A 48,595-nucleotide genomic window follows, 5' to 3' on the forward strand; every position below is an offset into this window, starting at 1 on the left:
GTACGGCCGCCCTGCCCGACCACCGGCCCCCGACCCAGACCGGGCCGCAGGCCCCCAACCGCCACCACCAACGGCCCCCGCCCCGGCCGACCCCGCCACGGGGCACTCAGTCCTTGTGTACGGCCGCCCTGCCCGACCACCGGCCCCCGACCCAGACCGGGCCGCAGGCCCCCAACCGCCACCACCAACGGCCCCCGCCCCGGCCGACCCCGGCACGGGGCACTCAGTCCTTGTGTACGGTCCCGTCCGGGTCGAGCCCGCGGAAGGACAGGATCACGATCAGGATGCCGCCGCAGACGATGCCGGAGTCGGCGAGGTTGAAGACCGCGAAGTGCGCCGGGGCGATGAAGTCGACCACCGCGCCCTCGAAGACCCCCGGCGAGCGGAACAGCCGGTCGGTGAGGTTGCCGAAGGCGCCGCCGAGCAGCAGCCCGAGCGCGATCGCCCAGGGCAGGCTGTAGAGCTTGCGGGCGATCCGGGCGATCACCACGATCACCGCCACCGCGATCAGCGTGAGGAAGATCGTCAGCGCCTCGCCCATGCTGAACGCGGCGCCGCGGTTGCGGATCACGGTGAACTGCAGCAGCGTCCCGATGACCTGGATGGGCTCGTGGTGCTCCAGCTTCGCGACCACCAGCAGCTTGCTGCCCAGGTCGAGCAGGTAGACCAGGAGCGCGACCAGCAGCAGTGCGGTGATCCGCCGCTTGCCGCGGTCGGTGCCCTGTGCCGACGCCACCGCCCCTCCCCCCTCGGATCCCGCGGTGGAATCCGCGCCGGTCCCCCGCTCGGGTTCCGGCGTGCCGGTGATGCGTTCCGCCTCTGCCACGTGTGAGTCCCTCAGCCCGTTGTGTCCCCGGCCGGGCCGTGCCCGGCTGAACCACGAGAGTACGGCACACACCTGCGGTGCCGGGCAGTTCGGGTGCCGCCCACGACAACTACCGGCCGCCTCAGCGGCGCTCCTGTTTCTGTTTGCACTCCACGCACAGCGTCGCCCGCGGGAAGGCCTGCATCCGCGCCTTGCCGATGGGGTTGCCGCAGTTCTCGCAGAGCCCGTAGGTGCCCGCGTCCAGCCGGCCGAGGGCCCGCTCGGTCTGGTGGAGCATCTCGCGGGCGTTGGAGGCGAGCGCCAGCTCGTGCTCACGGGTGATGTTCTTGGTGCCGGTGTCGGCCTCGTCGTCGCCCGCTCCGTCGCCGGAGTCGCGCATCAGCCCGGCGATGGCGTCCTCGGCCGAGACGATCTCCAGGCGCAGCCGCGTCGTCTCCTCCATCAGCTCGGTCCGCGCCGCGGCGACCTCGTCGGGCGTCCAGGGGTCCTCGCCCGGCCGTACGGCGAGCTCCCCCGGCGCCGCGGCCACCCGGGCCATGGGCACCGCGGAGTCGTCGCCGTGGGCCTTGGCCGTCGCGGCCGCAGTCTTCTTCGCCACCACCGTCTTGGCTCCCGTCTTCTTAGCGGGCACCGCGGCCGTCTTGGCCGGAGCCTTCTTCGCGGTCTTCTTCGCGGTCTTCTTGGCGGCCGTCTTCTTCGCGGCCGTCTTCCCGGCCGCTGTTCCGGCCGTGGTCCTCTCCGGTGCGGTCGTGCCGGCCGCCGCCTTCTTCGCCGCCGTCTTCCTGGCCGCGGCCTTCTTCGGAGCTGTCTTCTTCGGTGCAGGCTGCTTCGCCGCGGCCTCGTCGGCAGGCGTCGTGCTCTGCTCCGCGGCGGTCTTCTTCGCCACCATGGCCGCGACCCCTTCACCTATGTGACTTTGTTCGCGAATCGTGACGGGAACGATAAATCGCCGCACGCCACGCGGCAACGGGACGCACCGCCCTCCCGGGGCCGCCACCCGGCCCCGACGTCCGTTCTGCCTCGTTTGTGCCCCGCTCCCCGGCCGGTAATCCGCCCGCCCGCGCGATGCCCGCCGGCTCGCCATTCGGGTCACGGCGCACCCTCGGACCGGGCGGGCGGACAGCGGCCGGAGCGCGGCACGGCGCGGTCCCCGGGACACCCTCGTACGGTGCCCCGGGGCCGGCCCCTCCCCCGGTCGCCGAAATCCGGTCGGCCGTTGTCGGCCCGGCCCCGTACACTGGGCCGAGCGAGAGGCATTGACGGGACGAGTAGCGCCGTACGCAGCCAGCAGCGACCCGGGGACGGTGGGAGCCCGGGGGTGTGCACGACGCGAAGATCACCCCGGAGCCGCCGGAAGAAAGCTTTGGACAGTGGGCTACGCCCACGGGCCGCCCAGGGCGAGTAGAACCGGCAGCGCGACCCCAATGAGGGGGCGGTGCAACGGCACCGCCAAGGAGGGTGGTACCGCGGGAGCCCAGGCTCTCGTCCCTCCGGACGGAGAACGCAGCAGGTGTCCGCCGGAGGAAGCCCCCGATGAGTCCGCAGCCCCAGTACCGCCAGGTACCCGCCCAGGTAGACCTCCCCGCCCTCGAGCACGCCGTGCTCGAGTTCTGGCAGGAGCAGAAGGTCTTCGCCCGCACCCTCCAGCAGTCCGAGGGCCGGCCCGAGTGGGTCTTCTACGAGGGCCCCCCGACCGCCAACGGCATGCCCGGCGCGCACCACATCGAGGCGCGCGTCTTCAAGGACGTCTTCCCCCGGTTCCGCACGATGCAGGGCTACCACGTCGACCGCAAGGCCGGCTGGGACTGCCACGGCCTCCCGGTCGAGCTGGCCGTGGAGAAGGAGCTGGGCTTCAGCGGCAAGAAGGACATCGAGGCGTACGGCATCGCCGAGTTCAACGCCAAGTGCCGCGAGTCGGTGACCCGCCACACCGACGCCTTCGCCGAGCTCACGACCCGTATGGGCTACTGGACCGACCTGGACGCCCCGTACCGCACGATGGACCCCGACTACATCGAGTCGGTGTGGTGGTCGCTGAAGGAGATCTTCACCAAGGGCCTGCTGGTCCAGGACCACCGCGTCGCCCCCTGGTGCCCGCGCTGCGGCACCGGCCTGTCGGACCACGAGCTGGCGCAGGGCTACGAGACCGTCGTCGACCCCTCGGTCTTCGTCCGCCTCCCGCTGACCTCCGGCCCGCTGGCCGGCCGGGCCGCACTGCTCATCTGGACGACCACCCCCTGGACCCTGGTCTCCAACACCGCCGTCGCCGCCCACCCCGACGTCACCTACGTCGTCGCCACCGACGGCAGCGAGCGGCTGGTCGTCGCCGAGCCGCTGCTGGAGAAGGCCCTCGGCGAGGGCTGGACCGCCACCGGCGAGTCCTTCACCGGCCGCGAGATGGAGCGCTGGGCCTATGAGCGCCCCTTCGACCTCGTCGAGCTGGAGGGCGCCAACATCGTCGTCAACGCCGAGTACGTCACCACCGACGACGGCACCGGCCTCGTCCACCAGGCCCCGGCCTTCGGCGAGGACGACCTCAGGACCTGCAAGGCGTACGGCCTGCCGGTGATCAACCCGGTCCGCCCGGACGGCACGTTCGAGGAGGAACTCCGCCTGGTGGGCGGCCAGTTCTTCAAGAAGGCCGACGAGACGCTGGTCGCCGACCTCGACGCCCGCGGCCTGCTCTTCCGCCACCTCGCCTACGAGCACAGCTACCCGCACTGCTGGCGCTGCCACACCGCGCTGCTCTACTACGCCCAGCCGTCGTGGTACATCCGCACCACCGCGGTCAAGGACGCCCTGCTGCGGGAGAACGAGAACACCAACTGGTTCCCCGAGTCGGTCAAGCACGGCCGCTTCGGCGACTGGCTCACCAACAACATCGACTGGGCGCTGTCGCGCAACCGCTACTGGGGCACCCCGCTTCCCCTCTGGCGCTGCGAGGAGGGCCACCTCACCTGCGTCGGCTCGCTCGCCGAGCTGACCGAGCTGACCGGCACCGACCAGTCCGGCCTGGACCCGCACCGCCCCTACATCGACGCGGTCACCTTCCCCTGCACCCACGAGGGCTGCGCGCTCACCGCCACCCGCGTCCCCGAGGTGATCGACGCCTGGTACGACTCGGGCTCGATGCCGTTCGCGCAGTGGGGCTACCCGTACCGCAACAAGGAGCTGTTCGAGAAGCGCTACCCGGCGCAGTTCATCTCGGAGGCCATCGACCAGACCCGCGGCTGGTTCTACACCCTGATGGCCGTCGGCACGCTCGTCTTCGACAAGTCCTCGTACGAAAACGTGGTCTGCCTCGGTCACATCCTCGCCGAGGACGGCCGGAAGATGTCCAAGCACCTGGGCAACACCCTCCAGCCGATCCCGCTCATGGACCAGCACGGCGCCGACGCGGTCCGCTGGTTCATGGCTGCCGGCGGCTCCCCCTGGGCGGCCCGCCGGGTCGGCCACGGCACCATCCAGGAAGTCGTCCGCAAGACCCTGCTGACGTACTGGAACACCGTCGCCTTCCAGGCGCTGTACGCCCGTACCTCCCAGTGGGCGCCGTCCGCCGCCGACCCGGCCCCGGCCGACCGCCCGCTGCTGGACCGCTGGCTGCTCGGCGAGCTGAACACCCTGGTCGAGCAGGTCACCGAGTCCCTGGAGACGTTCGACACCCAGCGGGCCGGCAAGCTGCTGTCGACCTTCGTCGACGACCTCTCCAACTGGTACGTCCGCCGCTCCCGCCGCCGCTTCTGGCAGGGCGACGCCGCGGCGCTGCGCACCCTCCACGAGGTCATCGAGACCGTCACCCGCCTCATGGCCCCGATCACCCCGTTCATCACCGAGCGGGTCTGGCAGGACCTGGTCGTCCCGGTCGCCCCGGAGGCCCCGGCGTCCGTCCACCTCTCCAGCTGGCCGGTCCCCGACCGCGCGCTCATCGACCCGGCGCTGTCCGGCCAGATGCAGCTGGTGCGGCGGCTGGTAGAGCTGGGCCGCGCCACCCGCGCCGAGTCGGGGGTGAAGACCCGCCAGCCGCTGTCCCGTGCGCTGGTGGCGGCCCACGGCTTCGCCGGCCTGCCCGAGGACCTGCGCGCGCAGATCGCCGAGGAGCTCAACGTCAGTTCCCTGGCCTCGCTGTCCGAGGTGGGCGGCTCGCTCGTCGACACCACCGCGAAGGCGAACTTCCGTGCCCTCGGCAAGCGGTTCGGCAAGGGCGTCCAGGCGGTCGCCAAGGCCGTCGCCGCCGCGGACGCCGCCGCCCTCTCGCTCGCGCTGCGCGAGGGGACGGCGAGCGTCGAGGTCGACGGGGAGCCCGTCGCGCTCGCCCCCGACGAGGTCATCATCACCGAGACCCCGCGCGAGGGCTGGTCGGTGGCCTCCGACGCGGGTGCCACGGTCGCCCTCGACCTGGAGATCACCCCGGAGCTGCGGCGGGCGGGCCTGGCCCGTGACGCGATCCGGCTGATCCAGGAGGCCCGCAAGAACAGCGGCCTGGACGTCGCCGACCGGATCGCGCTGCGCTGGCGGTCCACCGACGACGAGGTCCGCACGGCGCTGGCCGATCACGCCGGCCTGATCTCCGACGAGGTCCTCGCCGACGACTTCGCCCCCGGCGAGGGCGACGGGACCTACGGCTCCGCGTTCACCGACGAGAGCCTGTCCCTGACGTTCCAGCTGCGCAAGGCGTAGCCTCCGGCGTCCCGCGAAGCCCCCCGGTGCACCCCGCACCGGGGGGCTTCGCCGTTCCCGTCGACGCCTGACGACCCTGCGGACAAGTACACACAAAAGGGCCGGGCCCCGAAGGAGTGTTCCCTCGGGGCCCGGCCCTGATTGCCGACGGTGCGCGCTACGCGGACGTCAGTTGTCGTCCTCGTCGATGAGGAAGCCGCGCATCGGCGACGGCGTCTGCTGCATCGGCTGCGGGCTCTGCGGCCGCACCGGAGCCATCGGCTGGGTCATCGCCGGCGACATCTGCTGCTGACCGCCGCCGTAGGACGGACCACCGTTGGACTGACCGGCCATGGAGTGGTTGCCGCCCATCTGCTGGCCGCCACCCATGGTGTGGTTGCCGCCCATGGTGCCGGCACCGGCCGACGCCATCGACGGGGACGGCGGCAGCGAAGCGGTCGCCGGGGTCCGCGGCGGGGCCAGCGAGTCGTCGGCCTGGTTCTCCAGCTGACGCAGCTGGCTCTCCAGGTACGACTTCAGCCGCGTGCGGTACTCGCGCTCGAAGCCGCGCAGGTCCTCGACCTTGCGCTCCAGCGTCGCGCGGGCCGACTCCAGCGAACCCATCGCCACGCGGTGCTTCTCCTGCGCGTCCCGCTCCAGCGCGTCGGCCTTGGCGCGGGCGTCCCGCTCCAGGCCCTCGGCACGGCTGCGCGCCTCGCCGACGATCTTGTTGGCCTCCGAACGGGCCTCCGCGATCGCCTGGTCGGCGGTCTGCTGTGCCAGCGACAGCACGCGAGCGGCGCTGTCACCGCCGGGGCCGCCCTGCTGGGCAGCCTGCGGCAGCTGCGGTCCGCCGGGGCCGCCCATCGGGCCGCCCATCGGACCGCCGGGACCCATCGGACCGGGGCCGTGCGGGCCCTGCGGACCGGGGCCGTGGCCACCGGGACCTGGAGGCAGCTGAGGTGCTCCACCGGGCAGTTGGGGAGGTCCACCCATCCCCTGCTGCTGCTGCGGCGGCACCGGCTGCGGACCGGATATGGCGGCGGGCACCGGAGCCCCGGGCCGCTGCTGCTGGTCCTGCTGCTGGTCGGGTCCCTTGCGCAGCCCCTGCTGCTGCTGGTTCTGCGCCGCGGCGCGGGTGGCAGCGGCCAGCTTGGCGCGAAGGTCCTCGTTCTCCCGCAGGAGCCGGGTCAGTTCGGCTTCGACCTCATCGAGGAAGGCATCGACCTCGTCCTCGTCATAGCCTTCTCGGAGGCGGACGGTCGTGAACTGCTTGTTCCGCACGTCCTCGGGGGTCAACGGCATCTCTACTTCACCTCAACGTAGTCGTCGGCAATCGGCAAGACCGTATCGTTCACACCAACAACACCGTCCTCACGACGGTGATCAGGATGTACACGATGATCATCAATACGAAGAAGGACAGGTCGAGCGCCACGCCCCCGAGACGCAGCGGCGGAATTACCCGCCGCAGAAGCTTGAGTGGCGGATCAGTGACAGTGTAGGCGGCCTCAAGAATGACCACCATCGCCTTGCCGGGTTGCCATGAACGGGCGAACTGGAAGACATAGTCCATCACCAGCCGGAAGATCAACACGATCAGGAAGCAGTACAGCGCGATGTAGATCACCTGACCAAAGACACTCATCTCGCGCTGTCCCTCTCCCCTTGCCTTGCTCTGTGTTGGCCTCACGGCCGCGGTGTGCCCGGTGTTGCGTCTCAGCTCTGGTTGAAGAACCCGCCCTCTGCGATGCGGGCCTTGTCCTCCGCCGTGACATCGACGTTAGCAGGCGACAACAGGAACACCTTCTGCGTCACCCGCTCGATGCTGCCGTGAAGACCAAACACCAAACCGGCCGCAAAGTCGACAAGTCGCTTCGCGTCGGTGTCGTCCATCTCCGTGAGATTCATGATCACCGGAGTGCCCTCGCGGAAGTGTTCCCCGATGGTACGGGCTTCGTTGTAGGTCCGGGGATGCAGTGTGGTGATGCGGTAGGGCTCCCGCTCGGACACAACCTTGGGCATGATCACCGGTGCGTTCTTCTCCAGATTTGGACGTTCGGGTGTGATGGATGCCACGGGGGCGATTCGCGCGGGTCGTCCGTTTTCCACGGTGAGCGGGGCCGGTTCACGTTGCGCCGGAGGTGTCACGGCGCGGACGGGTTCCTCCCTTTCGGGGGGAATTTCGGCCTGCACTGGGTGCTGTTGACGCCGCCCCCGGTCGGGCTCCGGGTCAAGCTCGGGCTCGAACTCGTCATCGGGGTCGAACCCCCGGCCGTCGTACCCATCGTCCTCCACGAGGCCGAGGTAGACCGCCATCTTGCGCATCGCGCCGGCCATTCTCTGCGTCCTCCGCTCTGTGGTGGATCGGCTCCGTCACCAGGGGCCTTGGATCCACGCGGCCTGCCCGCTTTTTGCGGGAATGACCATATTTTGTGCTGTGGTCCGACTTGCTTGGCGACGTTACCGGAGCCGTGGTCGGACTCCGAGTACCGCAGTGCCGACGCGCACATGTGTCGCCCCGGCCGCCACGGCTTCTTCGAGGTCCGCGCTCATGCCTGCGGACACCATGGTGGCAGCAGGATGAGCCGCGCGCAGGTCGGATGAGATTTCCATGAGCCGCTCGAAAGCGGCGAGTTCACGCCCCGCGTAGGGCCCGGCCAGCGGGGCGACCGTCATCACACCGTCCAGCCGCAGACCTTGGGCCCCGGCGACGGCCTCGGCGAGCGCCTCGACCCCGTCGGGGGCCACCCCGCCGCGCTCGCCCCGCTCGCCCGACTCCGCGTCGAGCGCCACCTGGATCAGACACCCCAGTTCGCGCCCGGCGCGCACCGCCTCCTTGGAGAGTGCGGTGACGAGCCGGGTCCGGTCGATCGACTGAACAATTCCGGCATAACCGGCCACAGAACGCACCTTGTTCGTCTGCAGTTGACCGACGAAGTGCCAAGTAAGCGGCACATCAGCACATTCCGCGGCCTTGGGTGCCGCCTCCTGGTCGCGGTTCTCCGCGACCTGGCGCACCCCGAGTTCCGCGAGCAACCGGACATCGCTCGCGGGATAGGTCTTGGTGACCACGATCAGGGTCACCTCGTCGCGCGGCCGGCCGGCCCGGGCGCAAGCGGCGGAGATACGTTCCTCCACCCGCGCCAGGTTCTCGGCCAGTTGCGTCTTGCGGTCGTCCGTCACAGCTCGGCCTCCCCCAGCCGCGGGCCGGGGGTCTCCCCGAGCCATACATAGCTCGCGAGCCGTCCCGTCGTACGGTCGCGCCGGTAAGAGAAGTGGTCGGCGGATTCGCGGGTGCAGATGTGGGAATCGTCACGCACCAGCACGCCCGCCGCGGCGAGTTGGGCCCGTACACCCGCGGTGACGTCCACCGCGGGAGTGCCCCAACTGGTCGTCGCGCGGGCCTCGGGCACCACCGCGGCGACGTCGGACCGCATCGCCTCGGGCACCTCGTAGCACCGCCCGCAGATCGCCGGTCCGGTGTGCGCGACGATCCGTGCCGGCACCGCCCCCTGCTTCACCATGGTCTCGACGACCGCCGGGACGACCCCGGCGACCAGACCGGGCCGGCCGGCGTGCGCGGCCCCCGCGATCCCGGCGACCGGATCGGCCAGCAGGACCGGGGTGCAGTCGGCGGTCAGCACGGCGAGCGCGAGCCCCCTGCGGTCCGTCACCACCGCGTCGACACCGGGGACCTCGTCGCCGTGCCACGGTCCGTCGACCACCGCGACGTCCCGGCCGTGCACCTGGTTCATCCAGACCACCGCGGCCGGGTCGAGGCCGAGTTCCGCGGCGGCCCGCGCCCGGTTGGCGTGGACGGCCTGCGGGTCGTCGCCGACCGCGCCGCCCAGGTTGAGCTGCTCATACGGAGCGGCGCTCACCCCGCCCCACCTGTCGGTGAAGGCGAAGTGCGCGCCGCTCTCGTGGTGCTGTTGCCCTATCACTTCGGTGCTTTACGTCACTTCAGGAAGTCGGGGACGTCGAGTTCCTCGGCGGCGGAGTCCGAGTACGGACGGGCCGGGGGAACCTGCGGGGCGCTCGCCGGGGGCGAGGGGACCTCGCCCAGCGCCGGGGACTCGGCCGGGGCCGGCTCCTCGTCGCGCACGGGCACCGAACCCAGTCCGCCGAAGGACGACGAACGCGGCTCCGGCGGGGTGGCCGGACGGCTCGGGGCCGGGGCGGCGGGCTCCTCGCGCTTCTGCGACGACAGTGCCGACTGGGCGTCGCGGCGGGCCGGCGGCTGGCCGCCGTCGAAGCCCGCGGCGATGACCGTCACCCGGACCTCGTCGCCCAGCGCGTCGTCGATGACCGCACCGAAGATGATGTTGGCTTCCGGGTGCGCGGCCTCGCTGACCAGCTGAGCGGCCTCGTTGATCTCGAAGAGACCGAGGTCGGAACCGCCGGAGATGGAGAGCAGCACCCCGCGGGCGCCGTCGATGGAGGCCTCCAGGAGCGGCGAGGAGATCGCCATCTCCGCCGCGGCCACCGCGCGGTCGTCGCCGCGTGCCGAGCCGATTCCCATGAGCGCGGAACCGGCCTCCGACATCACGGACTTGACGTCGGCGAAGTCGAGGTTGATCAGACCCGGTGTGGTGATCAGGTCGGTGATGCCCTGGACACCCGACAGCAGCACCTGGTCCGCGGACTTGAACGCGTCGAGCACGCTCACCTGGCGGTCCGAGATGGACAGCAGCCGGTCGTTGGGAATCACGATGAGGGTGTCGACCTCTTCGCGCAGCTGGGCGATGCCGTCCTCGGCCTGGTTGGCGCGACGGCGGCCCTCGAAGGTGAACGGCCGGGTGACCACGCCGATCGTCAGGGCGCCCAGCGAGCGGGCGATGTTGGCGACGACGGGTGCACCGCCGGTGCCGGTGCCGCCGCCCTCACCCGCGGTCACGAAGACCATGTCGGCCCCCTTGAGGACCTCCTCGATCTCCTCGCGGTGGTCCTCGGCCGCCTTCCGACCCACATCCGGGTTGGCGCCGGCGCCGAGTCCGCGCGTCATTTCGCGGCCGACGTCGAGCTTGACGTCGGCGTCGCTCATCAGCAGCGCCTGCGCATCGGTGTTGATCGCGATGAACTCGACGCCCTTGAGCCCGACCTCGATCATCCGGTTGATGGCGTTCACGCCACCGCCGCCGATGCCGACGACCTTGATGACTGCGAGGTAGTTCTGCGGTGCTGCCACGTCGAAGGCCTCTCGCCTCGAGTTACGTGTCGTCGCCGCACGTGCGTGTGGACGCCGACTGATGCCGATGGGACGGTTCGTATCGCCGACCCGAACCCTAACGTTGAAGTTTAGGGTTACCTGTGCCTGTGTTCCTTGGTTCCATAGTCCCTTTGGAACGAGACACTAAGTCGACAAGGCGCGCGCGTTCAACGAACACGCCGAACCTCCCGTTTTTCTTTTCACCCTATGTGATCACCCATAGTCGTAGCCATCCAGGGTGCTGGCCTGCGCCTGCGGGCGTCAACTCCCGGACACCGCAGGGGCACTGGGGACCGAGACGTCGAAGTGGCGCCCGTCGTGCGCCGCTTTCAGCAGCGCGGTCAGCACCTTTGCCTTTTCGGCGCCCTCTTCGCGGCTGCCCCACGCGACCGTGCGGCCGCCGGTCAGTTCGAGGGTGACGGCGTCGTAGGACCGTACACGGACCTTGCGCAGGTCCGTGCGCACGGCCCGGGGAAGGTCCCGGGCGACCGCGACCGCCGCCCGTCGCAACCGGTCGATTCCGAACCGGTGCAGACTCGGGGAGTCGGATGCGGTCATTTCCAGAAGCGGAACGCCCCGGGGGGCCGCGCTGACGGTGGCGAACCGGACGCCCTCGGCGTCCACTTCGACAAACTTTCCGCCCGCCCGCATCACCAGTTCCGGCTTCCTTTCGGTCACTTTCAGACCGATCGTGTGCGGCCAGGACCGCTCGACGTCAACGGTCTTGATGCGCGGCAGCCGTACGCGCAGCCGGTGGGCGAGCGCGTCCGTGTCCACGGAGGCCAGCGGCTCGTTCATCGGGGCGCGCGCCGCCGCGACGACCTCATGTGGCGTCAGAACGCTGGTGCCGGTGACCCTGACGCGTTCCACCCGAAGCCAGTTCGAGGCGTAGAGGGCCCAGACGCCGAACGCGCCGAGCAGCGCCGTGGCGGCCAGGATGATGATCAGACCACGGCGGCCCGGCGCGCGAAGGGGAATGCGCGCCCGCCACGACCCCGGTGCGCGGGGTGGCGCGGCGGAGGGCGGGCCGGACGGTGACTTCTTCTCGCCGCGTCGGGCGGTTGCCGGTCCGGCCACGCTCCCCTGCCTTCTCTCGTGCGCTACTTGTTGTGCTGCGCGATCGCCTCGTACACCATGCCGACCAGCAGCTCGTCGGCGTCCCTGCGGCCGAACTCGGAGGCCGCGCGGGACATCTCGTACAGCCGGTGCGGATCGGCCAGGACCGGGAGCACGCTGTTCTGCACCCAGTCCGGGGTCAGCTGGGCGTCGTCGACCAGCAGGCCCCCGCCGGCGTTGACCAGCGGCTGGGCGTTGAGCCGCTGCTCGCCGTTGCCGATGGGCAGCGGGACGAACGCGGCCGGCAGCCCGACGGCGGACAACTCGGCGACGGTCATCGCGCCCGCGCGGCAGAGCATCATGTCGGCCGCGGCGTACGCGAGATCCATCCGGTCCACGTACGGTACCGGGACATAGGGGGGCATCCCGGGCATGTTGTCCGCGTGCGGCAGTTCGTTCTTCGGACCGACCGCGTGCAGCACCTGGATGCCGGCGCGCTGGAGGACCGGCACGGCGGCCTGGATGACCTCGTTCAGGCGGCGGGCGCCCTGGGAACCGCCGGACACCAGCAGGGTCGGGAGGTTGGGGTCGAGACCGAAGGCCGCGCGCGCCTCGGGGCGGACCGCGGCGCGGTCCAGGGTGGCGATGGTGCGGCGCAGCGGGATGCCGACGTAGCGGGCGCCGCGCAGCTTGCTGTCGGGGGTGCTGACGGCGACGAACTTGGCGTACCGCGAGCCGATCTTGTTGGCCAGGCCGGGGCGGGCGTTGGCCTCGTGGACGATGATCGGCACGCCGAGGCGCTTGGCGGCGAGGTAGCCGGGCAGCGCCACATAGCCGCCGAAGCCGACGACGCAGTCCGCCTTCGTGCGCTCCAGGATCTGCTCGGCGGCCTTGATCGTGCCGCGCAGCCGCCCGGGGACGGTGATCAGTTCGGGCGTGGGCTTGCGCGGCAGCGGTACGGCCGGGATGAGACCCAGCTCATAGCCGCGTTCCGGGACGAGCCGGGTCTCCAGGCCCTTCTCCGTACCGAGTGCCGTGATCCCCACGGTGGGGTCCTGCCTCCGCAGTGCGTCCGCGAGGGCGAGCGCGGGCTCGATGTGGCCGGCGGTCCCCCCACCGGCGAGTACGACATGCACCGAAATTCACCGCTCTCCGGACGGCCGCTTCTTGACGCGCCGTCTCATCGTCTTCCATCTCACCCCAGCCGGTCTCCTTCCGGAAACCGGCCTCCGCGCCGACCGTGCCGACAACGCCACCCGTGCAGCGGGCTCGTCACGCGCGAAGGCGATCAGCAGCCCGATGGCGAACATCGTCGGCAGCAGGGCCGAGCCTCCGTAGGAGAACAGCGGGAGCGGGACACCGGCGATCGGCAACAGGCCGAGCACCGCACCGATGTTGATCACGGCCTGCGCCGTGATCCAGGTGGTCACGCCTCCCGCGGCGTACCGTACGAAGGGGTCCTCCGTGCGTCCGGCCACGCGGATACCCGCATAGCCTAGAGCCGCGAAGAGGGCGAGCACCGACAGCGTCCCCGCCAGACCCAGTTCCTCCCCGGTGATGGCGAAGATGAAGTCGGTGTGCGGTTCGGGGAGTTCTCCCCATTTTTCCATACTCGCGCCGAGGCCCGAACCGAAGAATCCGCCGGAGGCCAGGGCGTAGATGCCGTGCACGGCCTGCCAGCACTGGTCGCCGGGGCCCGGGTCGGTCGCGCCGATGCAGGCCAGGCGGGACATCCGGTTGGCGCTGGTCTTGATCAGCAGCGCCCCGATCAGCGTGGCGCCGCCCAGCACCCCCACGAACAGCCGGGTCGGGGCACCGGCCAGCCACAGCAGCCCGAAGAGGATCGCCGTGAGAATGATCGCGGTGCCCATGTCACCGCCGAGCATGATCAGCCCGAGCAGCAGGAAGGCCACCGGGATCAGCGGCACCAGCAGGTGCTTCCACTGCACCAGCAGCCTCTTGTCCTGTTTGCGGGCCAGCAGGTCGGCGCCCCACAGCACCAGCGCGAGCTTGCCGAACTCGCTCGGTTGCATCTGGAAAGGGCCGCCGAGGTTGATCCAGTTCTGGTTCCCGTTGACCGCGACCCCTATGCCCGGGATCTGCACCAGGCACATCAGGAACACCGAGACGGCGAGCAGCGGATAGGCCAGCGTGCGGTGCAGCCGCACCGTCATCCGGGAGGCGGCCAGCAGCAGCCCGCCGCCCAGGACGGCGGCGAGCAGCTGCTTGCGGAAGAAGTACGTCGGGGCCAGGCCGGACTGCAGCGCCTTGATCTGGGACGCCGAGTAGACCATCACCAGCCCCAGGACGGTGATCAGCAGGCTGCCGCCGAGGATCAGGTAGTACGCGGTCAGCGGGCGGTCCCAGGCCCGTTTGAGGCGGGTGTGGAGCCCCCGGGGGCCGCCGGGTCCGCGGGCCGTGCGCGGCGCGCGCAGCGGGGACGGGCGGCCCGGACGCGACGGGGCCGGCTTCGCCGATCGGGCCGTCATCCTCGTCCCCTCCACAGGTGCGCGCGCCGCCGGCTGACGACGACAGCGGGGAGAAACGGTCTAGTGATCCCGTGCGGTCAGCTCACCGACCGCGTCGGCGAAGGCCTCGCCCCGCTTGTTGTAATTGACGAACATGTCCATCGAGGCACAGGCCGGAGCCAGCAGGACGGTGTCGCCGGGCTCGGCCAGGCGGGCCGCTTCCCGGACCGCCTCGGACATCGCCCCAGTGTCGGTCCGGTCGAGGTCGACCACCGGCACATCGGGGGCGTGTCGCGCCAGGGCTTCGCGAATCAGCGCCCGATCGGCACCGATCAGCACCGCACCGCGCAGCCGGGCCGCCGACTTCTGCACCAGCTCGTCGAAGGTCGCGCCCTTGGCGAGGCCGCCGGCGATCCACACGATGTGCTCGTACGCCGCCAACGACGCCTCGGCGGCGTGGGTGTTGGTGGCCTTGGAGTCGTCGATGTAGGCGACGCCGCCGAGCTCGGCGACGTGCTGGATGCGGTGGGCGTCCGGGTGGAAGGCGCGCAGTCCGTCACGGACGGCGGCGGGCCGGACGCCGAAGGCACGGGCCAGCGCCGCCGCCGCGAGGGCGTTGGCGATGTTGTGCGGGGCGGGGGTCCCGGAGCCGGGCGCGATGTCGGAGACCTCGGCGAGCTCCTGGGCCTGCTGCTGCCGGTTCTCCACGAAGGCGCGGTCGACGAGGATGCCCTCGACGACGCCCAGTTGGGAGGGGCCGGGGGTGCCGAGGGTGAAGCCGATGGCGCGGCAGCCCTCCTCGACGTCGGCCTCGCGCACCAGGTCCTCGGTCGCCTTGTCGGCCGCGTTGTAGACGCAGGCGACGGTGTTGCCCTCGTAGATCCGGCCCTTGTCCGCGGCGTACGCCTGCATGGATCCGTGCCAGTCGAGGTGGTCGGGCGCGAGGTTGAGGACCACGGCGGAGTGGGCGCGCAGCGACGGCGCCCAGTGCAGCTGGTAGCTGGAGAGCTCGACGGCGAGCACGTCGTAGGGCTGCGCGCCGTCCCGGCCCTGGCCGAGGACCACATCGATGATCGGGGTGCCGATGTTGCCGACGGCCGCGGTGTGCAGCCCTTCGGCGGCCAGGATCGAGGCCAGCATCCGGACCGTGGTGGTCTTGCCGTTGGTGCCGGTGACCGCGAGCCAGGCCGCGGCCGGCTGTCCCGAGGGGGATTCGCGCAGCCGCCAGGCGATCTCCACGTCACCGACCACGTCCACCCCGGCCGCGGCGGCCGCCGCGAACAGCGGGCTGTCCGGCTTCCAGCCGGGCGAGGTGACGACGAGGTCCGTCCCCTCGGGGAGGGTCGCGCCGTCGCCGAGGCGGACGGTGATCCCCTCCGCCGCCAGCTCCTGCGCGGCGGCCCGCTGCTTCTCGCCGTCGCCGCCGTCCACGACGGTGATCCGGGCGCCGAGGCCGGCCAGCGCGCGGGCGGCACTGATGCCGCTCACGCCCAGGCCGGCGACGGTGATGTGCTGGCCGGCGAAGTCCGCCGGGCTCGGGGTGCTCACTTGGCCGCCTGCCAGCCGCCGTAGAAGATGCCGAGTCCGACGATCACGCACATGCCCTGGATGATCCAGAATCTGACCACCACCAGGACTTCCGACCACCCCTTGAGTTCGAAGTGGTGTTGGAGCGGCGCCATCCGGAAGACCCGCTTGCCGGTGAGCCGGAACGAGCCGACCTGGATGACCACCGACATGGTGATCAGGACGAAGAGACCGCCGAGGATGGCCAGCAGCAGCTCCGTACGGGAGCAGATGGCCAGACCGGCCAGCGCGCCGCCCAGGGCCAGCGAACCGGTGTCCCCCATGAAGATCTTGGCGGGGGAGGTGTTCCACCACAGGAAGCCGAAGCAGGCGCCCATCAGTGCCGAGGCGACGACCGCGAGGTCGAGCGGATCGCGGACCTCGTAACAGGCCGGCCCGGCGGTGATCTGGTTGGCGCACGACTCCTGGTGCTGCCAGATGCCGATGAAGGTGTACGCGCCGAAGACCATCACCGAGGCGCCGGTGGCGAGGCCGTCGAGGCCGTCGGTGAGGTTCACGCCGTTGGACATCGCCAGGATCATGAACAGCGCCCAGATCACGAAGATCACCGGGCCGATCTGCCAGCCGAAGTCCTGGGTGAAGGAGAGCCGGTCGGACGCCGGGGTCTGCCCGCGCAGATCGGCGAACTGCAGCGAGAGCACGGCGAAGGCGATGCCGACGATCAGCTGGCCGGCCATCTTCGCCTTGGCCCGCAGGCCCAGCGAACGCTGCTTGACGATCTTGATGTAGTCGTCGAGGAAGCCGACCAGGCCCATGCCCGCGAAGAGGAAGAGCACCAGCACACCGGAGAAGGTGGGATCGCTGGAGGTGATCACCTTCGTCACGACGTAGGCGATGATCGTGGCCAGGATGAAGGAGATGCCGCCCATGGTGGGCGTGCCCTTCTTGCTGCCGTGGGTGCGCGGGCCGTCATCGCGGATGAACTGCCCGTACCCCTTCTTGGCCAGCAGCTTGATCAGCAGCGGGGTGCCGATCAGGGTCAGGAAGAGCCCGATCGTTCCGGAGAAGAGGATCTGCTTCATCGAGTTCATCGGGACGCGGCTCCACCCTCGGCGCCCGCGGCGCCCAGCGCCCTGGCGTCGTCCAGCAATGCTGCGGCAACCCGCTCCAGCCCCACCGACCTGGACGCCTTCACCAGCACGACGTCTCCCGGTCGCAGCTCGCTGCGCAACAGGTCGACCGCCGCCCGCGCGTCGGACACGTGCACCGACTCCTCACCCCACGAACCCTCGTTCTTGGCGCCCATGTCGAGCCAGGCCGCTTCCCTGCCGCCGACTGCCACGAGCTTGCTGACGTTGAGCCGGACGACCAGGCGTCCGACCGCGTCGTGTTCGGCGAGCGCATCCTCGCCGAGCTCGGCCATCTCACCGAGCACCGCCCACGTACGACCGCCCTTCGCCTTGGCGGCGGTGCCCATGGCGACCAGCGCACGCAGCGCCGCTCGCATGGACTCGGGATTCGCGTTGTAGGCGTCGTTGACGACCGTCACGCCGTCCGCGCGCTCGGTGACCTCCATGCGCCAGCGGGAGAGCGTGCCGGCTTCGGAGAGCGCGGTGGCGATCTCGTCTACGGGCATGCCCAACTCATGGGCGACGGCGGCCGCGGCGAGCGCGTTCGACACGTGGTGCTCACCGTACAGCCGCATGGTCACATCGCTGCACCCGGAGGGTGTGTGAAGCGTGAAGGCGGGCTGTCCGGCCTCCGTGATCCGGACATTCTCGGCACGCACGGCGGCGTCCTCGGCCTCGCCGAACAGAATCGTCCGGGCGCGGGTGCGGGGGACCATGGCACGCACGTACGGATCGTCGGCGTTGAGCACCGCGACCCCGCCGTCCTCGGCCGCCGGCAGCCCCTCGACGAGTTCGCCCTTCGCCAGGGCGATCTGCTCACGGCCGCCGAACTCGCCGATGTGCGCGCTGCCGACGTTCAGCACCACGCCGATCCTCGGCGGGGTCAGCCCGGCGAGGTAGCGGATGTGGCCGACGCCTCGGGCGCCCATCTCCAGGACGAGGTGACGGGTCGTCTCATCGGCGCGCAGCGCGGTCAGCGGCACCCCGATCTCGTTGTTGAGGTTGCCCTCCGGCCAGACCGTCGGGCCGGTGCGCTGCAGCAGCTGGGCGATCAGGTCCTTGGTGCTGGTCTTGCCGGCCGAGCCGGTCAGGCCGACGACGGTGGTGCCCAGCCGCTCGACGACGGCGCGGGCGAGCGCCCCGAGGGCCGCGACCACGTCGTCGACGACGATCGCGGGGACGCCGACGGGGCGGGCGGCCAGGACGGCCACCGCGCCCGCTTCGACGGCGCCCGGCGCGAAGTCGTGGCCGTCGGCACGTTCACCGGCGAACGCCACGAACAGGGCGCCGGGGCACACCGCACGGGAGTCCGCCACGACCGGGCCGGTCACCCGGAGGCCGTCGTCCGGTATGTCGTGCTGCCGGCCGCCGACGATGCTCGCGATCTCGGCGAGCGACAGGGAGATCACAGGTCACCCCCGGCGCGGGGCGGGCGGTGACGGTAAAGGGGTTGTGCGCGCATGGCGGTGTGTCATCCCTGGTGGTTCGGCTGCGGTGACTGCTGCGACTGCTGCGACTGCGATGGCTTCAACGAGTCCTCGATGGCGCCGCGCAGCACCTGGCGGTCGTCGAAGGGGCGTACCACTCCGGCGATGTCCTGGCCCTGCTCGTGGCCCTTGCCCGCGACGATCACGGTGTCGCCGGGCTCGGCGCGGGCGACGGCGGCGGCGATGGCGGTGGCCCGCTCCTCCTCGACCAGCACCGTGCCGCGCTCGTGCACGGGGACCTCGGCGGCACCCGCGAGCATGGTGGCGAGGATCGCCAGCGGGTCCTCGCCGCGCGGGTTGTCGGAGGTCAGGATGGCGGTGTCGGCGAGCCGGGCGACCGCGGCACCCATCGGGCCGCGCTTGTGCGGGTCGCGGTCGCCGCCGCAGCCGAGGACGGCGTGCAGCTTGCCGTCGGTGACCTTGCGCAGCGCCCGCAGAACCGATTCGACGGCGTCGGTCTTGTGGGCGTAGTCGACGACCGCCAGGTACGGCTGACCGGCGTCGATGCGCTCCAGGCGGCCGGGGACCCCGGGCACCGCGGCGACGCCGTCGGCCGCGGTCTGCGCGTCGATGCCGGCGACGACCAGCGAGACGATCGCGGCGAGCGCGTTGGCGACGTTGAACGGGCCGGCGATCGGTGAGGCGGCGCGCAGGGTCCGGCCGTCCGGGCCGTGCACGGTGAAGGTCGAGCCGAGGGCGCCGACCTCGACGTCCGAGGCCCGCCAGTCCGCGTCCGGGTGGCCCTCGGCCGAGAAGGTGGTGACCGGGACCTCGGATTCGCCCTCGGCCAGCCGCTTGCCGTACTCGTCGTCGAGGTTGACGACGCCGGCCCGGCTGCGGGCCTTGGTGAACAGCTGGGCCTTGGCCTGGAAGTAGTCCTCCATCCCGGAGTGGAACTCCATGTGCTCCGGGCTGAGGTTGTTGAAGATCGCGACGTCGAAGACGCAGCCGTCGACCCGGCCGAGGACCAGGGCGTGGCTGGAGACCTCCATGGCGACCGCGCGCACGCCGCGCTCGCGCATCACCGCGAACAGCGCCTGCAGGTCGGTGGCCTCGGGGGTGGTGCGCTCGGACTTGATGCGCTCGTCGCCGATGCGGGTCTCGACGGTGCCGATCAGGCCGGTGAGTCCCCCGTCGGTGCGCTTCGCGGCGGCCGCCAGCAGCCCGCCCTCGATGAGGTAGGCGGTGGTGGTCTTGCCGGAGGTGCCGGTGATGCCGATCTGGAGGAGGTCCTCGCCCGGTGCCCCGTAGATCGAGACGGCCAGGGCACCCATCCGGGCGCGCGGGTTCTCGACGACGAGGGCCGGCAGGCCGGTGGCCGCGGCGCGCTCGGCGCCCGACGGGTCGGTCAGGATCGCCGCGGCGCCGAGGTCGGCGGCCTGGGCGACGAAGTCGGCGCCGTGCAGACGGGCGCCGGGCAGCGCGGCGTAGACGTCGCCGGGCCGGACCGCCCGGGAGTCATGGGTGATGCCGGTGACCATCACGGGCTGCGCGGCCTCGGCCGCTCCGGCGGAGCCGGTGCCTGCACCGGGGTGGCCGGGTTCCGGGGCGGGGCATCCCAGCTGCTCGGCGAGGTCCGCCAGGGGGGTGGGGCGGACCGTTTCAGGGCGCGGCGCTCCCGGATAGGTACCGGGCCCGCCCTTCTCGGCGTGCTGGGCTTTCGGGGACTGATCAGCGTGTGACACGGCGGTGAGCGTACCGGGCACCACCGGCCCGGGGCGAAGTGAGGGCCGTGGGGAGGAGCAGTTTCCCGGGACGGGGGTGCCGTCGGGGGTGCCGTCGGGGGTGATGGTCGTCACGGCGGAATTGCCTCGATTTCATTGGCCTGGCGTGAAGGTGACCGGCAGCCGCGGGGGCCCCGCGCCGGTCGGCGGGACCTGGAGGGTTTTCAGCGCGAAGGCCATGACCTGCTGGTAGATCGGGCCACAGACCTGGCCGCCGAAATAGCTGCCCGAGGTGGGGTTCTGCACGGCGCAGTAGACCGTGATGCGGGGCTTGTCGGCGGGTGCGAAGCCGGCGAAGGACGCGGTGTAGCCGTGGTAGCGGCCGGTTTTGGGGTCCACCCGGTTGGACGTTCCGGTCTTGCCGCCGACGCGGTAGCCGTCGATCTTCGCCTTCGCCCCGGTGCCCTCCTCGTCGTCGACCACCGACTCCAGCATGGTGGCCAGGGTGCGCGCGGTCTTCGGGCCGACCACGCGGTTCCGCTCGGGCTCGGGCGCCGGTGTGTAGTGGCCGCCGGGCCCGGTGCTGCCGCGGACCAGCGAGGGGGCGATGCGCTCGCCGCCGTTGGCGATCGTGGAGTAGACGGAGGCGGCCTGTACGGCGTTGAGGGACAGCCCCTGGCCGAACGGGATGGTGAACTGCTGCGAGGTGTTCCAGTCCTGCGGCTTGGCCAGGATGCCGTCGGTCTCCCCGGGGAAGCCGAGGCCGGTCGGCTTCCCGATGCCGAACTTCCGCAGGTACGAGTAGAGGACCTGGTTGGCCCGGGGCTGGGTCCTGCCGAGCTGGCCGGCGGCGAGGATCGTGCCGATGTTGCTGGACTTGGCGAGCACGCCGTTGAGCGTGAGGTGCCAGGTGGCGTGGTCGACGTCGTCGGCGAACAGCCGGTCGCCGCGGTGCAGCCGGTTGGGCACGGTGACGCGGGTGGCCGCCGTGGCGACGCCCTCCTCCAGGACGGCGGCCATCGACATCAGCTTGCTGGTGGACCCCGGCTCGAAGGCGTCGGACAGCGCGGCGTTGCCCAGCGCCTCCGGGTCGGCCTCCGACACCTCGTTGGGGTCAAAGCCGGGCGCGTTGGCCAGCGCCAGGATCTCCCCGGTACGGGTGTCCTGGACGACGACGTAGCCGCGGTCGGCGTTCGACTTGGCGACCTGCTCGGTGATGGCCTGCTGGGCCGCCCACTGGATGTCGCGGTCGAGGGTCAGCTCGACGTCGCTGCCGGGGACGGCGGGGTGTTCCTGGGTGTCGGCGGTGGGCACCCGGCGGCCGCCGGACTGGGCGTAGACGAGCTTGCCGTCCTTGCCCGCCAGCTGCTTGTCCAGCAGCGCCTCCAGGCCGCCGCCGCCCTTGCCGGCGCCGTTGACGAAGCCGAGGACGCCGGAGGCGAGGTCCTTGTTCGGGTAGAGGCGCTTGCTGTGCTTGTCCGCGAAGATCCCGACGAGGACGTCGGGGCGGGGCGCGTTCTTGGGAGCGGCGGCCGCCTTGGCGTCGAGGCCGGCGCGCATGTCCTTGATCCGCTTCCAGACCTGCGGGGTGCGCTGCCGGGCGAGCAGGACGTAGCGGGCCTTGGGCTGGTCGAGCTTCCTGGCGAGGGTGGCGCGGTCCTCGCCGAGGATCGGCGCGAGCAGCGCGGCGGCCCGCTGCGGAGCGTCGTCGATCTTGGTCTTGGCGGGCGCCAGCAGGCTCGGGTCGGCGGTGATGTCGTACGCGTCGACGGTGGTGGCGAGGTCCACGCCGTTCCGGTCGGTGATCGCGCCGCGCTCGGCGGCCAGCTTGACCGGCACATAGCGGTTCTCGTTGGCCTTGGCGGCGAACGCCCCGGCGTCCACGGCCTGCACCTGGAAGAGGCGTACGACGAAGACCAGCATCACCAGCGTCAGCGCGAGGGAGACCAGTCGCAGCCGGGGGCGCGGGCTGCCCAGGCGGAGCGCCTGCGGCCCGGAGCGCGGGCGCGCGGGGCGGCGGGCGGGCGGCCGGGGGCCGGGACGGGGCGCGGGGCGCCTGGCCTGCGGGCGTCCGCCGCGGCCGCCGGCCTGGCCGCCGCGCTGGGCGGGGCGCGGCACCCGGCGGGGATCCCTGGGCTCGGTCATGCCGCCATCACCTGCCGGAGGTCGTCGGGGAGGGGGCGGTCTGGGCCGCCGGTGCGGCGCCGCCCGGGGCCGGTGCACCGGCGAGGTCCCGCACCGGCGGCAGGGGCGGGGCGGACGGGGGCCGGTGGCCGGTCGCGCCCGGCGCCGACGGCTCGGCGGAGGTGCTCAGCGGCGCGCCCTGCGAGGTGGCGGCGCTCGTCCGGCCGCGGACGGTGCCGTCCGGGAGCAGGAACGCGGGGCTGCCGCCGGGGACCATGCCCAGCCGGCGGGCCCGCCGGTCCAGCGCGCCCGGGGCGGAGTACGCGTCCACCTCCTGCTGCAGCGCCTGCTGCTCGTCGGTCAGCTCGTCGGTCTTCTTCTCCAGCTTGCTGAGCTCGAACGACCCCTGGTTGAGGGCGGAGTTGAGCAGCAGCAGGGTGATCAGCCCGGAGCCGAGCAGGACGACGATGAGGACCACGAAGGGCGTGCGTGCCGCGGTGCCGGCGGATCCGCCGCCGGAGGGGAGCAGCGCGGCAAGGCGTTTTTGTCTGCCGCGCGGCCTCCCCTGGGCTTTCATGCGGTGTCCTCGACGTTCTCGCGGATGCGCTCCGCGCCGCGCAGCCGGGCGGGGGCCGCGCGGCGGTTCTCGGCGACCTCCTCCTCCGTGGGGAGTTCGGCGCCGCGGGTCAGCAGCTTGAGCCGGGGCTGGTAGCGCTCGGGGACGACCGGCAGCCCGGCCGGCGCGGTGTTGGCGGCGCCGGCCGCGAAGACCTGCTTGACCAGCCGGTCCTCCAGCGAGTGGTAGGAGAGCACGGCGATCCGGCCGCCCACGGCGAGCGCCTGCACGGCGGCCGGGATCGCCCGCTCGACGCTCGCCAGCTCGCCGTTGACCTCGATGCGCAGCGCCTGGAACGTGCGCTTGGCGGGGTTGCCGCCGGTGCGCTTGGCGGCCTGCGGCAGCGCGTCACGGATCAGCTCGACCAGCCGCCCGCTGCGGCTGAACGGCTCCTTGGCCCGCTCGCGGACGACGGCCTCGACGATCCGCTTGGCCTGCTTCTCCTCCCCGTAGGCACGCAGGATCCGGACCAGCTCACCGGGCGCGTAGGTGTTGAGGACCTCCGCGGCGCTGATGCCGGTCGTCTGGTCCATCCGCATGTCCAGCGGGGCGTCCTGCGCGTAGGCGAACCCGCGGTCGGCCTCGTCGAGCTGCATGGAGGACACCCCGAGGTCGAACAGGACGCCCTGCACGCGCGGGGTCCCGAGACGGTCGAGGACCTCGGGGAGCTCGTCGTAGACGGCGTGCACCAGGGTGGCGCGGTCTCCGTACGGGGCGAGCCGCTCGCCCGCGAGCTTCAGGGCCGAGGGGTCACGGTCGAGGGCGATCAGCCGGGCCGCCGGGAAGGTGGCCAGCAGCGCCTCGCTGTGCCCGCCGAGGCCGAGCGTGCAGTCGACGACGACCGCGCCGGGCTCGGCGAGGGCGGGGGCGAGCATGTCCAGACACCTCTGGAGCATGACGGGGACGTGGCGAGTGCTGTTGGTCATGCGACGGCCCCGCTGCGCTCGGTCCGCCTGCGGGCGGCAGGCGCGCACCGCTTCCTGAATCGCTCGCTACGCTGGCTCATGTGCCTTCCGATGGGCTGGGCGGCAGGTGGGGCCCCGGCCGCTGGCTGGGGGTGCCGCACGTACCGCTTGGTCCCCGCCCGCTCTGAAGGGGAAGTGGCCCTCCGGCGACGGGGAAGTGACGTCGGAAGACCCTGGGAGCGGGAGGAGGCCGAGCCGTACGTACGATGCGCGCACGCGAGGATTCCGGTATCCAAGGAGAGCGTCACGCCTCCCACTTCGCGCCACTTTAGTCCACCGGTCGCCCCGGTCAATCAACCGGTTCCGCGCGTCCCGCGACGGCTTTCGCGCCGCCTTCCCCACGGGCTCGTCACCCGGACGGCGGCGCCACGAACAGCCCTGTGGAGTACCTCACAAGGGGTGATGTTGCCCCCTATGCCCGCCCTTCCGTGCGGCCGGAAGGGCGGGCGGCGATTACCTTGAATCCATGTCCATACCTGCATCGCAGCCGCTGCCCCCGTCCGCCGACCACGCTGCCGCCTCCGCGGGCGGCAGCGTCACCGACCGTCTCGTCGAGGCCAACCGGCGCTACGCCGATGCCTTCACCGACCCCGGGATGGACGCCCGGCCCGTCCAGAAGGTCGCTGTCGTGGCCTGTATGGACGCCCGGATCGACCTGCACAAGGCGCTCGGCCTGGAGCTCGGCGACTGCCACACCATCCGTAACGCCGGCGGCGTGGTCACCGACGACATCATCCGGTCGCTGACCATCAGCCAGCGCGCCCTGGGCACCCGCGCGGTCGTGCTCATCCACCACACCGGCTGCGGTCTGCTCGGCCTGACCGAGGACTTCCGCCACGACCTGGCGGCCGAGGTCGGACAGCGTCCGACCTGGGCGGTCGAGGCGTTCAAGGACCTCGACGAGGACGTACGGCAGTCCATGCAGCGGGTGCGCACCTCCCCCTTCCTCCTGCACACCGACGATGTCCGCGGCTTCGTCTTCGACGTCACCACCGGGCTGCTGCGGGAGATCGACCCGCAGGGCTGAGGCGCCCCGGCCGGGCCCGCCTGACGTGCAGGCGGGCCCGGAAAGTCGGTTTCGTCGCGAAGGCCGGGACTTATCCTTGTGAGTTATCCACAGGTCATGACGCGAAGCCGCGCGGGCGGCAAGAATGCGGGGGTGGCGTCGTCCCGGCAACCGCCGGGCGGGACGCCACGTTCGGGGTGGGCCGGTCCGCAAAGGGGGCATCGGCCCGTGGTTCGGGGCCGAGGAGGGCCGAGTGACGGCGTATGACGAACGAGCGAGCCTTGGGGGTCCCCCCGCACATGGGGGTCCCCCCGCCCGAGCGGAGCCGAGCGCAAGGGGAGATCTGACCGCCACCGCGGAGCGTGTGCACCGGTCGGTGGAGGCCGTGATCGAAGGCAAGCCGGAGGTCGTACGGCTCGCGCTGACCGTGCTGCTGGCCGAGGGGCATCTGCTGATCGAGGACGTGCCCGGCGTCGGCAAGACCATGCTGGCCAAGGCCCTCGCCCGCTCCATCGACTGCTCGGTGCGGCGCATCCAGTTCACGCCCGACCTGCTGCCCTCCGACATCACGGGCGTCAGCATCTTCGACCAGCAGAGGCGGGACTTCGAGTTCAAGCCCGGCGCGATCTTCTCCCAGATCGTGATCGGCGACGAGATCAACCGCGCCTCGCCCAAGACCCAGTCGGCGCTCCTGGAGTCCATGGAGGAGCGCCAGGTCACCATGGACGGGCAGACCTACGAGCTGCCCAGCCCCTTCATGGTGGTCGCCACCCAGAACCCGGTCGAGATGGAGGGCACCTACCCCCTCCCCGAGGCGCAGCGCGACCGCTTCATGGCGCGGGTGTCGATCGGCTACCCCAGCCCGGCGGCCGAGCTGCAGATGCTGGACGTGCACGGCGGCGCCTCGCCGCTCGACGACCTCCAGCCGGTCGCGCACGCCCACGACATCCTGAAGCTGATCGACGCGGTGCGCTCGGTCCATGTCGCCGAAACCGTGCGCAGGTACACCGTCGACCTGGTCGCGGCCACCCGCACCCACCCCGAGCTGCGGCTCGGCGCCTCGCCGCGGGGGACCTTGCATCTGCTGCGCGCCGCCAAGGCCTCGGCCGCGCTCCTGGGGCGGGAGTACGCCCTCCCGGACGACGTCCAGGCGCTGGCGGCGCCGGTCCTGGCGCACCGGCTGCTGCCCACCGCCCAGGCCCAGTTGAACCGCCGGACCGCCGACCAGATCGTGCGGGAGATCGTGCAGCGCGTCCCGGTCCCCGACCCGTCCGCGCAGGCATGGCGGCTGCCCGGCCAGCAGCCGCCCGGTGTACGGGGGTTGTGATGACCGAGGGGGGCGACGAGGGCACGGCGGAGCAGAGCGGGGTACGGGCGGCCCTCGGGGGGCTGACGACGCGGGGCAGGTCGTTCCTGGCGGCCGGGGTGGCCGCCGTGGCGTGCTCCTACCTCCTGGGCCAGGCGGATCTGCTGCGGGTCGGGCTGCTGCTCGCCGCCCTCCCGCTGGTGTGCGTCCTGGTGCTGCACCGCACCCGCTACCGGGTCGCGGGCAGCCGTGCGCTCACCCCCGCCCGGGTGCCCGCGGCGGCCGAGTCCCGGGTCCGGCTGCGGGTGGAGAACATCTCCCGGCTGCCGACGGGCGTGCTGATGCTCCAGGACCGGGTGCCGTACGTCCTCGGTCCCCGGCCGCGCTTCGTCCTGGACCGGGTCGAGGCGGGCGGCCGCCGCGAGGTCTCCTACCGCGTCCGCTCCGACCTGCGCGGACGCTATCCGCTGGGCCCGCTGCAGCTGCGGCTCTCGGACCCCTTCGGGATGTGCGAGCTGACCCGTTCGTTCAGCTCCGTCGACACCCTCACCGTGGTGCCGCGCGTCGAACCGCTGCCGCCGGTGCGGCCGGCGGGCGAGGCCGCCGGGTACGGCGACGGACGGCAGCGCTCCCTGGCGCTGGCCGGTGAGGACGACCTCATCCCGCGCGACTACCGGCACGGCGACGATCTGCGCCGGGTCCACTGGCGGTCCACCGCGCGCTTCGGCGAGTTGATGGTCCGCCGGGAGGAGCAGCCGCAGAAGGCGCGCTGCACGGTCCTGCTCGACACCCGCGGGACCGCCCACCCGGGAGCGGGCCCCGACTCCGCCTTCGAGTGGGCGGTGACGGGCGCCGCTTCGGCCGCGGTGCATCTGCTGGAGCGCGGCTTCTCGGTGCGGCTGCTGACCGACACCGGCACCTCGGTGCCGGGCCCCGACGGCGCCGGCGGCTTCGCGGGCGGCGCCGAATCCGCCGACGCCGTGGGCCTGCTGCTGGACACCCTCGCCGTCGTGGACCACTCCGACGAAGAGGGCCTGTCGGCGGCGTACGACGCCGTGCGCGGCGGCAACGAAGGACTGCTGATCGCTTTCTTCGGCGATCTGGACGAGGAACAGGCGGCGGTCGCCGGACAGATGCGGCAGCGCAGCGGCGCGGCCGTCGCCTTCGTACTGGACGGCGATGCCTGGACGCGGGGCCCCGGCGGCATCAGGTTCTCCGCGGGCCAGGTCCCGGTGGCCGAACGACTGCGGCTGCTGCGCAGGGCGGGCTGGACGGCGCTGCCGGTGGTCCCCGGCGACGCACTCGCCGACCTGTGGCGCGCCGCCGCGGACGGTGCCGGGCCGACGCCGCATCCGCCGGCGGACACGGGCGCGGCGGGGCCGAAGACGGTGAGCGGGGGCCGGACATGAACGGGGGCAGGGACATCGCACGGATGACGGACGGGCGGCGGCGAACAGGCGGCGGGCCGGGCGCGCCCCGTGGCCGGGCCGCCAGGCCGTGCCCGGCCCCCGGGGGAAGCGGGGCAGGAGCATGAGCGGCCGGGCGCGGCTGGCGCTGTGCGCGACGGTGGCCACCCTGTGCGCCGCCTGCGCACTGCTGCCCCTGGTGGACCCGGTCACCTGGATGTTCGAGGCGGCGATCCTGCTGGCCCTCATGAGCGGCGTGGGCGCGGCCGCCCGCCGGGTCCCGCTCGCCGGACCGCTGACCATCGCCGTACAGGCCCTGGCCGTCGTGCCCCTGATGACCCTGCTGTTCGTCCGGGACGAAGCGGTCCTCGGGCTGCTGCCGGGCCCGGACGCCCTCACGGAGTTCGGCCGGCTGCTGGAGGACGGTGTACGCGACGTCGGCCGGTACGCCATCCCCGCCCCCGTGACCCCCGGCATCCGGCTGTTGCTGGTTTCCGGCGTACTGGTGATAGGCCTGGCCGTGGACGCGCTGGCGGTCACCTACCGCACCGCGGCCCCCGCCGGGCTACCGCTGCTCGCGCTGTACTCGGTGGCGGCCGGACTGTCCCAAGGCGGCGCCGGCTGGCTGCTGTTCCTGATCGCGGCGGCCGGCTACCTGCTGCTCCTGCTGGCCGAGGGCCGCGACCGGCTCTCCCAGTGGGGCCGGGTGTTCGGCGGGCCGGGCAAGGGAGCGGACCGGCCGGGCGGCGGACGGGGGTTCGCCGCCGGCGCGGACGGCCCCGCCTCCGCCCCGGTGCGTACGGGCCGCCGGATCGGCGCGCTGGCGCTCGGGCTCGCCGTGGTGGTGCCCGCCGTGCTGCCCTCCCTCGACGGCGGGTTGCTGGTCGGCTCCGGCAACGGCACGGGGCCCGGCAGCGGAGGCGGCACGATCTCCGCGGTCAACCCGCTGGTGTCGCTGCAGGACAGCCTCAACCAGCCGGAGGACAAGGAAGTCCTCAACTACCGCACGACCGCTTCCGACACCCGCGATCTGTACCTGCGGATCGTCGCCCTCGACCAGTTCGACGGCACGACGTGGAAGCCGTCCGAGCGCACCGTCACGGACGTCCCCGAGCGGCTCCCGCGACCACCCGGCCTCGGCTCCACCGTCGACCTCACCCGGATCAACACCTCGATCTCGACCGCCGGGTGGTACGCCCAGAACTGGCTGCCGCTGCCCTACCCGGCGTCCAAGGTGGACATCTCCGGGCGCTGGCGCTTCGAGCCCAAGGGCCGCACGCTCGTCGGGGACCGCGGGCAGAACACCCACGGCCTGCAGTACCAGGTCGAGAGCCTGCAAGTACGCCCCACCTCCGGGCAGCTGGCCGCCGCGCCCGCGCCGCCCGCGGGCCTGCTCCGCGAGTACACCAAGGTCCCTGCCTCACTGCCCGCCGTCGTACGCGACACCGCCCGCCGGGTCACCCGCGGCGCACCGACCACCTACGCCAAGGCCGTCAAACTCCAGGACTGGTTCGCGGTCAACGGCGGCTTCAGCTACAACACGGACGTCCGGGCGGGCAGCGGATCCGGGGCCATCGCGCGGTTCCTGCGGCAGAAGGAGGGCTTCTGCGTCCACTTCTCCTTCTCGATGGCGGCGATGGCCCGGACGCTGGGCATCCCGGCCCGGGTCGCGGTCGGCTTCACCCCGGGCACCAAGCAGCCCGACGGCACGACCTCGGTCGGTCTGAAGGACGCCCATGCCTGGCCCGAGCTGTACTTCCAGGGCATCGGCTGGACCCGCTTCGAGCCGACCCCGAGCCGCGGCAGCATCCCTGACTACGCGTACCCCGACACCCAGGGCACGACCGGCCCCGACACCCCGGCCCCCGCGCCCTCCCGGCCCACGGCTCCCTCGGAGGACCCCTCCGCGCCTCCGTCGTGCGGCCCCGACGGGCAGCGGTCCGGCTCCGCCCCGGGCTGCATCTCGCTGCCCACGGAGCCCGGCGCCCGCCCGCCGGAGGGCGGCTCGTCCCCTTGGGCGGCCGTCGGCATCGGCCTGGCCGGCGCGCTCGTTCTGCTGCTGCCCACGGTGCCGCTGCTGTGGCGCCGGCGGATGCGCTCCCGACGCCTGGCGGGCGACGGCCCGGACGGGGGCGGCGCGGCGGGCACCCTCGCCGCCTGGCGGGAGCTGCTGGACACCGCCTGGGACTTCGGCATCCCGCCGGACGAGTCGCTGACTCCGCGCAAGGCGGCCGCGCGGATCATCCGCCTCGGGCAGCTGCCGTCGGAGCCCGCAGCAGCCGTGCAGCGCGTCGCGGCGGCGGTGGAGCAGGTCCTGTACGCACCGCAACCGCAGCCGGCCTCCGGGCTCTCCGCGGACGTGCACCGGGTCCGGGCCGGGTTGCGGGACGGCGCGAGCCGTGCGGTGCGGCTGCGCGCCCAGCTCGCCCCGCGCTCCGCGGCCCGCCTCCGCTGGGCCTGGTCCGCCCGCTGGACGGCGTGGCTGCTCCGGTGCCGCAACAGCCGCCCGGTGGCCGCGGCACGGCGCGCGGCGGCCTTCCTCCGGCCGGGCCGTCAGCGCGCATAGTCACGAGGCATGTGGCAGGAAAACGTGCGGTGGCCGCCCGGGAGACCGGGCGGCCACCGCACGGAGAATCCCGCTGTCCACGACCGGGGCCTGCCCACCCGGAAACCCGGGCTCGGCACGGCACGGCAGCGATCAGATCCCCGCCGGCGCGCTGACAGGCACGCGGATCAACCCACCGAGAGGCGGCAGCGGAAAAGGCCACCGGGAAGCTGCGCGGAAGCTACGGGAGGGAGCGGGAAGACACGGGAAGAAACCGGCCGAAGAAAAGCCGGAAAAGCAGTGCAAGAAAGGAATGAGAAACAAAAGGCCGGATTAACTGCCGCAGGGCACGGTGACGCGCTGGAGCGGGAATCCACGAAGCATCGACCGACCCGACAGAAACCGTCCGCCCGGCCCCAGCAGGGGCAATCCGTCCGGACCGGCAGAAACGGTCCGCCCGGACCCGGTGGAGGCGGTCCGGCGGACTCCTGCTCCGTCGGCTCAGTGGCCCTGCTGTTCGTCCCTGCGCCGCTGCCAGCGGTCCTCGATGCGGTTCATCATCGAGCGCCGCTGCCTGGCCTGTCGGCGCGCCGGAGCACCACCTCCGGCACCCGCGCCGGACTGCTGCTCACCGTGCTTGGGAGCCTTGCGCCAGCCCGTGACCGCCAGCACCGCGCAGCCGAGCATGACGAGGAATCCCACCACGCTGATCCAGATCTGCTGCGCGACCATGCCGGCCATGAGCAGGGCGATACCCACCAGGAAGCCCGCGACCGCTTGGTAGACCCGTCGCCGGGTGTACGTACGCAGCCCGCTTCCCTCAAGCGCTGTCGCGAACTTGGGATCTTCGGCGTACAGCGCTCGCTCCATTTGCTCGAGCATGCGCTGCTCGTGCTCCGAGAGCGGCACGGAGTCCTCCTACTCGTCGGTCGCGGGGGGCGACCGGGGTGCGACCCTTTCAGGATAGGCAGGGAATCGTCCCCGTGAAACCCGCCCCTCGACGCCAATTCACTGTCCGGGCCGCCGCGGCGACCGGTGGTGATGCTGCCTGCATTCCCCACCCGCCTGTCCGCCATGCCGGAACGTCGTACCCCGATCATACGGGGCGAAGGGGCTGATCGGGTGGTCTGTGGCCGACTGCACGCGGTAGCCGGGTGTGCCGGGTGGGTCAGTCGCGCTCGGCGAGGACGTGCAGCTGAGTGGCCACGGAGTGGAACGCGGGCTGTTCGGCGGCGGCCGCTTCGAGCTTCAGCAGGGCTTCCATGGCGCCCGGCTCGGTGTCGACCAGCACCCCGGGGACGAGGTCGGCGAAGACCCGCACGCCGTGCACCGCACCGACCTGCAGTCCGGTGGCGGACACCAGCTCGGCGAGCTGGTCGGCGGTGAACCGGCGCGGCATCGGGTCGCCCTCGCCCCAGCGTCCGGCCGGGTCGGTGAGGGCCTGGTGGGCCTCGGTGAAGTGGCCCGCGAGGGCGCGCGCGAGGACCGCGCCGCCCAGGCCGGCCGCGAGCAGGCTGAGGGTGCCGGCCGGGCGCAGGGCGTCGACGGCGTTGCGGATGCCCTCGGCCGGGTCGTCGACGTACTCCAGTACGCCGTGGCAGAGCACGGTGTCGTAGCCACCGCGCTCGACGACGTCGAACAGTCCGTGGACGTCGCCCTGCACCGCCCGCACCCGGTCGGCGACGCCGGCCTCCGCGGCGCGGCGCTCCAGGGCGAAGAGGGCGTTGGGGCTGGGGTCGACGACCGTGACGTGGTGGCCGAGGCGGGCGACCGGCACGGCGAAGTTGCCGGTCCCGCCACCGGTGTCGAGGACGTCCAGGGCGTCGCGCCCGGCGGCTTTGACCCGGCGCTCCAGGGCGTCCTTGAGGACTTCCCAGACCACGGCGGTACGAAGGGATGCGCGGGGGCGCAGCGGGTCAGACACGGCGGGTGGCTCCTCGGCGGGGGCATGAACGTCTAGGCGTCCACCACCCTATTCCGTCCCGCGCCGTCCGCCGTCTACGGAGCCGTTCGAGCGCCGGGTGGCGGAGCGGACGAGGACGGGGACGGGGACGGGGACGAACGGGGGGGACGGGCAGGGGGCAGGGGCGGGGGGCGACGGGCGGTGAGCCGCTTTTCGCCTTTCCCTCCCCTCCCTCGGGGCCCCGCCCCACCCACCCCACCCACCGCGCTCCCCCACCAACCGGTGGCTCCGCCCGGCCCGTCGATCCGCCGAGACGGCGGTCCCCGGCTCATCGCCCCGCCGCCCGGCCCGCCGGACCATCGCCCCATCGCCCCGCAGCCCATCGACCTGCGCACCGTTGCCCGGTGGCCCATCGCCCCGCCGCCCGGTGACCCGCCGGCCGCTCGGCCGCTCGGCCGCTCGGCCGATTTTGCCGCTTCCTGTCCCGGCCTCCTTATCCCGCCCGCTGGGGCGGCAGTGACGGCTGGAGGAGCAGCATCCGCTCCACCAGGCGCAGGAACATGGCGGCGTCGCGCAGAAGGTCGTCGGCGTCCCGGCGGGAGGCCGCGCCGGCTATACCCGCCTCGGCCTTTGCGCGGCGGGCGGCGCCGGCGGCGAAGAGGGCGCTCCACTCGGCGAGTTCGGGTGCGACCTCGGGGAGGACCTCCCAGGCACTGCGGATACGCTGCCTGCGGCGCACCGTGGACTCCGGCCGGCCGCGGACCGCGAGGACGGCGGCGGCGGTGCGCAGCGCGGCCAGATGGGCCGTGGCGAACTGCTCGTTGGGGGTTTCCAGGGTCTGTGCTTCGTCGAGGCCCTGCTGGGCCTGGGCGAGCAGGCCGAGGGCGGCGGGTGGCGCGGTCGCCCGCCGCAGGACGGGGTGGACATCGCTCGGGGGACCGTACGCAGCGGAGCTGCCCCCATGGGGACGAGCTGCCATGACGAACCTCCTGTCGTCGCATGCCGGTTCAGGACCGAAGCCGATTCGGACCGTATGAAGCCATCGTGACGTACGCCACTGACAATCGGCATTGACCTGCACTTTCGTGGAAAAGGGGACACGGGGGCGAGGCGAATCCACGACGGGTTCACGACACCCCCTTGCGGAACGTGGGGTGGGATGCCGCATACTTTTTGAACTGACCAGTCAGTTCAAGGAGGGGATCGTGGACAGCACCCCGCACGGGGCGGCGGTCACGGCCGCGGGATTCGGGGTCAAGGGCCCCCGCGGATGGGCGTTCCGGGACATCGACCTCACCGCCGGGCCCGGCTCGCTGATCGCCGTACAGGGCCCTTCGGGCTCGGGCCGTACGTGTCTGCTGCTCGCACTCACGGGCCGGATGAAGTCCGCCGCCGGCACCGCCGAGATCGGCGGACTGCCGTTGCCGAAGAAGAAGGCCGCGGTCCGGTCCGTCACCGCTCTCGCCCATGTGCCGGGGGTCGCCGAGCTCGATCCCGCGCTCACCGTGGGCGAGCACCTGCGCGAACGCGCCCTGCTGCAGGGCCGTTTCGGCGGGTCGCTGCGTGCGCTGCTGCGCCCGCGGCGCGAGCGCCGGGCCGAGGCCCGCGCCCAGGTGGACACCGCGCTCGCGGCGGCCGGTCTCGACCTGGAGTCGCTGCCCAAGGGGATCCGTACGTCCGTCCGCGATCTGGAGCGGCTGGAGGCGCTGCGGCTCTCGGTGGCGCTCGCGCTGATCGGCCGTCCGCGGCTGCTGGCCGTCGACGACACCGATCTGAAGCTGTCCGACCACGAGCGCGCCGCGGCCTGGGAGTTGCTGCGCGGCCTGGCGGCGGCCGGCACCACCGTGCTCGCGGTGTGCAGCGAGCCGCCGGAGGGCGGCGAGGACGTGGTGCTGGTGCACACGGGCGGCCGCCCGGAACGGGACACCCCGAAGGGCACGCCGGGCACTCCCCCCGCCAGCACGGACCCTGCGGCCTCCACGGACACCACCGAGGTCACCGGCGTCACGGACGCCACCGGCGTCACGGACGCCACCGACGCCACCGAGGTCACCGACGCCAAGAACAGCCGGCCCACCGAGGACGCCGCGACCGACCAGGGCGGCGCAGAAGCTCCGGCCGGCCTGACCGCCGCCATCGACACCGCCGCCACCGCCTCAGCCGCGGACGCCCAGGCCTCCGCGCCCGCCAAGGGCACCGAGGACGCCGCGCCCGCCAACGACGACAACGACGACAACGGCACCAAGACCAACACCCGCAACAAGCCCGCCAAGTCCGACGAGCCCGCCAAGTCCGCCGAGTCCGATGAGTCCGCCGAGTCCGACGAGCAACCCCGACCCGGCGACGAGCAGCCCCGACCCCACCACGACAAGGAGGCGGCGGCCGATGCGCTCGCCGAAGCTGGCCGCGCTTGAGCTGAAGCGGTTCGGGAGGGGGAAGCTGCCGCGTGCCGCGCTGGCCGCTCTCCTGCTGCTGCCGCTCCTGTACGGCGCGTTGTACCTGTGGTCCTTCTGGGACCCGTACGGGCGGCTGGACAAGATTCCGGTGGCGCTGGTCAACGAGGACAAGGGCGCGGCCGTCGACGGGAAGCACCTCTCGGCCGGCGACCGCATCGTCGACGGGCTGGCCGACAGCCACACCTTCGACTGGCACCCCGTGGATGCCGAGGAGGCCGCGAAGGGCATCGAGGACGGCACGTACTACCTGTCGCTGTCCATCCCGAAGGACTTCAGCCGGCGGATCGCCTCCAGTTCCGGCGATCACCCCGAGACCGGCGCCCTCAAGGTGCGGACGAACGACGCGAACAACTACATCGTCGGGCAGATCTCCCGGACGGTGTTCTCGGAGGTGCGCTCCGCGGCCTCCGCGAAGTCGTCGCGCACCTTCCTGGACAAGATCTTCGTGTCGTTCTCGACGCTGCACGGCAAGACCGAAGAGGCCGCGGACGGCGCCGACCGCCTCAAGGACGGTATCGGGCAGGCCCGGCACGGCGCGGGCCAACTGGCCGACGGCCTGGGCACGGCGAAGGACGGCAGCGGCAAGCTCGTCGCGGGCCTGGGCGACCTCGACGCGGGCGCGGGGCGGCTGTCCCGGGGCAGCTCCGACCTCGCGCGGGGAGCCGGGAGCGCGGCCCACGGCTCGCGCCAACTGGCGGACGGTTCCGGGCAGGTGGCCCAGGGGACCCAGCAGCTGGCCGACACGGTCAACGGGGTCGTCGGCAAGGTGGGGCCCTTCATCCGGGCGCACGGCAAGGAGATCGGCGAGGCGGCGCAGCTCGTCGCCGACGGTTCGCAGGCGGTCCGCGACCACCTCGACAAGCTTCCCGCAGCGGCGTCCACGGGGGCGAAGCTCTCCCGGGGGATGTCCGACCATCTGGCCTCCTACTACCGGCTGCGCTGCGAGAGCGCGGTGCGGCTCGACACCTCCTGCACGGAGCTGAAGCAGCTCACCCGGCAGGCGGCCACCGCGGCGGACCAGGCCGAAGAGGTCAGCGGCTACGTCCACGACGAGAAGAACCTCGACCAGCTGGGCCGGGACCTGGACACGCTGCACTCCCTGGCGGGCGAGCTGGCGCGGCGCGGGCCGACGCTCGGCGCCGACATGGATGCCGCCGTGAAGAAGATCAATGATCTGAACGACGGGGCGCATCAGGTATCCGCGGGGGCGCGCAAGCTGGCCGCGGGCAACGCCCGGCTGGCCGCCGGCGCGGACAAGCTCAAGGACGGCGCGTACGCGCTGCACGACGGTACGGGCCGCGCCGCGAGCGGCATGGGCGACCTCGACTCCGGTGTGGGCCGCCTCAAGGACGGCGCCCACACGCTGAACGGCGGCATGTTCAAGCTCTCCGACGGCTCGCAGAAGCTGGCCGGCGGGCTGCACGACGGGGCGCGGCAGATCCCCGACTACGGCAAGAAGGACCGCGACGCGCGCACCCGGGTCATGTCCGACCCGGTGCAGCTGGCCTCGGATGCCGCCCACAAGGCGCCGAACTACGGCACCGGGTTCGCCCCGTACTTCATCCCGCTGTCCCTGTGGGTCGGCGCCATGGTGGCGTACATGCTGATCCAGCCGCTGAACCGGCGGGCGCTGGCGATGGGCGCGTCCTCCTGGCGGGTGGCGGTCTCGGGGTGGCTGCCGGTGTTCGGTGTGGGGGTGTTGCAGACCGCGGCGCTGATGTCCGTGCTGCACTTCGGGCTCGGCCTGGAGATGGCTCGGGCGGCGGGCACGCTGGGCTTCCTCGTGCTGGTCACGGCCTGTTTCTCGGCGATCGTGCAGTGGCTGAACGCGCAGTTCGGCCCGGCCGGCCGGATCCTGGTGCTGGCGCTGCTGATGCTCCAGCTGACCTCCGCGGGCGGCACCTATCCCGTGCAGACCAGTCCGGGCTTCTTCGGGGCCATCCACCCGTATCTGCCGATGAGTTACATCGTGGAGGGGCTGCGCCGGCTGATCACGGGCGGGGAGCTCGCGCCCGTGTGGCAGGGCAGTGCGGTGCTGGTGGCGTTCACCGCGGGGGCGCTCGTGCTGACGTCCCTGACGGCGCGCGGCCGCCAGGTGGTGCGGATGAAGGACCTCCACCCGGAGCTGAGCCTGTGAGCGCGCTCCCTCCCCCGGCTACCACTGGGAGGTGCCGCCGGCCCACCACCGCCCTGCCGGAGGATCCCCCGGAATCCGTCCGGGGGGTCCCCCGCCGCGTCGCGCACCGATCGGCGGGGACCGGCACAATCGCCCCCATGGACAGCTCCAATACACGCCGCGACGCCACCCGGCGCAAGCTCTTCGAGGCCGCGGTCACGCTCATCGCCGAACAGGGCTTCTCGTCCACCACGGTGGACGAGATCGCCGAGCGCGCCGGCGTCGCGAAGGGCACGGTCTACTACAACTTCGCGAGCAAGAACGTGCTCTTCGAAGAGCTGCTGCGGCACGGCATCGAGATGCTGGCGACGTCCTTGCAGGCGGCCGCCGAGGAGGTCACCGGCCGGGGCGGCAGCCGGATCGACGCGCTGGACGCGATGATCCGGGCCGGGCTGGACTTCATCTCCCGTTACCCGGCGCTCACCCAGCTCTACGTCGCCGAGCTGTGGCGCACCAACCGGGCCTGGCAGTCGACGCTGATGGTGGTGCGCGAGCGGGCCATCACCGTGGTGGAGGGCGTGCTGCGCGAGGCGGTGGCGGGCGGCGAGCTGAGCGAGGAGATCGACATCCCGCTGACCGCGTCGGCGCTGTTCGGGATGGTCCTGGTGGCCGCCCTGGACTGGCAGTCCTACCAGCCGGACCGGTCGATCGACGAGGTGCACGCGGCGCTGTCGCGGCTGCTCCAGGGGCGGGTCAGCGGCCGGCCCTCCTAGGGGGTGGCACTTGTGGGGGAAGGGAAGACGGTGCGCGCCGTTCGGTCGGGTGCGGCGCGCACCGCTCTTCTTCCCCCGGAGCCCGCACACGGAAGCGCGCTGCCCTGGCACGGATCGTTCCCCCATCGATCCGACCAGGACAGCGCTTCCCCCGTACTCCCCCGTGCTTCCCCCGTGTTCCCCCGTCACGTCCGGGAGCCGCGCCGTTCCGCCGCCCCGTGTCGGCGGTGCGGCGCCGCTTCCCTTCCGTGGTCCCCACTCTTCCTTCCGGGCGGGTGCCGGCCCATCCGCGCACCTACTCATCTCGGGGTCTGAGTACGGATACTCAAACCTGAGCACTCCTCCCCAGCCGGGGGCCTACGCTTTCCGGCGTGTCCGTACTTCCCTTGGTGTTCACCAGTGGCTGGGCGAGCGGGATCAACGCCTACGCCGTCGTCCTGCTCTTCGGCCTGCTCGGCGCGACCGGCGTCTCCGACGAGGTGCCGGCGGCGCTGCAGCGCCCCGATGTGCTGATCGTCGCCGGCCTGCTCTTCCTGTGCGAGGCGGTCGCCGACAAGATCCCGTACGTCGACTCGGTCTGGGACTCCGTGCACACGGTGATCCGGCCGGTGGCCGGCGCCGTCGTGGGGGCCTTGCTGGCCGGTCAGAACGGTTCGCTGCCCGAGCTGGCGGCGGGCGCGGTGGGCGGTTCCACGGCGCTGCTGAGCCATCTGGTCAAGGCAGGCGCCCGGATCGCGGTCAACACCTCGCCGGAGCCCGCCAGCAACATCGTGCTGAGCCTCGCCGAGGATCTGGGCGTGGCCGGGCTGATCGCGTTCGCCGTGTTCCATCCGGTGGCCGCCGCGGTCATCGCGGCGACGCTGCTGCTGGCGGGGATCGCGCTGGTGGTCTTCCTGTGGTCGCGGATCCGCCGGTACCTGCGGCGGCGCCGGCAGCGGCGCGAGGAGAAGCGGCTGGCGACGGCGGGCGGGGCGCTGCCACCGGCGGTCTGACGGCGGGCCGCCGCCGGCCGTCGGACCGCCGCTGCCGGGCCGGGACCCGGCCGTGCGGGCGTTGTCGGTGGGGCCGGATAAAGTCGCAGGCATGGCACGGATTGCGGTGATCGGCGCCGGGATGGGCGCGATGGCAGCCGCCGCCCGGCTGGCCGTCGCGGGCCACCGGGTGGCGGTCTTCGAGCGCGGCGCGACGCACGGCGGCGCGCTGCAGCGGTGGGAACGGGACGGCTTCGCCTTCGACACGGGCCCCGGTCTGCTGCATCTGCCGGCCGTCTACCGCGATCTGTTCCTGAAGACCGGCCGGGAGGCGCTGGAGCGGTGCGTCGAGCTGTCCCAGGTCGACCCCGCGAGCCGGCATGTCTTCGCCGGCGGAACGGCCGTGTCGCTGCCGAACGCCTCGCGGGCCGGGGTGCTGGCGGCCCTGGACGAGGCGCTGGGCGCGGGCCACGGGGAACGCTGGAGCGCGTTGATGGGCCGGGCCCGCGAGGCCTGGGACGCCACCCGCAGGCCGCTCCTGGAGGAGCCGCTGTGGCCGGACTGGCGGGTGCTGGGGCGCGATCCGTATCCGGCGGTGCGCAAGCGCGGGCTCTTCGGCCGGGGCAAGGGCCCCACCACCGCCACGCTCGCCGAGGTGGCCCGCCGCGAGCTCGCCGACCCCCGCCTGACCGCGCTGCTGGAGAGCCATGCGCTGGCCTACGGCTTCGACCCGCGCACCGCCCCGGCGAGCGCCGCCGTGCTGCCGTACATGGAGCAGACCTTCGGGAGCTGGTATCCGCGCGGCGGGATGCGGGCGCTGGCCGACGCGCTCTACGAGCGCTGCCTGGCGCGCAAGGTGGAGTTCGGTTTCGGCGCGGAGGTGACCGGGATCGTGGAGAAGGACGGCCGGGCGGCGGGCGTCGAGCTGGCCGACGGCCGGGTGTCCGAAGCGGAGTTCGTGGTGGCGGGCATCGATCCGGTGCGCCTCGTGGAGCTCTGCGGGAACCGGGAACCCTGGGGCGCCGACGACGTGCGGCCCGACCCGGGCCCGGGTGACCGGGCCACCGGACGGCTCACGGTCTGTCTGGCGCTGCGCGGCGCGCGCCCCGCGGACGCCGTGCACCGCACGGTGGTCCATGCCCCGGACCGCGAGGCCGAGTTGGCGGGCGTGTTCGGCGACGGCTCCGGGCCGCGGACCCCCTGCGAGCGGCCCACGGTCACGGTGCTGCGGCCGGACGACCCCTCGTCCCGGCCGGACGAGGGACATGAGGCGGTGACCCTCACCGCGACGGTGGCCCCGCCGGGCCCGGTCGACTGGCGCGACGGGGAGGCCGTGGCGGCCGGGGCGGAGCGGATGACCGAGATCGCCGAGGCCGCGGTCCCCGGGCTGCGGGAGCGGGTGCTGTGGCGGGAGGTGCTGCCGCCGACGCCGGACACGCTGGTGCCGGGGCCGGCGCTGGCGGGCCGGGAAGGCCGCTTCCTGCGGCCCGGCAACCGCACCCGCATACCGGGGCTCTACGCCGTCGGCGGCTGGTCGCACCCGGGCGGCGGCCCGGCGCACGCCGGAATGTCCGGCGCGATCGTCGCGGGCCTGATCGTGAACGGCGACGACTGGCAGGGCTCCACCTGAGCGGCACGGCCCGGCCGCCCCGGCGGCCCGGAGCCGGGCCCCGTCACGGCGCCGCCCCTCCCGCCCGTCCGGCGGTTCAGTAGCGGTACTGCTGCCCGTCGTACCCCGGCTGCTGGTAGGGCGGGTAGGGCTGCTGCTCGGGCGGCAGTTCGCCGTCGCGCTGCTGGGGGACCCAGACGCCACCGGGCGGGGTCTCGCCGTAGCCCTGGCCGAGCGGCTGCCCCTGGGCGTCGTACTGCTGCGCCGCGTAGGGGGACCCTGCGTAGGGGTCCGCCTGCTGATAGGGGTCGTAGGGCGCGGCGTACTGCTGGCCGCCGAGGTACGGGTCGGCGTACGGCGCCTGCTGGCCCTGGCCGTCGCCGTAGGCCGCGTAGGGGTCGGCGTACGGGTCCTGGCCGGCTCCGTTCGGGTCGTAACCGCCGCCGTACGCATAGCCGTTGCCGTCGCCGTTGGCGGCGGCAGTGTCGTAGGCGTTGTAGGCGTCGTAGCCGCCGTAGCCGGGCTGCTGGCCGCGGGCGTCGGGGCTGTAGACGCCGTACTGGCCGGTCTCCTCGGGCATCGGCTGGGGGGCGTACACGGCGGTGGTGTCGGCCCGGGCGAAGTCGTCCGGGGCGGCGAACGCCTGGGTGGCGTAGGCGTCTTGGCCCTGCTGCGCCTGGTACGGGTCCTGGGCGCGGTAGTCGTCGCCGGGGTCGTAGGCGTAGAAGCCCTGCCCGACGACGGTCTCCTGTGCGGCGAAGGCCTCCTGGCCCGCGGCGGTGTTCTGCCCGGCGAAGCCGTCCTGCGCCCCGTAGGCGCCCCCTCCGCCGTAGGAGCCCTGCCCGGGGGAGGTGTCCCGCGCGGCGGAGGCGTCCACGCGCTGGAAGCCGCCGGTGCTCTCGAAGGTGTCCGGGCCCCCGTCGTCGAACCGGCCGATGCTCTCGCCGGGCGGCACCGCCTCCAGGCCGGAGACCTCCAGGGTCGGTTCGGCGGGCGGCGGCGCGGAGGGACGGGCCCGGCGGCGCCGGCCGCCCTCGGGCGAGGCCCCGGGCTTGGCACCCAGGGCCCAGCCGGTGGTGAAGCCGCGGCGGAAGGACAGCGTCACGTTCGTCTGGCCGATGGCGAAGGCGACAAGTCCCAGCCCGATCACGACTATTGACGGGATGATGACACCGACGACCACAGCGAGGAATCCGGCGAAGGCCAGCAGCCGCCAGCGCAGCCGCGCCTTGTTCTGGAGCAGGACCTCACCCAACAGCCACAGAGCGACCAGGCCGAACGCGATGTAGAGGACCGTCCAGCCCATATACGCCCCTCTTCCGCCGCTCGCCGGCAACCGTGATCAGGACTGCTGGTGCAGTCCCAGATTCTCGTAGATTTCCAGGGTCGCCGTGGAGTGGTTCAGGGTAATGAAGTGCAACCCGGGAACATCCTCGGCCATCAAGCGTGCGCACAGGTCCGTTGCGTACTCGATACCAATGGAGCGTACCGCCGCCGGGTCGTCCTTGACGGCGAGGATCCGCTCGGCCAGCTCGGGCGGGAAGGCCGCGTTGCTGAGCTGAGCGAACCGCTCGATCTGGCGCACGTTCGTGACCGGCATGATCTCCGGAATGATCGGCGTGGAGCAACCCGCGGCCGAAACCCGGTCCCGCAGCCGGAAGTAGTCCTCGGGGTAGAAGAACATCTGGGTGATGGCGAAGTCCGCGCCGGCGCGGCACTTGTCGACGAAGTGCGCCACGTCCGTGTCCCAGTCCGTCGAGCGCGGATGCATCTCGGGGAAGGCCGCGACGCCTACGCAGAAGTCGCCGGACTCCTTGATGAGGCGGACCAGGTCGGCGGCGTAGCCGATGCCGTCGGGGTGCTTGACCCACTCGCCCATCGGATCGCCGGGCGGGTCGCCGCGCAGCGCGAGCATGTTGCGGATCCCGGCGTCGGCGTACTGGCCGATGATGTGGCGCAGGTCGGCCGTGGAGTGGTTGACCGCGGTCAGATGGGCGACCGGGGTCAAAGTGGTGTCGGTGGCGATGCGCTCGGTGGCGCGGACCGTGCCGTCACGGGAGGTGCCGCCGGCGCCGTACGTCACGGAGACGAAGGTCGGCGAGACGGCCTCGATGCGGCGAATGGCGTTCCACAGGGTCCGCTCGCCCTTCTCCGTCTTGGGGGCGGCGAACTCGAACGAATACGACTGCTTACCGGAAGCAAGCAGGTCGCGCACCGTGCGCGCGCGATCAGTCCTGGTGGAAGCTGTACCTAGGGCCATACCGGCAGGTTAACCACCGGCCGGGCCCACACCAACCGCGTCCGGCGTAATGCCTGGTTGGTCGGCTCGGTGTCCACTGGGTGGACATGTTCCGGTCGCCCGGACGTCGGATGCCCGGGGTCCGGCACCGTGCGCAGTGATCCTCGTCACCCGTCCCCGCGGGCCGGGACGGGACGGTGCGGAGGTGTCCTCACTCGTCCCAGGTGCGGATGCGCTTGGCCAGCGACGCGGCCGCGGCTCCCGGGTCGTCCGCCTCCGTGAGGGCGCGGACCACCACGATCCGGCGGGCGCCGGCCCGGAGCACCTCGTCGAGATTTCCGGCGTCGATCCCGCCGATCGCGAACCAGGGGCGCTCGGGGGCGCGGGCCGCGGCGTAACGGACCAGGTCGAGGCCGGGGGCGTGGCGGCCCGGCTTGGTGGGGGTCGGCCAGCACGGGCCCGTGCAGAAATAGTCCACGCCGGGTTCGGTGAGCGCGGCGTCCACCTCGGCCTCGGCGTGGGTGGAGCGGCCTATGAGGACGTCCTGGCCCAGCAGGGCGCGGGCGGCCGGAACCGGCAGGTCGCCCTGTCCCAGATGCAGCACGTCGCTGCCCGCCGCATGGGCGACGTCCGCGCGGTCGTTGACCGCGAGCAGCTTGCCGTGCCGCCGGCAGGCGTCCGCGAAGACCTCCAGATGCCGGAGCTCCTCGCCGGCCTCCATGCCCTTGTCCCGCAGCTGGACGATGTCCACGCCCGAGGAGAGCACCGCGTCCAGGAACTGCGGGAGGTCGCCCTGCCGCCGGCGGGCGTCCGTGCAGAGGTAGAGCCGGGCGTCGGACAGGGCCGGGCGTGCGGTGGTCATCGGGCGGCTTCCCCCAAGGTCGGGGGCGTACGGGCCGGGCCTTCCGGTCCGTACGCCCCGCGGATGCGGTTACGGGTGCTGCTGCGGCCGGCGGCGGAGCGCGGGCCGCGCCGGAGGCGTCAGACGGCGAGCGCCTGGGCCCGCCGCTTCACCTCCGTGCCGCGATTCTCGCGCAGCGCCTGGGCGGGCGTGCCGGGCAGGGTCTCATCCGGGGTGAACAGCCACTCCAGCATCTCCTCGTCGGTGAAGCCGTCGTCCTTGAGGAGGGTGAGGGTGCCGACGAGGCCCTTGACCACCTTGTCGTCCTTGATGAAATCGGCGGGCACGTGCAGCGCCCTGTTCTCGCCGCGGCGCACCGCGATCAGCTGGCCCTCCTTGACCAGCTGCCGGACGCGCGTCACCTCGACGCCGAGCTGTTCGGCGATGTCGGGGAGGGTGAGCCAGGCGGGGACGAGTCCATCGATGTTTGCGTCAATCTCGGTCACAGCACAAGCCTGCCACCTCACACTGACAGCCGGTAGCCGGGCATCGCCATCAGGGGCTTTCCTGCACACCGGAGGGTGACGGCGGGCACCCGGGCGACGACCGCCGGTCACGGCGCCCGGCCCCCGGCTACTGCGCCGCGACCTTCAGCGGCAACGACGCGTTGGCGGCCCGGTCCCGGTCCAGGACCACGCCCCGCTCGATCAGCTTGCGGCCCTGGGCGAGGTCCCGCGGCCGCCCGACGGCCAGCAGCGCGACGAGCCGGCCCTCCCGCAGCCAGATCACCGACCAGGCGGCCCCGGCCGGGTCGCCGCGCCACACCAGCTCGTCGGCGTCCCCGTGGTGCCCCACGTACTGCACGAACCGGCCGAACTGCTCCGACCAGAAGTACGGGACGGGGTCGTAGGCCACCCCTGCCGCCTCGCCGCGGACGATGTTCTCGGCGACCGTGCGCGGGCCCTGGAGCGCGTTGTCCCAGTGGTGGATCAGCAGGCGGGCGCCGTAGCGGGCGGAGGGGAAGGAGGCGCAGTCGCCGACGGCAAAGACGTCGGCCACCGAGGTGCGCAGCTGCTCGTCGGCCAGGACGGAGCCGTCCCGCGGCGAGACCTCGACGCCGGAGCCGGCCAGCCAGCCGGTCGCGGGGCGGGCGCCGATCCCGATGACCACCGCGTCGGCGGGCAGCACCGTGCCGTCGTCGAGGGTGACCGCGCCCGCCGTGACGGAGGCGACCCGGGCGCCGGTGCGCAGCTCGGCGCCCGCGTCCGCGTACCAGCCGCTCATGTGGGCGGCGACCTCGGCGGGCAGCGCCCCGGCCAGCGGGCGGTCGGCGGCCTCGACGACGGTGACCGCGCAGCCCGCCTCGCGCGCCGCGGTCGCGAACTCGGCACCGATCCAGCCGGCCCCGACGACCACGATCTCGTGCTGGGCGGCGAGCACCGGCCGCAGCCGCTCGGCGTCGTCCAGGGTGCGCAGCAGATGGACACCGGGCAGGCCCTCGCTGCCGGGCAGCACGATCGGGTCGGCGCCGGTCGCCAGGACCGCGTAGTCGTAGGGGACCGGCCCCTCGGCGGTCTCGATCACATGGGCGTCCGGCACCAGGCCGGTGACCGGGCGGCCGAGGTGGAGGGTGATGCCGAGCGCGGCGAAGTCGACGTCGAAGGCGGAGCCCTCGGCCTTGCCCAGCAGCACCGCCTTGGACAGCGGCGGGCGGTCGTAGGGCTGGTGGGGCTCGTCGCCGAGCAGCGTGATCGCGCCGGGCCAGCCCTGTTCGCGCAGGGCGACAGCGGTCTGCACACCCGCGATTCCCGCGCCGGCGATCACGACGTGCGGCGTGCGGTCAGGGGCCTGGGAGGACTTGCTCTGCTCGCTCACCCGATCACTCTAGGACGGGGTGTGACGCGGCTCGCAGCAGCGCGCAAGGAGATCTCTGACACAGCGTCACCGCCGAAGCCGCCCGGGACGCGGGCCCCCGGGAGGCCGGGGACGCTGCCTTACGGCGCCTCGCGGCCCCGTACTAGGGTGGCGGATACATGCACTCGCGGGAGCCCGGACGCACCGGGCTGAGAGGGAGGCTGGCGGCCTCCGACCGTACGAACCTGATCCGGGTCATGCCGGCGAAGGGAGGGGCTGGACACCCATGCGGACAGCTGCCACACGAGCGAACACCACCCCGCGGAACCCCGATGTGCTCGTCATCGGCGGCGGGATCATCGGCCTGGTCACCGCTTGGCGGGCGGCCGTCCGCGGGCTGAGCGCCGCGGTCGCCGACCCCTCCCCCGGCGGCGGCGCGGCCCGGGTCGCGGCCGGGATGCTGGCCGCGGTCACCGAGCTCCACTACGGCGAGCAGACCCTGCTCGGCCTCAATCTCGCCTCCGCACGCCGCTACCCCGCCTTCGTCGACGAGCTGGAGGAGGCCTCGGGCCAGACCGTCGGCCACCGGCGGTGCGGCACCCTGGCCGTCGCGCTGGACGCCGACGACCGCGCCCACCTGCGCGACCTGCACGCCCTGCAGACCCGCTCGGGGCTGGAGTCGCAGTGGCTCACGGGGCGCGAGTGCCGGCGGCTGGAGCCGATGCTGGCCCCCGGGGTGCGCGGCGGTCTGCGGGTGGACGGCGACCACCAGGTCGATCCGCGCCGGCTGGCGAGCGCGCTGGTGACCGCCTGCGAGCGCTCCGGGGTGGCCTTCTACCGGAGCCGCGCCGTACGGCTGACGGTCGACGGCGGCCGGGCCGCCGGCGCCGAACTCGCCGACGGCACCCGGGTTGCGGCCGGCCAGGTCGTGCTGGCCGCGGGCAGCTGGAGCGGCCGGCTCGACGGCGTGCCCGACGAGGTGCTGCCGCAGGTGCGCCCCGTCAAGGGCCAGGTCCTGCGGCTGCGGCTGCCGGAGATGCCCGCCGGCAGCCCTCCCTTCCTCTCCCGCACCGTACGGGCGGTCGTCCGCGGCGGCCCGCTCTACCTGGTCCCCCGGGAGAACGGCGAACTGGTCGTCGGCGCCACCAGCGAGGAGCTGGGCTGGGACACCACCGTGACCGCCGGCGGCGTCTACGAGCTGCTGCGCGACGCCCACGAGCTGGTCCCCGGCATCACCGAACTCCCGCTCGTCGAGACCTGCGCCGGGCTGCGCCCCGGCTCCCCCGACAACGCCCCGATGCTCGGACCGACCGCGCTGCCCGGCCTCCACCTGGCCACCGGCCACTTCCGCAACGGAGTGCTGCTCACCCCCGTCACCGGTGACGCGATGGCCGAGGTACTCGCCACCGGCCTCCTCCCCGAAGAGGCCCGCCCCTTCTCCCCCGCGCGCTTCTCCCCCGCCGCCCCGGGCCCCGAGCGCACCCGTGCCCCCCAGGAGCAGCCCGTATGAACGCCGCCCCGTCCACCCCTCCCGTCTCGGTGTCCGTCAACGGGCAGGCCCGTGAGATCCCCGGCGGACTGACCCTCGACCGGCTCGTCGCCACGCTCTCCCAGGCACCCACCGGGGTGGCCGCGGCGGTCAACGACGTCGTGGTGCCCCGCGCCCAGTGGGCAGGCACCCCCCTCGGCGACGGCGACCGCGTCGAGGTCCTCACCGCGGTCCAGGGAGGCTGATCCGCCGACATGCCCGACACCACCACGCTCCGGGGCACGAACCCCGCCGCCTCCGACAGCGGCCCCGCCGCGGACCGCGCCCCCCTCACCCTCGCCGGCACCACCTTCGACTCCCGCCTGATCATGGGAACCGGCGGCGCGCCCAGCCTCGACGTCCTGGAGCGGGCCCTGCTCGCCTCCGGCACGGAGCTGACCACCGTCGCCATGCGGCGGCTGGACCCGACCGTGCAGGGCTCGGTGCTGTCCGTACTGGAACGGCACAAGATCAAGGTGCTGCCGAACACCGCGGGCTGCTTCACCGCCGGCGAAGCCGTGCTCACGGCCCGGCTCGCCCGGGAGGCGCTCGGCACGGACTGGGTCAAGCTGGAGGTCGTCGCCGACGAGCGCACCCTGCTGCCCGACCCCATCGAGCTGCTGGACGCCGCCGAGACCCTGGTCGACGACGGATTCACCGTGCTGCCCTACACCAACGACGATCCGGTGCTGGCCCGCAAGCTGGAGGACGTGGGCTGCGCCGCGATCATGCCGCTGGGCTCGCCGATCGGCTCCGGCCTGGGCATCCGCAACCCCCACAACTTCCAGCTGATCACCGAGCGGGCCGGCGTCCCCGTCATCCTCGACGCGGGCGCCGGAACGGCCTCGGACGTCGCCCTGGCCATGGAGCTGGGCTGCGCCGCGGTGATGCTGGCGTCCGCCGTGACCCGCGCCCAGGAACCCGAGCTCATGGCATCCGCCATGCGCCACGCGGTCACGGCGGGCCGCCTGGCGTATTGCGCGGGGCGCATCCCACGACGTCACTTCGCGTTGGCGTCGTCCCCCACCCAGGGAATGCCGGACTTCGACCCTGAGCGGCCGGCGTTCTAGAGGGCCTCCCACGTTTTTGGCTTTCCCGCCGTGGTTGTTGCTCGCCGGTTTTCGCCCGCTGCGCGGTGCGCTCGCCGTTGCGCCTGCGGCGGGCGGGTCCGCTGCGCGGGGCTGTGGGTGCGGTGACGCTGCGCGGGGCTGGGTGCGCTCGCCGTTGCGCCTGCGGCGGGCCAGGTCCGCTGCGCGGGGCTGTGGGTGCGGTGACGGGCCTGCGGGGCCGGTGTGTGGGACTGCTTCGCTTTACGTCCCACACACCGGCCCCTCCGGCCCGTCCCCTCCCGTGGGGGAGTATGTGACGGTGGGTGGGGGCGGGCCGCGGTCGTAGCGGTGTGGGCTCTACTGGTCATTCCGGGGGAGTCTTTTCGCGGGATGGCCCGCGGCCTTTCGAGCCGGTGACGCGGCACCGGCGTGGTCAGGGGCGCATGTCCGTCGTCGTCGTGCCGGTGCCTGCGTCGGTCTCCCACCGGCACCGGCAAGATCACGGTCTACGGCTGGAGCGCCAGGTCGCGCTGGTACCAGGTGCCGGCCTTTCCGCCGAGGTCGACCGGGTCGGCCGGGCCGACCGGAACGAACCCGGCCTTGGCAAGCACCCTCTGGGATGCGGCATTGCCGCGGGAGGTGGCCGCCCGCAGGGTGCGCAGCCCGTGCCGCGCCGCCGCCAGCCGGCACAGCTCCCGAACGGTCGCGGTCGCCACACCGCGGCCGGCGACATGCTGGGCGACCCTGTAGCCGAGCTCAGCCGTGCCGTCCTCGAAGTCGTACAGGTTGAACCGGCCCAGAACCGAGCCGTCCTCGGCGACGAGCACGTAGAAGGCGCTGATGCCGGCCTCCTGCTCGGCCAGCAGGGCGCTGTACCGGTCGGCGAACCGCTCGAAGAACTCGTCACCGCGGTCGGAGACCGAGGCGGCGAAGTAGGCGCGGTTCGCCAGCTCGAAGGCCAGGACCGCGGGGGCTTCGTCGGCACGCAGCCGCTTCAACTCGGGCACTGCCCGACCGTACCCGGAGAGCGCGCCGCGGCCACCCGGGTTTCCGCCACCGGGACAGCCCCGAGGCCAGGCACTCAAGGCTCTACGGCTGGAGTACCGGATGCACCCCCACCGGCCTTTTCTCCCACCCCCAACGGGAGGGGACGGGCCGGAGCGGGTGGGTGTCCGGACGTAAAGCGAAGCAGTCCGGACACCCACCCGCGCAGGCCCGTCACCGGCACCCGACAGCCCCGCGCAGCGGACCCGCCCGCCGCC

At 72.8% G+C, this 48,595-nt stretch carries 39 protein-coding genes, 1 pseudogene and 1 riboswitch; of the genes and pseudogenes, 13 read left to right on the forward strand and 27 right to left on the reverse strand.

Features of this window, described 5'->3' with window-relative positions:
- Nucleotides 1-223 precede the first annotated feature (223 nt).
- Nucleotides 224-826 carry a signal peptidase II gene (gene lspA / locus AB0411_RS35275; RefSeq protein WP_366421326.1) on the reverse strand — a complete coding sequence of 201 codons (603 nt, stop codon included), beginning with the start codon at nt 824-826 and terminating at the stop codon, nt 224-226.
- A gap of 121 nt (nt 827-947) precedes the next feature.
- Nucleotides 948-1,715: a TraR/DksA family transcriptional regulator gene (locus AB0411_RS35280; RefSeq protein ID WP_366421327.1), complete on the reverse strand. Its 768-nt coding sequence runs from the start codon at nt 1,713-1,715 to the stop codon at nt 948-950.
- A 644-nt stretch (nt 1,716-2,359) separates the two neighbouring features.
- Here AB0411_RS35280 and ileS point away from each other — a divergent pair.
- Entirely contained in the window at nt 2,360-5,503 is a 3,144-nt protein-coding gene (gene ileS / locus AB0411_RS35285) for an isoleucine--tRNA ligase (RefSeq protein ID WP_366421328.1), read from the forward strand.
- 168 nt (nt 5,504-5,671) lie between these two features.
- On the opposite strand, the gene AB0411_RS35290 is transcribed toward ileS, so the two are convergent.
- The 16 genes from AB0411_RS35290 to rsmH all read right to left on the reverse strand — a co-directional run bounded on the left by AB0411_RS35290 (nt 5,672) and on the right by rsmH (nt 23,692).
- Nucleotides 5,672-6,787, reverse strand: coding sequence for a DivIVA domain-containing protein (locus tag AB0411_RS35290; RefSeq protein WP_366421329.1), 1,116 nt, complete (start codon nt 6,785-6,787; stop codon nt 5,672-5,674).
- A 49-nt stretch (nt 6,788-6,836) separates the two neighbouring features.
- A complete protein-coding gene (locus tag AB0411_RS35295; protein WP_085924893.1) occupies nt 6,837-7,130 on the reverse strand; it encodes a YggT family protein in 294 nt (97 codons plus the stop codon).
- Nucleotides 7,131-7,201: 71 nt separating this feature from the next.
- A complete protein-coding gene (locus tag AB0411_RS35300) occupies nt 7,202-7,822 on the reverse strand; it encodes a cell division protein SepF (protein WP_366421330.1) in 621 nt (206 codons plus the stop codon).
- 123 nt (nt 7,823-7,945) lie between these two features.
- A complete protein-coding gene (locus AB0411_RS35305) occupies nt 7,946-8,713 on the reverse strand; it encodes a YggS family pyridoxal phosphate-dependent enzyme (protein WP_437044362.1) in 768 nt (255 codons plus the stop codon).
- Nucleotides 8,665-9,429 (reverse strand): peptidoglycan editing factor PgeF, encoded by a 765-nt coding sequence (pgeF, locus tag AB0411_RS35310; RefSeq protein ID WP_366421332.1) that lies wholly within the window; start codon nt 9,427-9,429, stop codon nt 8,665-8,667. Before pgeF ends, AB0411_RS35305 begins: the two co-directional genes overlap by 49 nt.
- A 14-nt stretch (nt 9,430-9,443) precedes the next feature.
- Nucleotides 9,444-10,673 carry a cell division protein FtsZ gene (gene ftsZ / locus AB0411_RS35315; protein ID WP_366421333.1) on the reverse strand — a complete coding sequence of 410 codons (1,230 nt, stop codon included), beginning with the start codon at nt 10,671-10,673 and terminating at the stop codon, nt 9,444-9,446.
- Between the two features lie 282 nt (nt 10,674-10,955).
- On the reverse strand, nt 10,956-11,771 hold the full coding sequence (locus tag AB0411_RS35320) for a cell division protein FtsQ/DivIB (protein ID WP_366421334.1): 816 nt from the start codon (nt 11,769-11,771) through the stop codon (nt 10,956-10,958).
- A gap of 23 nt (nt 11,772-11,794) precedes the next feature.
- Nucleotides 11,795-12,886 (reverse strand): undecaprenyldiphospho-muramoylpentapeptide beta-N-acetylglucosaminyltransferase, encoded by a 1,092-nt coding sequence (gene murG, locus AB0411_RS35325; protein ID WP_366421335.1) that lies wholly within the window; start codon nt 12,884-12,886, stop codon nt 11,795-11,797.
- Nucleotides 12,887-12,892: 6 nt separating this feature from the next.
- Complete coding sequence (gene ftsW / locus AB0411_RS35330; protein WP_366421336.1) at nt 12,893-14,239, reverse strand: putative lipid II flippase FtsW; 1,347 nt, start codon at nt 14,237-14,239, stop codon at nt 12,893-12,895.
- Between the two features lie 60 nt (nt 14,240-14,299).
- A complete protein-coding gene (murD, locus tag AB0411_RS35335; RefSeq protein ID WP_366421337.1) occupies nt 14,300-15,766 on the reverse strand; it encodes a UDP-N-acetylmuramoyl-L-alanine--D-glutamate ligase in 1,467 nt (488 codons plus the stop codon).
- Nucleotides 15,763-16,827 (reverse strand): phospho-N-acetylmuramoyl-pentapeptide-transferase, encoded by a 1,065-nt coding sequence (gene mraY / locus AB0411_RS35340; RefSeq protein ID WP_366421362.1) that lies wholly within the window; start codon nt 16,825-16,827, stop codon nt 15,763-15,765. The genes murD and mraY overlap by 4 nt, the downstream gene beginning before the upstream one ends.
- Before the next feature lie 5 nt (nt 16,828-16,832).
- The gene (locus tag AB0411_RS35345) at nt 16,833-18,284 is read right to left on the reverse strand and encodes a UDP-N-acetylmuramoyl-tripeptide--D-alanyl-D-alanine ligase (RefSeq protein WP_366421338.1); all 1,452 of its coding nucleotides are present in this window, start codon (nt 18,282-18,284) and stop codon (nt 16,833-16,835) included.
- A gap of 62 nt (nt 18,285-18,346) precedes the next feature.
- Complete coding sequence (locus tag AB0411_RS35350) at nt 18,347-20,161, reverse strand: UDP-N-acetylmuramoyl-L-alanyl-D-glutamate--2,6-diaminopimelate ligase (RefSeq protein WP_437044366.1); 1,815 nt, start codon at nt 20,159-20,161, stop codon at nt 18,347-18,349.
- Between the two features lie 18 nt (nt 20,162-20,179).
- The gene (locus AB0411_RS35355; protein ID WP_366421339.1) at nt 20,180-22,171 is read right to left on the reverse strand and encodes a peptidoglycan D,D-transpeptidase FtsI family protein; all 1,992 of its coding nucleotides are present in this window, start codon (nt 22,169-22,171) and stop codon (nt 20,180-20,182) included.
- Nucleotides 22,172-22,178: 7 nt separating this feature from the next.
- Nucleotides 22,179-22,727: a septum formation initiator family protein gene (locus AB0411_RS35360; RefSeq protein ID WP_366421340.1), complete on the reverse strand. Its 549-nt coding sequence runs from the start codon at nt 22,725-22,727 to the stop codon at nt 22,179-22,181.
- Nucleotides 22,724-23,692, reverse strand: a complete 969-nt coding sequence (gene rsmH, locus AB0411_RS35365) for a 16S rRNA (cytosine(1402)-N(4))-methyltransferase RsmH (RefSeq protein ID WP_366421341.1) — start codon at nt 23,690-23,692, stop codon at nt 22,724-22,726. Before rsmH ends, AB0411_RS35360 begins: the two co-directional genes overlap by 4 nt.
- 505 nt (nt 23,693-24,197) lie before the next feature.
- Between rsmH and AB0411_RS35370 the strand changes: the two genes are divergently transcribed.
- From AB0411_RS35370 to AB0411_RS35385, 4 genes are all read left to right on the forward strand, one after another.
- Nucleotides 24,198-24,758, forward strand: coding sequence for a beta-class carbonic anhydrase (locus AB0411_RS35370; RefSeq protein WP_366421342.1), 561 nt, complete (start codon nt 24,198-24,200; stop codon nt 24,756-24,758).
- 232 nt (nt 24,759-24,990) lie between these two features.
- The gene (locus tag AB0411_RS35375; RefSeq protein WP_403150568.1) at nt 24,991-26,064 is read left to right on the forward strand and encodes an AAA family ATPase; all 1,074 of its coding nucleotides are present in this window, start codon (nt 24,991-24,993) and stop codon (nt 26,062-26,064) included.
- Nucleotides 26,064-27,452: a DUF58 domain-containing protein gene (locus AB0411_RS35380; protein ID WP_366421343.1), complete on the forward strand. Its 1,389-nt coding sequence runs from the start codon at nt 26,064-26,066 to the stop codon at nt 27,450-27,452. Before AB0411_RS35375 ends, AB0411_RS35380 begins: the two co-directional genes overlap by 1 nt.
- Before the next feature lie 121 nt (nt 27,453-27,573).
- Nucleotides 27,574-30,015 (forward strand): transglutaminaseTgpA domain-containing protein, encoded by a 2,442-nt coding sequence (locus tag AB0411_RS35385; protein WP_366421344.1) that lies wholly within the window; start codon nt 27,574-27,576, stop codon nt 30,013-30,015.
- A 480-nt stretch (nt 30,016-30,495) separates the two neighbouring features.
- On the opposite strand, the gene AB0411_RS35390 is transcribed toward AB0411_RS35385, so the two are convergent.
- The 3 genes from AB0411_RS35390 to AB0411_RS35400 all read right to left on the reverse strand — a co-directional run bounded on the left by AB0411_RS35390 (nt 30,496) and on the right by AB0411_RS35400 (nt 32,876).
- Entirely contained in the window at nt 30,496-30,903 is a 408-nt protein-coding gene (locus tag AB0411_RS35390) for a DUF3040 domain-containing protein (RefSeq protein WP_260638350.1), read from the reverse strand.
- A gap of 259 nt (nt 30,904-31,162) precedes the next feature.
- Entirely contained in the window at nt 31,163-31,918 is a 756-nt protein-coding gene (locus tag AB0411_RS35395) for a methyltransferase (RefSeq protein WP_366421345.1), read from the reverse strand.
- Between the two features lie 472 nt (nt 31,919-32,390).
- A complete protein-coding gene (locus AB0411_RS35400; RefSeq protein WP_366421346.1) occupies nt 32,391-32,876 on the reverse strand; it encodes an SAV_6107 family HEPN domain-containing protein in 486 nt (161 codons plus the stop codon).
- A 226-nt stretch (nt 32,877-33,102) separates the two neighbouring features.
- Here AB0411_RS35400 and AB0411_RS35405 point away from each other — a divergent pair.
- The 5 genes and pseudogenes from AB0411_RS35405 to AB0411_RS35425 all read left to right on the forward strand — a co-directional run.
- Nucleotides 33,103-34,005, forward strand: a pseudogene (locus AB0411_RS35405) (ATP-binding cassette domain-containing protein); the annotation flags it as partial.
- Nucleotides 34,006-34,282: 277 nt separating this feature from the next.
- Nucleotides 34,283-36,490, forward strand: a complete 2,208-nt coding sequence (locus AB0411_RS35410; RefSeq protein WP_366421347.1) for a YhgE/Pip domain-containing protein — start codon at nt 34,283-34,285, stop codon at nt 36,488-36,490.
- Between the two features lie 137 nt (nt 36,491-36,627).
- On the forward strand, nt 36,628-37,242 hold the full coding sequence (locus AB0411_RS35415) for a TetR/AcrR family transcriptional regulator (protein ID WP_366421348.1): 615 nt from the start codon (nt 36,628-36,630) through the stop codon (nt 37,240-37,242).
- A gap of 371 nt (nt 37,243-37,613) precedes the next feature.
- The gene (locus AB0411_RS35420) at nt 37,614-38,234 is read left to right on the forward strand and encodes a DUF4126 domain-containing protein (protein ID WP_366421349.1); all 621 of its coding nucleotides are present in this window, start codon (nt 37,614-37,616) and stop codon (nt 38,232-38,234) included.
- Between the two features lie 91 nt (nt 38,235-38,325).
- Entirely contained in the window at nt 38,326-39,843 is a 1,518-nt protein-coding gene (locus AB0411_RS35425) for a phytoene desaturase family protein (RefSeq protein ID WP_366421350.1), read from the forward strand.
- A 76-nt stretch (nt 39,844-39,919) separates the two neighbouring features.
- Here AB0411_RS35425 and AB0411_RS35430 read toward each other — a convergent pair whose 3' ends face one another.
- The 5 genes from AB0411_RS35430 to AB0411_RS35450 form a co-directional block, all read right to left on the reverse strand.
- On the reverse strand, nt 39,920-41,128 hold the full coding sequence (locus AB0411_RS35430; protein WP_366421351.1) for a hypothetical protein: 1,209 nt from the start codon (nt 41,126-41,128) through the stop codon (nt 39,920-39,922).
- Between the two features lie 36 nt (nt 41,129-41,164).
- Nucleotides 41,165-42,082: a methylenetetrahydrofolate reductase [NAD(P)H] gene (metF, locus tag AB0411_RS35435; RefSeq protein WP_366421352.1), complete on the reverse strand. Its 918-nt coding sequence runs from the start codon at nt 42,080-42,082 to the stop codon at nt 41,165-41,167.
- A gap of 190 nt (nt 42,083-42,272) precedes the next feature.
- Nucleotides 42,273-42,923, reverse strand: a complete 651-nt coding sequence (gene thiE, locus AB0411_RS35440; RefSeq protein ID WP_366421353.1) for a thiamine phosphate synthase — start codon at nt 42,921-42,923, stop codon at nt 42,273-42,275.
- Between the two features lie 119 nt (nt 42,924-43,042).
- On the reverse strand, nt 43,043-43,408 hold the full coding sequence (locus AB0411_RS35445) for an Rv2175c family DNA-binding protein (RefSeq protein WP_042162000.1): 366 nt from the start codon (nt 43,406-43,408) through the stop codon (nt 43,043-43,045).
- A gap of 127 nt (nt 43,409-43,535) precedes the next feature.
- Nucleotides 43,536-44,777: an NAD(P)/FAD-dependent oxidoreductase gene (locus tag AB0411_RS35450; RefSeq protein ID WP_366421354.1), complete on the reverse strand. Its 1,242-nt coding sequence runs from the start codon at nt 44,775-44,777 to the stop codon at nt 43,536-43,538.
- Between the two features lie 156 nt (nt 44,778-44,933).
- A riboswitch (TPP riboswitch) is annotated at nt 44,934-45,045 on the forward strand.
- Between AB0411_RS35450 and thiO the strand changes: the two genes are divergently transcribed.
- The 3 genes from thiO (at nt 45,043) to AB0411_RS35465 (ending at nt 47,354) form a co-directional block, all read left to right on the forward strand.
- Complete coding sequence (gene thiO, locus AB0411_RS35455; protein WP_366421355.1) at nt 45,043-46,266, forward strand: glycine oxidase ThiO; 1,224 nt, start codon at nt 45,043-45,045, stop codon at nt 46,264-46,266. Its footprint overlaps the riboswitch before it by 3 nt.
- A complete protein-coding gene (gene thiS, locus AB0411_RS35460; RefSeq protein WP_366421356.1) occupies nt 46,263-46,490 on the forward strand; it encodes a sulfur carrier protein ThiS in 228 nt (75 codons plus the stop codon). Before thiO ends, thiS begins: the two co-directional genes overlap by 4 nt.
- A 123-nt stretch (nt 46,491-46,613) precedes the next feature.
- Entirely contained in the window at nt 46,614-47,354 is a 741-nt protein-coding gene (locus tag AB0411_RS35465; protein WP_403150765.1) for a thiazole synthase, read from the forward strand.
- Between the two features lie 485 nt (nt 47,355-47,839).
- Here the strand turns inward: AB0411_RS35465 and AB0411_RS35470 are convergent, their stop codons facing one another.
- On the reverse strand, nt 47,840-48,340 hold the full coding sequence (locus AB0411_RS35470; protein ID WP_366421358.1) for a GNAT family N-acetyltransferase: 501 nt from the start codon (nt 48,338-48,340) through the stop codon (nt 47,840-47,842).
- Nucleotides 48,341-48,595 lie beyond the last annotated feature (255 nt).

Origin of the sequence: Streptomyces angustmyceticus, assembly GCF_040701845.1 — a bacterium.
Lineage (GTDB): Bacteria > Actinomycetota > Actinomycetes > Streptomycetales > Streptomycetaceae > Streptomyces > Streptomyces angustmyceticus_A.

Excerpts from the sequence above, each read along its gene's own strand:
- AB0411_RS35280 (WP_366421327.1), bottom strand. The coding sequence starts at position 1,715 with ATGGTGGCGAAGAAGACCGCCGCGGAGCAGAGCACGACGCCTGCCGAC.
- ileS (WP_366421328.1), top strand. The coding sequence starts at position 2,360 with ATGAGTCCGCAGCCCCAGTACCGCCAGGTACCCGCCCAGGTAGACCTC.
- AB0411_RS35290 (WP_366421329.1), bottom strand. The coding sequence starts at position 6,787 with ATGCCGTTGACCCCCGAGGACGTGCGGAACAAGCAGTTCACGACCGTC.
- AB0411_RS35295 (WP_085924893.1), bottom strand. The coding sequence starts at position 7,130 with ATGAGTGTCTTTGGTCAGGTGATCTACATCGCGCTGTACTGCTTCCTG.
- AB0411_RS35300 (WP_366421330.1), bottom strand. The coding sequence starts at position 7,822 with ATGGCCGGCGCGATGCGCAAGATGGCGGTCTACCTCGGCCTCGTGGAG.
- AB0411_RS35305 (WP_437044362.1), bottom strand. The coding sequence starts at position 8,713 with ATGGCTCGGGGAGACCCCCGGCCCGCGGCTGGGGGAGGCCGAGCTGTG.
- ftsW (WP_366421336.1), bottom strand. The coding sequence starts at position 14,239 with ATGACGGCCCGATCGGCGAAGCCGGCCCCGTCGCGTCCGGGCCGCCCG.
- mraY (WP_366421362.1), bottom strand. The coding sequence starts at position 16,827 with ATGAAGCAGATCCTCTTCTCCGGAACGATCGGGCTCTTCCTGACCCTG.
- AB0411_RS35355 (WP_366421339.1), bottom strand. The coding sequence starts at position 22,171 with ATGACCGAGCCCAGGGATCCCCGCCGGGTGCCGCGCCCCGCCCAGCGC.
- AB0411_RS35360 (WP_366421340.1), bottom strand. The coding sequence starts at position 22,727 with ATGAAAGCCCAGGGGAGGCCGCGCGGCAGACAAAAACGCCTTGCCGCG.
- rsmH (WP_366421341.1), bottom strand. The coding sequence starts at position 23,692 with ATGACCAACAGCACTCGCCACGTCCCCGTCATGCTCCAGAGGTGTCTG.
- AB0411_RS35370 (WP_366421342.1), top strand. The coding sequence starts at position 24,198 with ATGTCCATACCTGCATCGCAGCCGCTGCCCCCGTCCGCCGACCACGCT.
- AB0411_RS35380 (WP_366421343.1), top strand. The coding sequence starts at position 26,064 with ATGACCGAGGGGGGCGACGAGGGCACGGCGGAGCAGAGCGGGGTACGG.
- AB0411_RS35385 (WP_366421344.1), top strand. The coding sequence starts at position 27,574 with ATGAGCGGCCGGGCGCGGCTGGCGCTGTGCGCGACGGTGGCCACCCTG.
- AB0411_RS35400 (WP_366421346.1), bottom strand. The coding sequence starts at position 32,876 with ATGGCAGCTCGTCCCCATGGGGGCAGCTCCGCTGCGTACGGTCCCCCG.
- AB0411_RS35410 (WP_366421347.1), top strand. The coding sequence starts at position 34,283 with ATGCGCTCGCCGAAGCTGGCCGCGCTTGAGCTGAAGCGGTTCGGGAGG.
- AB0411_RS35415 (WP_366421348.1), top strand. The coding sequence starts at position 36,628 with ATGGACAGCTCCAATACACGCCGCGACGCCACCCGGCGCAAGCTCTTC.
- AB0411_RS35425 (WP_366421350.1), top strand. The coding sequence starts at position 38,326 with ATGGCACGGATTGCGGTGATCGGCGCCGGGATGGGCGCGATGGCAGCC.
- AB0411_RS35430 (WP_366421351.1), bottom strand. The coding sequence starts at position 41,128 with ATGGGCTGGACGGTCCTCTACATCGCGTTCGGCCTGGTCGCTCTGTGG.
- metF (WP_366421352.1), bottom strand. The coding sequence starts at position 42,082 with ATGGCCCTAGGTACAGCTTCCACCAGGACTGATCGCGCGCGCACGGTG.
- thiE (WP_366421353.1), bottom strand. The coding sequence starts at position 42,923 with ATGACCACCGCACGCCCGGCCCTGTCCGACGCCCGGCTCTACCTCTGC.
- thiO (WP_366421355.1), top strand. The coding sequence starts at position 45,043 with ATGCGGACAGCTGCCACACGAGCGAACACCACCCCGCGGAACCCCGAT.
- thiS (WP_366421356.1), top strand. The coding sequence starts at position 46,263 with ATGAACGCCGCCCCGTCCACCCCTCCCGTCTCGGTGTCCGTCAACGGG.
- AB0411_RS35465 (WP_403150765.1), top strand. The coding sequence starts at position 46,614 with ATGGGAACCGGCGGCGCGCCCAGCCTCGACGTCCTGGAGCGGGCCCTG.